Genomic DNA, 55543 nt, shown 5'->3' with positions numbered 1-55543 from the left:
CCACCTGCAACAGCGTGCGGCTGGAGGACACCTGGAACGTGCGCGCGACGTCCAGCGCGGTCCTGTCCACCGAACGCACGCCGGAGATGGTGTTCACCAGCACCGGGAAAAACGTGGCGAACGCGACCACGAAGACCTTCATCGCGGTATCAATACCCAGCAGCAGGATCAGCGGCGGCACGATCGCGGGAATGGGAATTGGCCGGACCAGCTCAACCAGCATGTCGAGCGCGGCGTTGACGAAGCGGAAGCGGCCCATGCACAGGCCCACGGCAACGCCCAGCAGCGCGCCAGCCGCGAATCCGGCCAGCATGCGGCCCAGGCTGGAGAGGAACACCTGAGGCAGTTCGCCAGAGGCGATCGCATTCTTGCCCGCCATCACGATCTGCGTCACCGGTGGCCAGTTCGGGCTGGACACCCAGCCGCGCGCCGAGACTTCCCAGAGCAGGAGCAGCGCCGCGACGAGCGCGAAGCCCCAGACGCGGTAACCGGACGTTTTACGCTTCATGGACCACCTCCCCGCCCACCGCGGTGGCCAGCACGCTCGCATGCTGCAACGCGTCGGGATCGCATTCGACCGGATCGACCGACAGCACCGTCCAGTCGGCCAGGAGGCCTGGTCGAAGCACGCCACGCTCGTGCTCGGAAAACGCGACGAAGGCCGCGTCGCGCGTGTACATGGCCAACGCCTCTTCGCCCGACACCGCCTGCAGTTTGCCGACGGGCTCGTCGGCGCCTGCGATGCGGCGGGTGCGAGCCTGCCACAGCCCCAGCAGCGGCGCAAACGGCGTCACGGGGGAATCGGAGCCACCGCCCACCACCACGCCACCGTCGAGCCAGCTGCGCACCGGTGTGGCAAGCGACATGAGCACCGTGCCGAAGCGCTGCACCAGCAACGGGCCGAACGTGTACTGCATGGAACACTGCGTGGCCACGGTGATGCCCATTTTCTGAGCCTGCCGGATGTTGCGCTCCTCGGGCCACAGGTAGGCATGGATCAGGCTGAAGCGCATCGGCTTGAGCGGGATCTCGCGGTCGATTTCCTCGAACACATCGAGCGCGATATCGATCGCCTTGCCGCCCACGGTGTGCACGCCGAGCGACCAGCCGCTGGTTGCGCACATCCTGGCGATGGCGCGGAAGTTCTCGGTGGGTGTGACCTGGATGCCGCAGTTGCAGCGCTCGTCGGGATAGGGCTCACGCATCAGCGAGGTGCCGAGCGAGGCACCGCCGTCCAGGAACAGCTTGACCGCGCCCAGCTTCATGCGGGCGTCGCCAAAGCCCGTGCGCACGCCGAACTGGCGGATGCGCGCCAGGTTCTCTTCCACCGGCAGGCTCGAATCCACCAGGGGCATCAGCACCGAGCGGATCGTGAGTTCGTTGCGCGCCCACAGGTTCTGGTAAACGGTCATCATCTCGGGCGTGACGCCCGGATCCACGATGCCGGTCAGGCCTGCAGCGTGGTAGCGCTTCTGGATGTCGAGCAGCGCGCCTTCCTGGTCGCCCATCGAGGGCGGCGGCACCAGTCGGGCCACCGGTTCGAATGCAGGCGGCTCCATCAGCACGCCGTTGGGCTCGCCCGCCGCATCCCGCTCGATTTTTCCGCCTTCAGGATTCGGCGTTTCTGCCGTGATGCCCGCGAGCTTGAGCGCCAGGGTGTTGGCCACGCCTGCATGGCCCACACGCGGCAGGTAGATCGGCCGGTCCGCGCAGGCGGCATCGAGTTCCTGGCGCGTCGGGTACCGCTGCTCCTTCAGGTTCACCACATGCCAGCCGCTGCCGCTCGTGATCCAGGGCACATCCACATGCCGTGCCGCGTAAGCGCGGATGGCGTCCTGGATGTCGGCGATCGAACGCGCTGAGGCGAGGTCCACCAGCCGCGTCTGGATGCCGGTCCACTGCATGTGGTTGTGCGTGTCGATCAGCCCCGGCACCACCGTGCCGCTGGTGTACCGGATCACCCGATGATCGGGTCCGGCCGCCGCGCGGGCCTCGTCGGGCGAACCCACGGCAACGATGCGGCCGTCGCGCACGGCCATGGCCTGCGCGCGCGGGCGCGCTGCATCCATGGTGATGATGTCGCCTTCGACGACGAGCGTTTGTCCTGCAGCTGTCATGACGCCGGGCATTCCCTTCTCAACGCGCCGTGGCCGTCTTGTGCAGCACCGACTTCGCGTCGAACGCGCCATCCAGCAAGCCGTTCCTGCGCATCAGGCCCACCACCGTCTCCACCGCCGCCGGATCCACCGTCTTCTCGAAGGGCGGCAGCACAAGGTCCTTGACCTTCTCCGGTGCCAGCCGGGTGTAGCCGGAGACGATGCGCAACCACTCGTCGCTGCCCTTGTTGGCGTTGGCCCAGTCCACACCCTTGTTGTAGGCACGCACGAACTTCTCGATCACCGCCGGGTTCTGCTGGATATAGGTCTTGTTGGCCGCGTACTGCGCCACCGGCACACGCTTCTGCACGGCGTTGAACGGCCAGCCGATCACTTCCATGTTCTCGGCAGCCACGGCGGCCGACATGTACGGGTCCATCACAAAGGCCGCGTCGGCGCGGTTGCCGCGCACGGCATCGGACATCTGCGGGAATGGCACCTCGACAAAGGTCACGCTGTCCGGGTTGCCACCGGTGGCACGCATCCATTCGCGCGCGTAGAGCCAGCCCACGGCATTGCGGGTGTTGACCGCCAGGCGCTTGCCTTCGAGGTCCTTGCCGGTCTTGATCGCCGTGCCCTTGTTGGCGATCAGGCCACCCATGTCGGGCGCGGTGTCACCCGTGCCACTGCCGGCGGCAATGATCTCAAAACCCAGGCCCTGCTTGGCGCCCAGGACGATGGAGATGATGTTGCTGAAGGCAATCTGCACCTGGCCGGCGGCGACGGCAGGCAGGCCCGCCGCGCCCCCCGCCGAGGGCGTGGTATCGATCTCCAGGCCTTCGGCGGTGAAGAAGCCCTTGGCCATGGCGACCTGCAGCGGCGCCGTGTCAATGATCGGAATGGTGCTGACGCGAAGCTTGGTGGTCTGCCCCAGCGCGGTGGACAGACATCCGGCAGCAAGGAGTGCACCGGCAAACAACTTCAGGGCGTGGCGGCGCAGCGGATGGGGGGTCATGAGAGGTCTCCTTTTTCTTGCCGATCAGCTCACCAGCGTCGTGGCGGTGCGGTAGAGCAGTGCGCTGGACGACATCGGCGCATCGATCAGCGCGTTGTTGCGCATCAGGCCCTGCACCATGTCGATGCGGGCAGGATCGATCGTCTTGTCGAACGGTGGCACCGTCAGACCCTTGATCCGGTCTGCAGGCAGCCGGGTGTAGCCGGCGACGATGTTGATCCACTCGTCGGTGGTCTTGTTGGCATTGGTCCAGTCGACCGCCTTGTTGTAGCCGCGCACGAAGCGCTCGATCACTTGCGGGTTCTGGTCGATGTACGACTTGGTGGCGGCGTACATGCCCACCGGGATCCGTTTCATCACCGTGTTGTAGGGCCAGCCGACCAGCTGCATGTTCTCGGAATTGATGCTGTTCGACAGGTACGGCTCCACCACAAAAGCGCCCTCGACGCGGCCGCCGCGCACGGCGTCGGTCATCTGGGGGAAAGGCACTTCGAGGAAGGTGACGTTGTCGGGGTTGCCGCCGGTGGCCCGCACCCATTCGCGCGCGAACAGCCAGATCACGTTGTTGCGGGTGTTGACGGCGATCCGCTTGCCCTCGAAGTCCTTGCCGGTCTTGAGTGGCGCACCCTTGATGCTGATGATGCCTGCCAGATCGGGCGGGGTGTCACCCGTGCCGGCGCCAGCGGCAACCACCTGGAAGCCCAGGCCCTGCTTGGCGCCCAGAACGATGGAAATGATGTTGCTGAAAGTGATCTGCACCTGGCCAGCGGCCAGCGCCGGCAGGCCGGCGGCACCGCCCGCCGTGGGGGTGGTGTCGATCTCCAGGCCTTGCTCGGTGAAGAATCCCTTGGCCATGCCCACCTGCAGGGGCGCGGTATCGACGATGGGGATCGTGCTCACCCGCAGCCGGGTCGTCTGAGCAAATGCGGGCGTGGCCAGGCCGACCGTGGCGGCGGCGGCAACCAGGCCGAAGTCACGGCGATGAAGAGGTTTGTTGAACATTTCAGGTTTCCTTATTCAGCTCTGGAGAAAGACCACAGGATCAGGCGGCGCTCCGCCTGGACGAACAGCGCGTTCAACCCGTAGCCCAGCACGGCGAGGATCACGATCCACGCATACATGTCGGCACTGCGGAATGAACGCTGCATGTCGATGACGAGATAACCAATGCCTCCGGTGCCGGCCATCATCTCGGCAACGATCACCAGCACGAGGCCCAGGCCCAGGCTCACGCGCATGCCGGCAAGAATCAAGGGCAACGCGGAGGGCAGGATGATCTTGTAGATCGACGCCGACGCCTTGTGGCCAAAGGTGCGACCCACGTCCAGCAACACCGGGTCCGTGCCCCGCACACCCTGAACCGTGTTGATCAGCACCGGGAAGAACACCCCGAGCGCGATCACGGTCATCTTCATGGTGTCACCGAGGCCGAGAAACAGCATCAGGGGCGGAAGCAGGGCCGGTTTGGGCAAAGGCCGCAGGAACTCGACCAGTGGCTCCAGCAGGCCATCGACGAACCGGTAGCGGCCCATCAGCAGCCCGACGGCGACCGCCAGCGTGCAGCCGATGATGTAGGACACGAACAGCAGGTACAGCGTCTTGCCGAGCGGCTGCAGGAACTTCGCACCCATGACGATGTCCGCGAGCTTTTGCAGGATCACGCTGGGCGGCGGCACGATGGCAGCGTTGACGGCGCCCGCGCGCACCGCCATTTCGAGCGCGACCAGCAGCACGACGATGGTGGAAAACCCCAGGGCCGCATCCAGGCCCCTGTTGGAACGGGTCTTCATGCGTCGCGGCGCAGCAGTTGTTCCAGCAGGTGGTGGCGCAGCTCGATGAACCGCGGCAGCTCGCGGGTGGCGAGGTTGTCGCGCGGCCGCGGCAGTTCGGTTTCCACCACCTCTGCGATCGTCGACGGTCGACGCGAGAGCACCGCCACGCGATCGGCCAGAAACACCGCTTCGTCCACGTCGTGCGTGACCAGCACCGCCGTGAAGCGTTGCTTCTGCCACAGATCGAGGATCAGGGCGTGCAGTTCCAGTCGCGTGAGCGCATCGACCGAGCTGAAGGGCTCGTCCATCAGCAGCACCCGGGGCTTGGCCGCCAGTGCGCGGGCGATGGTCACACGCTGCTGCATGCCGCCAGACAGCTGCCAGGGATACTTGCGCGCGGCGTCGGCAAGACCGACCACCTCCAGATACCACTGGCATTCCTCGCGCGCCTTCTGGCGTGTCATCCCGGGCCGGTGCTCGATGGCAAAGGCCACGTTGTCGATCACCGTGCGCCACGGAAACAGCGATTTGCCGTACTGCTGGAACAGGTAGACGATGCCCGCGGGCGGCTCCGTCACATCGCGGCCCTCGAACGTGACCCTGCCTTCGGTGGGCGTGGCCAGGCCAGCCGCAATCTGCAGCAGGGTGGACTTGCCGCAGCCCGACGGGCCGATGATGCCCAGGAACTCGCCTTGGTGGACCTCCAGGTCCACGCCGCCAATGGCCAGCGTGCTGTTGTCGCCTTCGCCAAAGCTCTTGCGAATGCCCTGGAGTTGAAGGTAGGGTGCTTCCATGGTGGCCTTCACAGCAAGGACCTCAAGCGAATCGATCTGCATGCCACGTCGTCAGCCAAGGTAAGCCACGCAGTCGATTTCGACGAGCACGCCGGTTCGGTGAGGCGTTCCCCCCGTGCAGGTCCGCGTGACCTTCTCGCCATCCAGAAAGTCGCGAAATGCCTCGTTGAACGCCGGGAAGTCGGTGGTGTTGCGCAGGCACACCCGCATGTTCACCACCTGCGCCAGACTGGCGCCGCCCGCTTCCAGCACATGCTTCAGGTTCGACAGCGTCTGGCGGGTCTGCGCCGCGATGTCATCGCTCACCACTTCGCGCGTGGCGGGATCCAGAGGGCCCTGGCCAGAGACGTACAGAAAGTCACCCGCACGGATGGCCTGGGCCAGTGGCGACGGTCGGGATTTGTCGGTGAAGCCGGTCACCGGCGCCTTCTCGGACTGAACAAGAACTTTTGGCATGAATTTCCATAAATATCGATTATCGATATTCCAATCGATTGATGGCCCGAATGTAGACGCGACTGCGCCGGCTGTCAACCGTGGATCCGCCCGCGCGCCCACCGGCCTGGGGGCGTGCGACGCGGGCGGTCAGCCAGGCAGTGAGGCAGGACGAAACAGGACATGCCCGTTCCCAAGCAAGAGTTGGGCCCATGCCGGGCCCTCGAGGCTACTTCGCGAGCAGGTTCATCTCCCTCATGAGCGGCACTGAAAGCTCGCGCGCAGCGTTGATCCTGCGTTGAAGCGTTTCGGGTCCGAAGGTCACGGGATGCAGCCCGGCGGAGGTTGCAGCTGCCCGGAACTCGGGGTCGTTGGCGGCCTTGGTGAAGGCGTCCTGAAGCATGCGCGTGCGGTCGGCCGGCACGCTCCGGTTGGCCACGATGGTGAGCACCGAGTTGAACATGCTCATGTCCACGTTGATGCCCTTCTCGGCCACGGTGGGAATCTGCGGGAACTCCGGCAGGCGTTCACTGCCGAACACCACCACGCCGGCCAGCGTGCCCTGTTCGAACTGTTTCGCCACGCCAGAGATGTCGACAATGCCGCTGACGACGTGGCCTCCCATCACGGAAGGCACGTATTCATTGCTCCCCCGGAAGGAGATGTATTCGAGCTTGAGGCCTGCCGCACGGGCAAAGATCTTGCCCAGCATGTCCGGGGTCGTGCCCACGCCTGTGCCACCGTAGGTCACCGGGCTCTGCCGCGCATGGGTCACGAAGTCGTCGTAGTTCCGGTACGGTGAATCGCTCTTGACGAACAGCACGTGGCGGAACTGCACGTAACCCACCAGCGGTTGAATATCCTCCGCCTCAAAGCGCAGCTTGTACTGGTGGTACGTCATGCCGGGGAATGTGTCCGTCACCATGCCCACCGTGTAGCCGTCGGCGGGCGCATTCATCAGTTCCTGCATGGCGATGCTCTGCCCGGCTCCCGGCCGGTTGACGATGATCAACGGCTTGTCGACGAACTTCTGGGCGGATCGCACCAGCGCACGCAGGGAAATTTCGGCCGCGCTGCCCGCAGGGAACCCGGTGACGATGCGGATCTCGCGTTCGGGGAATGTCTGTGCGACGGCGACACCCACAGACAAGGCCACCACCATGACGGCGGAAATCAGTTTCTTCATCATGCTTGCACTCCTGGTAGGGGGACATCCAGCAAAGCCTGCACGGCTTCACCCAACTTTCGGCACGCCGTCTTCTCGGCATGATCGAATTCCTGGACGGTGTGCGCGTCGCGCTCCAGCGCCGATTCAGCGGCTTCGATCTGACGCGCGACGTCACTGGCGGCCGGGCCGCCCGCGACGATGCGCGATTCGACGATCGCGCGTGGATCGCGCACCCTGTCCACGAAGCCCACGGGCAGTTCGAGTCCGGTCTGCCCGCTGTAGCTAGCGCAGGCCTGGACCACGTCGGCTTCCGTCACCGATGCGGCAGCACGACCGCCATCCATCATCTGGCGCACCAGCACGCTCACCGACTGCTGCGCCGTGCGCCAGGGCAGGCCGTGCTCCAGCACCAGCGCGGCGGCGAGATCGGAGGTCCAGCACCAGCTGTCGTGAAACGCCCGCAGTGCGGCGTCCTGCCTGACCTCCAGGGAATCGAGGACGGCGGCCAGCAGTTCAAGGGCGCCCCTGGCGTCGTCGAAGGTGCGCCAGAGCTCCTCCACCGCAAGGTACCGCTCGAACACCACACTGTCGGAAGCGCTCGCGAACGACCCCTGCACCGACACCATGCGGCCCAGCGCGACGCGCCCGACCCCGCGCACGTGCTCCAGGGCCACCGGGTTCTTCTTCTGCGGCAGGATGCTGGAGTTGATGCAGAAGCCATCGTCGATCTCCACGATCCCGAACTCTGCGGTCGACCAGAGGTACAGGTCGTCGGCGATCCGGCCCGTGGTGGCCAGCAGGATCGCCAGCACCGCCGCGGCCTCCTGGTAGGCATCGGCCGCCCAGCCGGCGTCGCGCGAGTTCTGGAACACACGCACAAAGCCCAGCAGTTCCGCGGTGCGCTCGGGCCTGAGGTCGAAACGCGAGCCCGTCAGAACGGCCGCGCCCGCAGGGCTGAAGTGAAATCGGGTGTAGAGGTCGCGCAGGCGCTCGAAGTCGCGCTCCAGACCGAAAAGCCAGCTGCACCAGTAGTGCCCCAGGGTTGCGGGCTGCGCATGCTGAAGGTGGCTGTAACCCATCACCAGCACGTTCGCGTCACGGCGGGCGCGCTCCAGCACCGAGCGCCGCAGATGCATCAGCAGGGCCAGGGTGTCGCGCAGGCCTTGCTGCTGAGTCAGCCGGTTGGCCACCGCACTGATGTCACCGCTGCTCCTGCCCGCATGGATGCGACCGGCGACACCTTCGCCCAAGGTTTGGGTGAGGTGCTTCTCGCCGGAGTGATTCCCCCCGCCGATGCTCAGTCGCGCGGCCACCACACCGCCTTCACGGCCTTCAAGGTCCAGCAACGCGCGCAGCAATGCGGCTGCGTCGGCCGTGTCGAGGATCCCGGCTTCGGCCAGCATCACGACATGGGCCTTGTCGAAGCGGTGCACGCCTTCGAGCACGCGCCAGATGCGGTCGTCGGGCACCGGGTAGCACACCGCCGAAAGTTCGGGCCGAAGGGCGCCCCTGAGTCGGGTACCCGCTGCGCGAAAGGATGGCGCCTTGTCGCTCATGGAACCCATCCAGCCTCGGCCGGCGACAGGCCGTACTGTTCGACCGCTGCGCGTGGCGAGATGTAGCCGTTGTGCAGGTCGTCCATGACGGCCGCGCGATTTCGCCCAGAGGGATGGCCCACGCCCGCCCCACCCGGCATGCAGGTCTCCAGCAGATCACCTGGCGCGAGCTGCACTCGTTTCTTGGGATGCAGCCGGGTGGTGCCATTGAGCGTGTTGGTGCGCAGCGAGCCCGGCTGGCCACCCAGACGGCCCATCGCCGGGTGCCCGGTCCGGTCGGACAGCATCGACACCCAGACATTGCCCTGGTAATCGGCAGGCACGCGGATGGCGTAGGTCTGACCAAGGCCACCCCGCCAGCGTCCGGCGCCGCCGGAATCGGGCGTGAGCATCTTGCATTCGACGACGAGGCCGGAACGCGCCTCCACGACCTCGGCCGGCACGTTGGCGATGTTGGTCGGAAAGGAACAGGTGGAGATGCCGTCCTGACCCCAGCGCGCACCCATCCCGCCATTGCTGGAATAGAACTGGCTGAGGGTTCGGGAAGCGCCGTCGGCGCCGAACTGTTGCAGGGTGAAGTTGGGACTTCCCGGCAGGCCACTGTCGCCCACCGCGAGTGGCTCGCTGGCCTGCGCCAGCGCTCCATAGATCGCGAACGGCACGAACATGCCCGTGAGGTGACGGCCGCCCACCGCGGCCGGCGGCGAGGCATGGAGCACCGAACCGCGTGGCGCAGACACCTGCAGCGGCCTGAAGCTGCCTTCGTTGCAAGGGGAGTCCGGACTCAGCAGGCACTTGAGCGCGTAGTTCGCGTAGGCCTGCGTGTACTGCAGAACCGAGTTGATGCCGAAGGGCTGCTGCGCCGAACTCCCGCTGAAGTCGATCGCCAGCCGATCACCCTCCACCGTGACGCTGCACTTGATGAGCAACGGCTCGTCGAACCCGTCCAGCTCCACCTCGTGTCGGTAGATCCCCGCTGGCAGCCGAGCGATGGCCAGGCGCATGGCGGCCTCGGAGCGGGCCAGAATCTCGCCTGCCAGCGCCCCCAGGTCGAGTTCGGGATGGCGCGTGAAAAGCTCCTGCAACCTGCGCTCGCCAAATGCGGTGGCGGTGACCTGGGCCATGAAATCGTGCTCGACGTCGTCGGGGTTGCGCACGTTGCTTCGCATCAGGTGGAACAGCGTTTCGTTGCGCACGCCCGCATCAAAGAGTTTCATCGGCGGAATCCGCATGCCCTCTTCAAAGACCTCGTTGCAGTCGGCCGACCACACCTTGCCACCGATGTCGGGCAGATGGGCCGTGCTGGCCGTGATCGCGACGAGCTCGCCCCCAATGAACACCGGGCGCAACACGGTCAGGTCGGGCAGATGCCCTCCCGCCACCCAGGGGTCGTTGGTGGCAAGGACATCGCCGGGCTTCAGGGTGGCCCCAAAGCGCCGCAGCATCTCCTTGGCGGTGTGCGGCATCGTGCCCATGAAGGCAGGCAGCGCGTGTGACGACTGTGCAATTGAATTGCCATGGCCGTCGAGCAACATGCAGGCGCAATCGTGGGACTGGTTCACCACGGTCGAGAATGCCGTTCGCACCAGGATGCTGGTCATCTCGTCGGCAACGGTCACCAGGCGGTTCCAGTGCAGCCCAAGCTGCAGTGTGTCGAGTTTCATGCGCCCACCTCCATGCTGCCGAGATCGATGATCAGGTTGCCGGACTCATCCACCTGCGCCACGGCGCCCGGAGGGACGACGATGGTGGTATCGCGCTCCTGCACAATCACCGGACCGACCCTGCGATCGCCCACCTCCAGCGCATCCCGATCGCAAACCGGTGTCAGGACCAGCCCGGTTTCCGGGAAGAACGCCAGGCGGGCGGCCCCAGCCCTTCGGTCTCCACTGCGCTCCCGAGCCACGGATGCCGGCCGGTCCGCCTCCTTCTGCATTCGCAGTCGCAAGGCGGTGATCTCGATGTCGGCGCGCGAAGGGCAGTCGCCATACGACTGGAGGTACTTCGCCCGGAACGCCTCCCGAAGATGGGACACATTGCCCAGATCGCTCTCTGCGACATCGAGCACGAGGGAATGCGCCTGACCCACGAATCTGGCCTCCACCGACAGCGTGGTCGCGACGCTGTCATCGTCGCTTTCCACGCCCACGTCGACGAGTGCGCCGCTTGCTTCGGCGCGCATGGATGCGCAGGCGGAGGCCATGGCCCCGTGGTCCAGGTTCGACAAGGGCGTCAGCACACTGCGCCGCAAGTCGATCGACATCGGTGCCACCAGGAACCCGAGCGACGAGGCCACGCCGGCCGCGGTGGGCACGACCACCTTGAGGACGCCGAGTTCACGCGCCACCCGGCACGCATGCGCGGGCGCAGCCCCCCCGGAGCAGATCATGGTGTACTCGGCCAGCTCCCGCGCGGTGTCGAACGCATGGAGCTGGGCGGCTCGAACCATGTTCTGGTTGACGGTCTCCTGGATGGCCCACGCGACTTCCGTCAGGGTCTTGCCCACGCGCTCGGCGAGACCAGAGAACGCGGCACGCGCGGCACGCTCGTCGAGCGCCATCTCACCACCCAGGAAATTCTGTGGGTCGTAGTAGCCCAGCAGCAGGTTGGCGTCCGTCACGGTGGGCAACTGACCGCCACGGCCGTAGCAGGCCGGACCGGGCGTGGACCCTGCGCTTCTCGGACCAACCGCGAGCATGCCCAGCGCATTGCAGTCGGCGATGCTGCCGCCCCCGGCGCCGATCTCGATCAGATCCACCATGGGGACGCGCACCGGCAGGCCGCTGCCCTTCTTGAAACGGTTCATCCGCGCAACCTCGCCATCGGCCACGACCTCGGGCCGGTAGTCGTCAATGAAGCAGATCTTTGCCGTCGTGCCACCCATGTCGAAGGCCAGTGCGCGGTCGATGCCAAGCGACTCCGCGACATACGCAGCGACGGCCGCACCGCCCGCCGGACCGGATTCGAGAATGCGCACCGGCAGCTCCTTGGCCAGCCGGAACCGCCCCAACCCACCGTGCGAGAGCATCATCAGCGGGGGTGCCTGGATGCCCATTTCGGCCAGCGCACCCTCCAGCCGGTCGAGGTAGCTGGACACCAGCGGCTGCACATAGGCATTGATCAGCGTCGTCGATGTCCGTTCGTACTCGCCCATTTCGGGAGAGACATCGCAGGAGAGCGAAATCGCGGCGTTGGCGCCGAGCACTTCACGCAGCCACGCCCCCACCTGCCGCTCGCTGGCGGGGTTGCGCCAGGCATGCAGCAGCACGACGGCGATCGCCTTTTCACCCTCTGGCAGATCCGACACCAGCACCCGCAGTGCTTCACGTGAAGGCTCCCGCACCACCTGGCCCTGTGCGTCGGTTCGCTCATCCAGCTCCAGCCGGCGCGCGCGCTCGACAAGTGGCTTGGGGTTGCTCAGTCGAAGGTCGTAGATGTCGTAGCGCTTCTCGCGCCCGATCTCGATGACGTCGCGAAAGCCGCGTGTCGTGATCAGCCAGGTCGGGCTGCCGCGCCGCTCGATCACCGCATTGGTCACCAGCGTCGTGCCGTGCACCACATAGGCAACGTCGCTGGCGCCGATGCCGCATCGGGCGAGCAGCGTTCGCGTGCCCTCAAGCACCACACGGTCCGGTGCACCGGGATCGGTCAGTTGCTTCTCTGTCCAGATCCGGCGTGTGGCCGTGTCCAGCAGCACGAAGTCCGTGAACGTTCCACCGATATCAACACCCAAAATCATCATTCCGTTGGTCCTTGATTTCGGGGGCATCCTAGCCACGCAGCCGATATTTGTTTAAAACAGGTAACCATGAACTCCGATGGCAGCATCGATCAACCGCGTGGCCAGCGCGACCTTCTCAACTACCGCTTGAAGACGCTGTTCGCCTTGAGTGGAGCGCCCGGACTGCGGCTGTTTGAAGGGGGATTCGGTATCGCTCGCGCCGAGTGGCGCCTGCTCGCGATCCTGGTCGAGGATGGCGCGATGTCACCGACCCAGCTGGCGACACGGGCTCACATGGAGTCCGCGCGAGCTTCCCGACTCATCACCAGCCTGATGGGCAAGCAACTCGTGCTGAGGGTCGAACTGGAGACCGACCGTCGCCGCGCGGTGCTGCAGGCCACCGAAGCCGCGCACGCCCTGTTTGCACAGATATTTCCCCTGCTCGTGAAGATCAACGCAGAGCTGGTGGAAGTCCTCGATGCCGCGGAGCGGGAAGTCTTTGAGCAGTGCCTGCGCAAGCTCACCGGCCGCGCGCGCGAACTGGCCGATCGTGGCGTGGCGCCGGAGGTGTCTGCCAACCGCTGGATGGGCTCGGTGCGGCGGGATGAGAAAAGGAAGTCTGGCTGATCTCGCAGCGGGTTGCTCGACATATCCATTTTGTCGATAATCATGCAACAATCGATTATCTTCAATCCGCCAAGGATATTCCATGGTCTTCACCCTCCCCCGCCCTCGAGTACTGCTTGGTCTGGCCGCCGTCATGGCACTGACCGCATCGCCTGCGCTGCAGGCGCAGACGTTTCCCAGCAAGCCGATTCGCTGGATCGTTCCCTACACGGCCGGTGGTCCGGCCGACATCATTGCCCGCGCCATGCAACCGAAGATGCAGGAGAACCTGGGCCAGCCGGTGGTGATCGACAACCGACCCGGAGGCAACGCCAACATCGGCCACGAACTGGGCTCCAAGGCGGCCCCGGACGGCTACACCATTCTGTACGTGGTGCCCAACGTGGTCACCAACCCGCTGCTGTACAAGAACATGGTGGACCCGGTGAAGGACCTCGATCCTGTGGCCAAGATCACCTCGCAGGCCTATGTGATGGTTGCCAACCCTTCGTTTCCTGCGAAGACGGTGGGCGAGGTGATTGAAGTCGCACGCAAGAAGGGTGTGAACTGCGCCTCTGGCGGCGGCCTGCCGGGATTCGGATGTCTGTGGTTCAAGTCGCACTCCAAGGCCGATTTCACCCACGTGCAGTACAAGGGCAACGGCCCGGCAATGAACGACCTGATCGGTGGCCAGGTGGACGTGATGATCGACCTGTTCAACACCGCCATGCCTCAGGTCAAGGCGGGCAGGGCGAACGCCATCGCCCTCACCGGCCGCAAGCGCGGCATGCCGCTGCCGGAACTTCCGATCATTGCCGAGACCATTCCGGGCTTCGTTCTGGAGGGTTGGCACGCCGTGATGGCGCCGCCCGGAACGCCGGCTCCGATCGTGAACCGGTTGAACCAGGCGATCCATGCTGCCCTGGCGGATCCTGGCGTCATTCAGCGCATCACGGAAAGTTCCATTGAAGTGACGCCTTCAACGCCTGCCGAACTGGCCGCCACCATCAAGGAGGACTGGGCCAAGTATTCCCGCATCACCCAGGACGCCGGCATCAAGCCCGAGTAACGCGTGACGGGCGACACCAGCCGGCCAGCCGACCGGGTGTTTCGTGGCGGCGAAGTACTGACGATGGCCGCTGGCCGTGGGGCCACCACCACGGCGGTGGCCACGCGCGGCAGCGAGATCATTGCGGTGGGCAATGATCGTGACGTATCGACCCTGATTGGTCCTGCAACCGAGGTGCTCGAACTGCGCGGCCGCACCCTGATGCCCGGCCTGATCGACGGACACGCGCACGCAGACCGCGAAGGGCTCAAGGGGTTGCTTCCATCGCTCTCGGGCTGCCGCACGGTGGCCGAAGTGATCGAACGCATCCGGGACATCGCACAGCAGACGCCGCACGGGCGCTGGATCGTCACGATGCCGCTGGGCGAACCGCCGGAATACCGGGCCTCTCCCGCTCTGTTCGCGGAAGGCCGGCTGCCGGACCGCCACGACCTCGATGCCGCGACCGGCGACCACCCCGTCCTGATCCGCTGCGCGTGGGGATACTGGCCGGGGACGCTGCCGACGGTTTCCATCGCGAACAGCGCGGCGTTGCGGCTGGCCGGCATCGGCCGGGCCACCACTTCGCCCTCGCCCAAGCTGGAGATCGAACAAGACGCAGCGGGCGAGCCCACCGGCCGGTTCTTCGAGCACGCGTTCCAGCCACTGGCCGAATTCACGCTGTTCCGCCGCGCACCGCACTTCACGGCCGACGACAGGCTGCGCACGCTCGAGACTTCCATGCGTGCCTACAACGCGGCGGGCACGACCGGTGTCTTCGAAGGCCACGGCGTGGCAGGCGAAGTGATCGACGCGTGGCGCAGGACGCGCGATGCCGGCCGCAGCACGCTGCGTGCCCACCTTCTGGTGAGCCCGGCATTCACCGGCGCAACGGTGTCCGACGTCGCGCAGTGGGTCGCGGGGGAGGCGCAGCGGCTGCGCGCAGACCCGCAGGGCGATGACTGGGTCCGGCTGCAGGGCCTCTACGCCGAGCCCGCAGCCGATCCGCAAGAGGCGCGCCTGCGCGCACTGTGTTCGCCGCAGACCGGCTGGGCTGGCTTTCACTACGACGCCGGGTTGCCGCCAGCTCAGTTGCGCGCACTGTTGAGTGCGGCGGCTCGGGAGGGCCTGCGCGTCTGCGCCATCCAGACAGCCATGGCCGACGTGTTCCTCGAGGTCGCGCGCGAAATGCCGATCGCAGGACTCGACTGGGTGATCGCCCATCCGGCCACGCTGGATGCACGGCAGGTTGCCGGCATGGCCGAACATGGCATCCACGTCACGACGCTCACCAATGCGTACATCTGGCGCAGTGCATCGGCGGTGCTCAACCGCATTGGAGCGGAACGTGAGAACGAGATCTGCCCCATTCGCTCTCTGCTCGACGCCGGGGTGAACGTCAGCCTCGCGAGCGACAACGTCCCGGTCAGCCTGTGGCCTTGCGTCTGGCAGGCCACCGAGCGCGTCGATCGGGCGACGGGTCGAGTGATCGCACCGGCACAGAAGATTTCACGCGAGGAAGCATTGCGCTGCGCGACCGTCCATGGCGCACGGTTGTGCGGCGACGAAGCGCGCCGCGGCACACTCGAACCCGGCAAGCTGGCCGACATGATCGTGCTCCCGGCCAATCCCCTGACCATGCCCGCAGATGCCATTGCGGCGCTGGTCCCGGACATGACCATCGTCGGCGGAAACGACGCAGCACAACACCCATGAACTGGAATTTCCCCTATCCCTCGCAACGCATGCCGCTGCTGGCCGACAACCTCGTGGCGACCTCGCAGCCGCTCGCTTCCCAAGCGGGTGTGCAGGCGTTCGCGCAGGGTGGCAACGCAGTCGACGCGGTGATCGCGGCGGCCGCGACGCTGACGGTCGTCGAGCCCGTGATGAATGGACTGGGGAGCGATGCGTTCGCGCTGCTGTGGGACGGCAGCGCGGTATCGGCGCTGAATGCGTCCGGTCGGTCGCCGCAGGCCTGGAACGCGCAGCGTTTCGCCGGACGCGAGCGCATGCCCACCGAAGGCTGGGACTCGGTCACGGTGCCGGGCGTGGTCTCGGCCTGGGTCGAGCTCTGGCGCCGCCACGGCAGCCTGCCGCTGCATCAATTGTTCGCTCCCGCCATCCGGTACGCGACCGCAGGCTTCGCCGTGACGCCTCGGGTCGCGCGGCAATGGGCCGCACAGACGCCGCGCCTGGCGAAGCAGCCCGGCTTCGCAGACGCCTTCCTGCCAGGCGGTCAGCCACCACGGATCGGCGCGCGGTTCAGGTTTCCCGCGCTGGCGCGCTCGCTCACGCTCATTGCCGAGACCGAAGGCCGCGCCTTCTATGAGGGGGAAATTGCCGAAGCAATGGCCGCGCATGCGAAGGCGCACGGCGGTGCACTGACGCTCGACGACCTCGCATCGCATCGCGTCGACTGGGTGGAGCCCACCCGGCTCGACTACCGGGGCGCCGAGGTCCTGGAACTGCCACCAAATGGCCAGGGCATCGCCGTGCAGATCGCGCTGGGGGTGCTGTCGCATTTCGATCTCGGCGCTTCCGTGCCACAGGCCACGCGCATGCACCTGCAGATCGAAGCCATGAAGATCGGTTTTGCCGATGTCTACCGATGGGTGTCGGATCCTGCGGTGATGCCGTTGCGCATCGACGACCTGCTCGATCCCGCAGTGCTCGCCGCGCGTGCGCGCGACATTGACCTCCAGCGGGCGAAAACCTGGGTCGCGCGCCCACTGCCCTCTGGCAACACGGTCTACATCGCTGCAGCCGATGCGCAAGGACGGCTGGTGTCCTTCATCCAGTCGAATTTCCAGGGCTTCGGTTCGGGCGTCGTGGTGCCAGAGGTCGGGGTCAGCCTGCTCAACCGGGGCGCCGGCTTCTCGCTGGATCCAGCCCATCCGAATCATGTGGCTGGCGGCAAGCGCCCGTTCCACACCACGATTCCGGCCATGCTGCTGCGCGACGGCCGCCCTCTGGCCGCGTTGGGCGTGGTGGGTGCCGACATGCAGCCGCAGGGCCAGGTGCAGATCGCCAGTGAACTCCTGGACCGCGGTACCAATCCACAATCGGCGCTCGACGCGCCGCGCTGGCGCATTGCCGAGAACGACGGGCGCATCCGGCTCGAAACGCACGTGCCGGCCGAGGTGGCCTCGGCGCTGGCTTCGTACGGGCACCGTGTGGAAGTCGCCGAACCGGAATCGATCGAGTTCGGCGGTGGACAGCTGGTCTGGCGCCTGGATGACACCTGGGCTGGCGCCTCGGATCCTCGGCGCGACGGCTGCGCTGCGGGCCTCTAGCGGGCAGCCGTCGGCAGCCCTTCGAGGAAGGCGGTCCACGACCGGTCGTTCTCCGCCATCTCCAGCCCGGAGGTGGCCTGCAGCTGGCCGGCCATCGCGATGATCCAGGCGGCGTTCAGGGCGATGCGGGCCGCTGCCTCGCGGTCCCGCCGGACGCCTTCTCGTGAGAAGTCCTGTCGTGCGAGCAGCTCCATGCCGAGCCACAGCACGCGGCCGGCCAGGTGCACCGTCCGCGAACCGCGCCAGTTGCTCGCGATGGTGTTCAGGCGCGCTTCCCCCAACTCGGCGGACTGGGTCAGGAACACCTGCTGTTCGCGCTTCCAGGCGCCATACATCTTGTCCACCAGCCATTGGCCCGCGCGCACCGAGCCCATGGCGGTGGCCCGCAACTTGTTTTTCAGCACGACCAGCTCGCTCGGCTCGGTCTCGTCGAGACCTTCCATGTACAGCACGCCGATGTGGCCAATGGCGTGGCGCGAATTGAGGTCCACGCAGCCCACCGGGTGGTAAGGCTCCTTGGCGTAGTCCACGTTCGGGCGTGAATCGGGTCCGGGCGCGTCCAGCCAGACGCCGGCCAGCACTTTCAGCTTGTTGGCTTCCCGATAGAGGTCGAGCGCCGCCTCGGTCTGGTACGCCGTGTAGAAGCGCTCGTGCTCGCGATGGTAGGCCGCGATGTTGCGCTGCGCGCTCACGTCCACCCCGGGCTCGACCAGGCTGTCGCGCGGAGCCGGAACACCCGCGCCTTGCGGCAGTGCCAGCTCGGGTCCGCCGCTGGGGAGCCCCGTCGTGCTGACCAAGGGTTTGTCCAGCGAGGCGGCGGCACGCAGCAGTTGCCGGCGAGCAAGCGCACTGTTGACACGCGCCGCAGCGACGTTGCCGCCGGCATGCCATTCTTGCGCGGCGTCCAGCGCTTGCGCAGCCAGGCTTGCTTCGATCGCCGCGACGGCGAAACGCAACGCGCGCTCGACACCGTTGGCATCGACACAAGCCGCAAGGCGGCTCTGTGCATCCTCGTCCACCCGGCGGTACAGCGCCTGCACCTCCTTCGTCACTGCCGTGGAAGGGGCAGGGTCATCCAGGGCGAGCGCGGACCGCAACAACGCGGTGGTGAGTTCTGTGATGTCCTGCATGTCCGGGTCCCTCGTTCAGCGTCCGAGCAATTTCGCGGTTTCGGGTCAGTTGAAAAGGCCTGTGTCGTGAACCGGCTTGCCACCGAGCAGCGTCGCGAGCACGCGGGTTTTCGGAATCCGGCTCTCTTCGACGGTCATGATGTCTTCCGACAGGATGGCCAGATCGGCGTACTTGCCAGGTTCGATCGACCCGGTCACCTCGTCCCAGAACGCGGTGCGTGCGCCGTTGATGGTGTAGACGCGCAGCGCCTCCTGGCGCGTCAACCCCTGGGCCGGCTGGCCCAATGGCTGGCTGGACACCGCGTCCTGGCGCGCGAGCAACTGCCAATAGGCAAACATCGGCTCGAACGGATTTCCGTCGGAAGACTGCGCCACCGGCACGCCGGCATCGAGCCAGCTCTTGAACGGAATGGCCTGCTCGGCAAGCTGCTCGCCGAACGCCTCTCGGTACACCGAGCCATACATCCACAGGAAGTTGGTCGTCGTCGTCGGCAAGACGCCGAGCCGGGAGCACGTCGTCATGTTGTCTGCGGTCGGAAACTGGCAGTGCTGGATGGTCCAGCGCCGACCCTGGATCGGGATCTCACGATCGACGTCCTCATAGGTGCGCAGCACCTTGTCGATGGCGCCACCACCCGAACACTGCACCTGCACCCGCAGGCCCGCCGCTGCACAGCGCTTCACGATATCGCGGAAGGCTTCGTCATCGGCGAGTTGCACGCCGAGCCATGGTTTGCCGGCCGCGCCGTTGTAGGGCTCTCGCATCAGGCACGCGCCCATGGCCGCCGCGCTGTCGAATGAAAACCCGAGGCCACCGAACTTGAGCAGGTCATCCCCGAACCCGTTGCCGCCGGCATAGCGCGCGGTCTGCTCGATCAGTGCGTTGCCCTTCTCGCGGTCACGGTAGAACGGAATCGGGTAAGACACCACGAAGTAGGTCCGCACCGAAAGCTGTTTCCGGCTCCACAGATCCATGTAGGCGCGCTGCGGCCCGGCGGGAATGCCATGACCTTCGTAAATCGCGGTGATGCCCGCCTCGTTGAACGCCTTCGCGCCTGCAGCCACCGCCGAGAGCGTTTCGGCATCGCTGAGCTCGGGCATCGCGGGAAACAACGAGCCCTGTGCGCGGAATGCGCCGTCTCGCACCGGCAACCACTTCGGGAAATTGATGTCGCGGAAGATGCCGGTGGGTTCACCGTTCGAATCGACATCGATCTCCACCCCCTCGACGACCGAGCTCTTGCCCGTGATGCCGCACAGCTGGATGGCCATGCTGTTGGCGAAGGCGTGGCCAGGAGCAACCAGTTGCGGCGGTTCGATGTACACCGGGTTGTCGGGCGAAACCCTGTCCAGATCGTGACGCGTCGGCCAACGCCCTTCCTCCAGCGCCGCCGGGTAGCCGAACACCTCCGGCTCACTCGCCACAGGGTTGCAGATGATCCACTCACCCGGCTTGCGCCGGGCCACTTCCCTGGCGATCACGTCCAGGATATCGCTCATGCGCCTGGGGTTGTTGAACCCGGGCTTGGTGAGCTTCAGGCCCACCATGTCCATGTGCGGGTGCGCGTCCACGAAGCCGGGCACAACGGTCCGCCCGTCGAGGTCAACGCGCCGCGTGCCGGGACCGCCATGGCGCTCGACGTCGGCCAGCGTGCCCACCGCGAGGATCCGGCCATCACCGATCGCGATCGCCTGCGCGACCGAGTCCTTCGCGTCAACCGTGTGCACGACCGCGTTGTGGATCAGCAGATCGGCGACCTGCGCGGAAGCGGCCCCGGCGCTCATTTCTGCGTCGGCAGGTAGCTCCACTTGCCACCCTTGGCCTGCAACACGGTGGGTTGCAACACAGCGTCGCCATCGCCGTTGAAGCGGATCGGGCCGGTGATGCCGTTGTACGAGACCTTCTCCACGCAGCCCCTGATCTTCTCGCGGTCGGCGACCAGATCGGCATCCTTGTTGCTCACGCTGGTGCTTTCGATGCACTGTCGCAGCATCAGAAGCGTGTCGTACATCAGCGCATCGGTGTTGTTCGGCGTCACGTTGGCCCGGGCACGGTAATCCTTCACCCAGCTCGCGATGCGCGGATCCGGGTTGTCGGGCCAGAACGGCATCACCACCATGGTGCCTTCGGACGCAGGTCCGGCGATTTCCAGGAACTTCGGCTCGGACATGCCCAGCGCGCCCACCACCGGCTGCGCCAGGCCCTGCTTGCGAATCTCGCGCACGACGTTGCCGCCTTCGTTGTACAGACCCGCCACGACAATGCCATCGGGATTGAGCTGCTTGACCTTGGTGACTTGCGCCGCGAAGTCGATGTCGGCCGTCTGGAAGGAGATGTTCTCCAGCACCTTGATGCCCTTGGCCTGCAGCACGGCCGGGAACACGGTCTGGCCGTCGATCTTGGTGAAGGCGTCCTTGACGTCGGTGAGGATCACGACCGATTTCACGTTCGGGTTCTGCTTGATCCAGGCATCCACCAGCGGGCCGTTCATCTGGTCCGATGCGAGCGCGTTGCGGAAAGCCCAGGGGCGATTCCGGGTGGCGATGCCGGGCTTGGCAGCCGACGCCGTGATGATCGGGGTCTTGCCCTGAACACCGATCGGGAAGGCCACTTCGGTCTCACCGCTGAAGAACGGGCCAACGATCGCCAGCACCTTGTCGCTGTGGATCAGCTTGCGCGTCAGGCTGATCGCTTCGGCGTTTTCGCCGCGCGTGTCGTACACGACCAGGTTGACCTTCTCGCCCTTGATACCGGTCTTCTCCAGTTCCTGGAGCGCCATCTTCATGGCCACCTCCTGGTGCTGGCCATACGACGCGCCTTTGCCCGACATGGGCATGAGCACGCCGATCTTCACATCGGCCCAGGCGTTGCAGGCCAGCATCGCTCCAGCGGCAAGGACGGTGGGCAGGAATTTCGCTTTCAATGACATGGTGAATCTCCTAAGGGAGCTTGCTAAAGCAGCGACGCGTGGCCTTCGGCCAGCGCCACCTCGATGAACGCAGTACCTTCGCGTTTGCCGCTCGGGTATCGCGAGAAAAGCTCGATGTCATGCCCGGGCACGAGGCGCTTGAGGTCCTCGCCGGCGACGGCCTTCATCCGCTGGAACTCGCGGATCATGTTGAAGGTGTTGCCCTGTGTGTAGCCGGGTGGCCACATCCGTTCCACGTTGAAGAAGGTGTAGCAGCAGTCCCCGGCCAGGGCGTAGGGGCCGTGGCGGGTCTGTACTTCCAGCCACTGGCTGCCAAAGGTGTGCGTGTCGCGAGCGAGGCGGCAGGTCACGCCCGGCGCCACCTCGGCGTCGCCGTCGAGGAATTCCACGCGACCCTGCGCCATCGCGCGTTCCAGCGCCTCGAAATCCGGGACATTGAGCGAGGAGAAGGCCCAGTGATCCTTCGACTGCGGTTGGCCACCGAACTCCGCGATCGCGGCTTTCCAGGCGTCGTACTCATAGCGCTGCAGATAGATGCGCGCATTGGGAAAGGCGTCGAGGTTGCCGGCGTGGTCGAAATGCATGTGCGTCAGCACCAGCTTGCGGATGTCGGCCGGATCGGTACCAAAGCGCCGCAGCAGGTCATCGCTGCGCACGAAGTCGTCGAACTTGCGGCCGGTCATCGACTCACCAGCCGCAAATCCCGTGTCCACGAGAATCAGCTCGTCCTCCGCAGACTTCAACAGCGTCACGATCATCGGCACCGGCACGATGCCCTTGTTGCTGCTGACCGGAGAACCGCTCAGAAAATCGTAGGGGAGCTTGCCCATGGCATACGCAAAACTCCAGATGCTCCAGTCGTTCATTTGAGTTCCTTCATACGCCGAGGTACGCCTGGCGAACCCGGGGGTCGCTGGCGAGGTCGGAACCTTCCAGAACGATGCGACCGGTCTCCATGACATAGGCGCGGTTCGACAGCTTCAGCGCCTGGTGCGCGTTCTGTTCCACCAGCAGGATCGTCATGCCTTCCCGGTTGAGCTCACGCACCAGCCGGAAGATGTCCGCAACAATCAGCGGGGCCAGCCCCAGCGATGGCTCGTCCAGCATCAGCAGCGAAGGCTTTGTCAGCAAGGCGCGGGCGATCACGAGCATCTGCTGCTCACCGCCGGACAGCGTGCCGGCAGGCTGGTTCAAACGCTCTTTCAAGATCGGGAAGCGTTCCACCATCCGCTCGAGGTCGGCATCGAAACCAGCCCGGTCGTTGCGCATGTAGCCGCCCAGCACGAGGTTCTCGCGCACGCTCATGTTCTTGAAGGTGGATCGCCCCTCCAGCACCATGGCGATGCCGCTGCGCGCCACCTCTGGTGCCGTCAGGTTGCGCAGCAATTTCCCCTGGAATGTGATCGATCCCGCCTGCAGGCGATTGATGCCTGCGATCGCTCTCAGCAGCGAGCTCTTGCCCGCCCCGTTCAACCCGATCAGGGACACCACCTCGCCCGCATGCACCTCCAGATTGGCACCCTGCACCGCGCGCACCTTGCCATAGGCGATTTCTACGTCCTGTACTTTCAACATCAGTCCGCCCCCTCCACCTCGGTGCCGAGGTAGGCCTGCAAGACCAGCGGATCCTCGCGCACTTCCTGCGCGCTGCCTTCGGCAATCTTCTGGCCATGGTTCAGCACGGTGATGCGATCCGAGATCTTCATCACCAGGCTCATGTGGTGCTCGGTCAGCAACACCGTCACGCCACTGTCGCGGATGCGCTCGATCAGCTGCGCGGCTTCGCCGACTTCAACCGGGTTCATGCCCGCCACCGGTTCGTCGAGCAGCAGCAGGCGCGGTTCGGTCGCCAGCGCACGGGCAATTTCCAGTCGACGCTGGTCGGCCAGCGCCAGGTCTGCGGCAACGGCATCGTGCTGGCGCGCCAGGCCCACCATCTCCAGCAATGCCATCGCCTTCTCCCGGGTCGCCGCTTCCTGTTTTGATTCACGGCCCGGCAAGCGAAGCAACATCGCCATCAGGTCGCTGGCGGTGCGGATGTAGCGGCCGACCTGCACGTTCTCAAGCACCGTCAGCGCACCGAACAGGCGAACGCCCTGGAAGGTGCGCACCAGGCCCATGCGGGCGATGCGGTCCGGACGCAAACCGGTCAGCTCCCGGCCCTCGAGCCGCACGCTGCCAGAGGTGGGCGGCAGCACGCCACTCACCAGGTTGAACAGCGTGGTCTTTCCCGCGCCATTGGGCCCGATCACGGCGTGGATCGTGCCTTGCTGCACGGCCATGTTCACACCACTGACCGCGTGATAGCCACCAAAGGCCTTGGACAGGTCACTCACTTCAAGCAGGTTCACCGGCGTGCTCCCACCAGGCCCCAGGGACGCAAGATCATCATCACCACCAGCAGGGAGCCGAAGAAGGTCATGCGCCAGTCCTGCAGGAACCGCAGCAGCTCGGGCAGCAGCGTCACGGTGACGGCGCCCACCGTGGCACCGATGAAGTTGCCCATGCCACCCAGCAGCACCATGATGAAAACCTCGGCCGAGCGGTGGAACCCGAACTGCGCTGGGTCGATGAACGAGGCGTAGTGCGCGTAGAAGCCGCCAGCCAGACCCGCCAGCGCGCCGCCGATGCCGAACACCGCCAGCTTCACGCGCGTGAGATTGATGCCGATGATTTCGGCCGCCAGTTCGTCTTCTCGCACCGCCGCGATGACGCGGCCCATGCGCGAGCGGCGCAATTGCCAGAAGCAGGCCAGCAGCACCACGACCACCGTGGCAAGCACAGGCAAGGTGGTGTAGCTCGGTATGCCGCCGAGCCCCGATGCCGCGCCAGTGGCCTCCAGGTTCAGGAAGAACACCCGCACGATCTCGCCGAACCCCATGGTCAGAATGATCAGGTAGACGCCCTTGATGCGCAACGCGGGAAATCCGACGGCCACGCCAACGAGCGCGGCGAGCAGACATCCCACCGCCAGCGCCGCGATGAAAGGCCAGGCGAAGTTCACCGTGAGGTAGGCCGACGCGTAGGCGCCGATCGCCATGAAGCCGCCCTGACCGAGCGACAGCAGACCGGCGGAAACCGGCAGGTACAGGCTGAGCGCCATGATGATGTTGATCATCATGAAGATCAGCACCGATTGGGTGTACTGGTCCAACATGGTGTTCAACCTTCCACGTGGCGTGTTGAGCCAAAGATGCCGCGCGGCCGCAGCAGCAGCACCGCAATCATGATGATGAAGGCGAAGGCATCGCGGTACGACGACGCGAGGTACGCGACGCTCAGCACTTCGACCATGCCGATGATCAGGCCGCCCAGCATGGCGCCGTAGATGTTGCCCAGGCCGCCCAGCAGCATCGCCGCCAGGCCCTTGATGCCCATGTCGATGCCCATGAATGGCGAGATCGCGTTGAACGACAAACCCACCAGAACACCTGCCACACCGCCCAGCGCTGAAGCAATGACAAAAGTGAGCAGCACGATTCGCTCGGAACGGATGCCGAGTGTGTGCGCGATCATGGTGTTCTCTGCCGTCGCCCGCATGGCCATGCCCACTTTCGTGCGCGTCACGAACAGGTGAAGCGCCACCATCAGAAACACCGCCACGCCGAGGATCAGCAACTGCACCGACGACACGGTGACCGATCCGAGACTCCAGGATGCGGACTCCATCCGATGCGGGAAACCCACCTGCTCGGCGCCGAACGAGCGCGCCACCAGTTCCTGCAACACGATGCCAATGCCGATGGTGCTGATCATGGGTGCCAGCGCGTGACTCTTGCGCCGTCGCAGCGGCCGGATCGCGAGCAGTTCCACCAGAGCACCGGCCGCACCAGCGGCGACCAGACCACAGGCAAGCGCCACGAAGATGTCACCACCCACAAACTTCACGGCCATCAGTCCCGCGAAGGCCCCCACCATGAACACCTCGCCATGTGCGAGGTGCACCAGATGAAGCACACCAAAGATCAGCGTGTAGCCGATGGCGATCAATGCGTAGGTGCTCCCCAGCATCACGCCATTGAGGATTTGTTGTTCAAGCATGTGAGGTCTGTGGGTTGTGGTTCAGGACGTTTGCTCTTTTGATTTAAGCAAGTCGAGTGCCACGTCGACGATCATGTCTTCCTGACCACCCACCATGCGGCGCTTGCCGAGTTCGACCAGGATGTCCACGGTCTTCAGGCTGTATCGCTTCGCGGCCACCTCGGCATGGCGAAGGAAGCTCGAGTACACACCGGCATAACCCAGCGCCAGAGTTTCCCGATCCACGCGAACGGGGCGATCCTGCAGTGGCCGCACGATGTCATCGGCCGCGTCCATCAACTGGTAGAGATCACAGCCGTGGTTCCAGCCCAGGCGGTCCACCGCAGCGATGAACGCCTCCAGCGGCGCGTTGCCCGCGCCCGCGCCCATGCCGGCCAGGCTCGCGTCCACGCGGTCGCAGCCCTCTTCCACCGCCACGATGCTGTTGGCCACACCCAGGCTCAGGTTGTGGTGCGCGTGCATGCCGGTCTGCGTCTCGGGCTTGAGCGTGTCCTTGAAAGCACGGAAACGGTCGCGCACATCGTTCATGCCCAGTGCGCCACCGGAGTCCACCACGTAGCAGCAGGTGGCGCCGTAGCTCTCCATCAACTTCGCCTGCTGCGCAAGCGCCTGAGGCGACGTCATGTGGCTCATCATGAGGAAGCCCACGGTGTCCATGCCGAGCTCCCGCGCATATTCAATGTGCTGGCGGGAAACGTCCGCTTCGGTGCAGTGCGTGGCCACGCGCACCACGCGTGCACCAGCGTCGTACGCATTGCGGAGATCGTGAATGGTGCCAATGCCCGGCAGCAGCAACGTCGCCACACGCGCCGTCTTGACCGTTTCTGCGACGGCGGAGATCCACTCCAGATCGGTGTGGGCGCCGAAGCCATAGTTGAAGCTGGAGCCTTCCAGGCCATCGCCATGAGCGACCTCGATGCTGTCCACGCCAGCGGCATCGAGCGCCGCGGCAATGGCACGCACCTGAGGAATGCTGTATTGATGGCGGATCGCGTGACTGCCATCGCGCAGGGTCACATCGGAGATGTAGAGCTTCTTGCCGTTCATGCTGCGTTCCCATCTGCGCGCGTGGCGTTCTGTTCGATGCGGCGGCGGGCGATGCGATCACCACAGGCCATGGCCGCAGAAGTCATGATGTCCAGATTGCCGGCATAGGCCGGCAGGTAGTGCGCCGCACCCTCGACTTCCAGGAACACCGAGGTCTTGAGGCCATGGCGAAGCCCGACCTTCGGCACGTTGAGCGGCGCGCTCTCGGGGATGTCCTCGAACTGCACTTTCTGCTTCAGGCGGTAGCCGGGCACGTAGCCTTGCACCACCTTCACCATGTCCTCGATGCTTTTCTCCACGGCTGCCTTGTCGGCTGCGGCGGACAGCACGAACACGGTGTCGCGCATGATCAGCGGTGGCTCGGCGGGGTTGAGCACGATCACAGCCTTGCCGCGCTCGGCGCCACCCAGTTTCTCGATCGCCAGACGGGTGGTCTCGGTGAACTCGTCGATGTTGGCGCGGGTTCCCGGGCCCGCAGACTTGCTGGCGATGGAGGCCACGATCTCACCGTAGTGGACCTTGGCCACTCGCGAGACCGCCGCCACGATCGGGATCGTGGCCTGACCGCCGCAGGTCACCATGTTGATGTTCGCCGCGTCGACCTCCTCAAGATTGATCGACGGGATCACGTACGGACCGATGGCAGCAGGCGTCAGGTCGATCACCTGCACACCGTGTTTGCGCAGCAGCTCATCGTGCTTCTTGTGCGCTGCCGCCGAGGTCGCATCGAACGCGATGTCGATCTCCTTGAACACCGGCAACCTCAGCAACCCCTCGATGCCTTCGGCCGTGACTGGCACGCCCAGTCGACTCGCGCGCGCGAGACCATCGGACTCGGGGTCCACGCCCACCATCGCACCCATCTCCAGGTGCTGCGAGTTGCGCATCACCTTGATCATCAGGTCGGTGCCGATATTGCCGGACCCGATGATGGCCACTTTCAGCTTCCTGCTCATCTCATTCCCCCATGTGGAAGCCAGCGCTGCCCAAGCGTTCCATCTCGATGGACACGTACTGGCCAGGCTTGATCCATTCGGCAGCGGTCGCACCGCCTGCCATCACCACCCAGCCCGCCTGAAGCGGCTCCCCTGCGGCAGCCGACAGCCGCGCTGCAGCCACCAGTGAACGCAAGGGATGGCCCAGGATGGCGGCGGTGGAGCCGACCTGCACCACGCGGCCATCGATCGACAGCGTGAGGCCGAGGTTGGAGAAGTCCACCTGCGGACTGGACCAGGGCCCTATGACGAAGCCGCTGGACGACGCGTTGTCGGCAATCACGTCCGGCAGGCTGAACTTGAAGTCGCGGTAGCGCGAATCGATGATCTCGATCGCGGGTGCAATCGCCTCGACGGCAGCGAGGGCCTCGACAGCGGTCACATGGCCCGCCAGCGGTTTTTTCAGCACGAACGCCAGCTCGGGCTCTGCACGCGGGTGAACGTACTTTCCAAACGAGGCGTTGCCACCTTCCTCCACCAGCATTGCGTCGGTGAGCCTGCCCCAGATCACCTCTGAAAGGCCCATCTGCACCATCTTGCTGCGGCTGGTGAAACCCATCTTCACACCGATGCGCTTCTCACCCCGTGCGAGGCGTTGCTGGATCGAGAGGGACTGGATGGCGTAGGCGTCGACGAGCGACATCCTGCTTTCGGGATCGATCTGATCGATGGCCTTCGCGGTGCGTGCCGCCTCGTCGACGGTCTTGGCGAGTTCGTTGATGTTGCTCATGGCTTGTCTCCTGCGGGCGCGGTGTCGAACACGGCTTTCACCGTGCCCAGCCCGTTGATGCGTGTCTCGAAGATGTCGCCGGGTTTGACGGCAGCCATCGGTCCCAGTGCGCCCGACAGCACGAGGTCGCCAGCGCGCATGGGCGAGCCCAGGCGCGCCATCGTGCGAGCCAGCCACAACACCGCATTGAGCGGGTTGCCCAGGCAGGCGACACCGGCCCCGGTGGACACGGGCTCGCCGCGCAGGGTCATGGCCATGCCGCACATGCGCACGTCGAACTCCGAGAGCTTGCGGGGTGAGCTGCCAAGCACATAGGCGGCCGAAGAGGCGTTGTCGGCCACGGTGTCGACGAACTTGATGTTCCAGCTGGCGATGCGGCTGCCAACGATCTCCATCGCTGGCAGGGCGTACTCGATGCCCTTCATCACGTCGACGAGCGTGGGCTCGGCCGAGTCGATGTCGCGACCGATCACGAAGGCGATCTCCGCTTCGATCTTCGGCTGCTGCAGCATGGTCACGGGAATCGGCTCGGCGTCTCCGTAGCCCATGTCGTCAAACAGGATGCCGAAGTCCGGCTGGTCGACGCCAAGCTGCGCCTGCACGGCGCGTGCGGTCAGGCCAATCTTTCGACCGACGATCCGCCGCCCCTCCGAGACGCGTCGCTCCACATTGATCTTCTGGATCGCATAGGCGGCAGCACCGTCGATGCCGGGATACGTCTCGCGCAGGGGCGGAATCCAGGCACCCGTCCTGCCTGCCTCGCGGAGGAGACCCGCGGCCTCCTGAATCTGCTGTTCGTTCATGGCGTTCTGGCCCTCTCTGAAATGGATGTCTGTGGTTCGAGGTGACGGATGCAGTCCGTCCAGTCGAAGTCGTTGTCGGCAAGGTCGGAGGCGGTGCGCGCCACCAGTTGGGCGGCGGCCGACAGGATTGCCGCCGCTTCCTGCAGGCGCAGGCCGAGGGCTCGGCGGTCGGCACGGATGCGCTGCGGCTCGAACGGAATGCTCTCGAGCACACGCAGCGCCATCTCGAGGGTGCGGGCGGCCAGCAGGCGCTCGCGCGAGCCACGCCAATTGGTCACGATGGTGTTGTAGCGCTGGTGCGCGACGTCGATGAGCGTCGGCTGGTACATCGCGCTTTCCCGATCCCAGGCGGCCTCCATCTTGACCGCGAGCCATTCGCCGGCGCGTCGCCAGGCAACGGACAGCGCGGTCAGGCGCGCCTTCAAGACCTTGATCTCGATCGGCTCCTGTTCGCCTTCCATGAACAGCACGCCGACCATGGCGATCGCGTTCAGCTCGTTCAGATCGGTGCAACCGATGGGCGCATACAGCGGGCTCGTGTAATCGACTTCCGGGTCGAGCTGCGCAGGGGGTTTGCCAAGCCAGGCTTCGGCCACCACCTTGAGCTTGTTGGCCTCCCGGTGCAGGTCGGCCGCCACCGCGGTGCGGTCCTGCACGTAGAAGCGCTCATGCTCCCGGTGGTGCCGGCAGATGTTGGTGAGCGCGTCGACTTTTGGAAGCGACGACGGCGCGCTCGTGGAGCCGACCTTGGGAGCAACGGGCGCAGACACCGTCCATTCACGCCCGGCATGGCCGGCGGCGACCAGGCGCGCGAGAATGCCAACGGCGTCCAGCATGCTGCCCTGGGCCAGCGTGCGGTTGATCTCCTGCACCCTCGCTTCACTGGCGTATGTGGGCGCAGCCGCCGTCAACAGGGCCTTGCGTGCGATCCCGAGCCGGATCGCCACCTGGCCCGCGCCGATGGCCTGGCGCGCGGCCGCACCATCGTTGCCCTGAAAGCCGGCATCACTCGCGGCTGCGAAATCCGCTTCAATGCGCTCGATCGCTGCCGGTTCGAGCCCGCTGGAACACAGGAGCGAGGCGACCTGAGCGATGTTCATCGGTCCGCCTTGAACCCCGTCTCGCGCACGACCGGCTGCCAGAAGCGGGTGTCGGATTCGATGGTGGCCTTGAGTTCGGCCGGCGTGCTGCCGGCGACTTCGAGACCAAGATTCTCCAGTTGCTTGCGCGCCGCAGGGTCCTGCAGCGCCTGGTTCAGCGCCAGGCTCAGTTTCTGCACCACGTCGGCGGGCGTTTCACCGGCCACGAAAGCACCGTACCAGCCCGACGGGTAGTCCAGCCCCTTCACCCCGAGCTCGGCAAAGGTCGGCACCTCCGGCGCCAGGGCGGTGCGCTGCGAACCCGTCACGGCCAGCAGGCGGATCTTGCCGCTTCGATGGAGTTCGAGCTTGCTGCCGATCGAGTCGATGCCTGCACCGATGTGGCCGCCCATTTCGTCGGCGAGCACGGCAGCGCCGCCCTTGTAGGCGACGGCGGACATCTCCACACCCATGCTCTTGCCCATCTCCAGCACGGCAAAGTGCGCACTGGTCCCTGCACCGGGCATGCCCACGGGACCACGGCCGGGTGCGGCCTTGAGCCACTGGCGGTATTCGTCGAAGTTCTTGTACGGCTGGTTGGCGCCGGCACTGAGCGCCAACGGGAACTTCACCAGTTGCGCCACCGGCACGAAGTCCTGTCGCGCGTTGTAGGGCAGGCTCTGGAACGTGAACGGGTAGATCGTGAACGCCGGAGAGAAGTTGATCAGCACCGTGCGGCCGTCCGGCGCGGATTTCTTCACCGTGTCCATCGCAAGAAAGGTGTTCGCGCCCGGCCTGTTTTCCACCAGCACGGTCGTGTCCAGGGACGCACGCAGCCTCTCCGCGATGATGCGCGCGAGGCTGTCTACTGCGCCGCCGGGAGGAAAGCCGATGACGATCTTCACCGGTTGCGCGGTCTGCGCATGCGCGGGCACGCGGGCAGCCGGCAGCAGCATCGCTGTGGCACAGGCCAGGAGGAAGGCGTTTCGTTTCATGGTTTTTGCTTGAGGCGGTTGACGATCGCATCTGCCGCCGTCGCGGCGGCGGATTGCAGGGAGCGCTGGCCCTCGGCGGCATCCGCAGAGGCCGGATCGCCGAAGTAGCCCAGCGGCGTGGTCTTGCGCGCATCCTCGTACCCTCTGCGCCAGACGGCGAGATCGTCCGGTCCGAGATCGGTGGACTTGAGCGTGCGACGAACGTCATCGCGCACCAGGCTCGCGCAGCTCGCGAGCATCATGGAAGACTCCCAGCGGCCGGCATGCACGTCCACGTAGCGCGGCGGTGTCTCGCCATCGCCCGGCGAGGAAGGTGAAGATGCATTGATCTGGAAGAACTTCAGCCCCTCGGCCTGCGCCCCGGCCGGCAGCGTGATGTGCGGGTCGTCCAGCGCAATGCCCAGCCGACTGGCGAGCGCCGCATCGATCACGAAGCTGATGTCCATGCCGGTGCGTTCCACACCCAGCTTCACGCCTTCATGTATGGTGCGGTTGTGAAGCGCGTCCCCATGGCCGGAGAAGCAGAACACGCGGCGAAACCCGTCCCCGGACTGGCTGACAAACACGTCGGCCATCAACTCCCTGATGAGCTCCGGGCGCACGCGGTACGACGCGGGGAATGCGCCCGAGACCACGTTCACACCCCAGTAGTACGGCGGCACGATCAACGCCTGCACACCCCGCGCCGCGAGCTCGCGCTTGACTTCCCGAAGGCGCGCCTGCGGGATGTACACGTCGGTGCCGGTGGGCAGATGGGGGCCGTGCTGCTCGATCACGCCAAACGCCCACAGCAGCACCGCGCCGTCCTTCGCCGCCTGGTCGACCTCGTACCAGGTCATCTCGGCAATCGTGTCGGCAAAGATATCGATGGTCATGTAGCCAGGCCTTCCCGCATTGCGATCACAGCTTCACGCAGACGTTGCGCAGTTCGGTGTAGAACTCCAGCGAATGCACACCACCCTCGCGTCCGATGCCGGACCTTTTCGAGCCACCGAACGGGGTTCTCAAGTCACGCAGGAACCAGGAGTTGATCCAGCAGATACCCACCTCCAGCTTCGCGCCCAGGCGGTGCGCCCGCGCCAGATGGGTGGTGTGAATCGCGGCGGCCAGTCCGTAGGGCGTGTCGTTGGCAAGACGGATGACCTCTTCTTCCGTGTCGAACGGTGCCACGTGGCAGCAAGGGCCGAAGATCTCCTCGCGCACCACGGCACTGGTCTCCGGCAGACCTGTCCAGACGGTGGGCTCGATCCAGGCGCCCTCGGCCAGCTCGCCTTCCATGGTCGGAATGCCACCGCCTGCGACGATCGTGGCGCCCTCGGCCTTGGCCTTTTCGTAGTACGACAGCACCTTGCGCCGGTGTTCCAGCGAAATCAGCGGACCGATCTTCGTCGCGGCGTCCTGCGGGCGACCGGGCTTCATCGTCCGGGCGGCTTCACCCAGGCGCTTGACGAATTCGTCGAAGATCGGGCGCTCCACGTAGACGCGCTCGGTTCCCAGGCAGACTTGGCCACAGTTGGCGAAGACCGAGCGTGTCGTGGTCTCCACCGCCTGTTCGAGATCACAGTCGGCGAACACGATGGCGGGGTTCTTTCCACCCAGCTCCATGGAGGTCGCCTTGATGCCATCGGAGGCCGCTTTCAGAATGGCTGCGCCGGTGTTCGTTTCCCCCGTGAACGTGATGGCATTGACCCCGGGATGGGTGGTGAGAAACTCGCCCGCCGAATCCGGCCCGAAGCCATGCACGATGTTGTAGACCCCGGGCGGAACACCCACCGCATTCATGACCTCCCCGAGCAACGCAGCCGTGGACGGTGTTTCTTCGGAGGGCTTGACCACCACGGTGTTGCCGCAGGCCAGCGCCGGCCCGACCTTCCACGTCATCAGCAGCAACGGCAGGTTCCAGGGACAAATGACGGCAACCACGCCCTTGGGCACGCGCACCGCGTAATTCAGGGCACCCGTGCCGTCGGGCGTGGCCATCTGGAAGAACTCGGTGGGGACGTTCTTCACCGTGTCGGCAAAGATCTTGAAGTTGGCAGCGCCACGCGGAATGTCCAGGTGCGAGGCCAGCGACACGGGCTTGCCGGTATCGGCCACCTCGGCCTGGAGAAAATCATCGAAGCGCCGGTTGATTTCAGCGGCAACGGCATGGAGCAGTCCGGCGCGCTCGTCCACCGACATGCGGCCCCATGGGCCATCCAGCGCAGCGCGGGCGGCGCGCACAGCGGCATCGACCTCGGGCCGGCCGGCTTCATGCACCCTGGCGATCAGGCTGTTGTCGACAGGATTGCGGTTCTCGAACGTGCGACCGCTTGCGCTGCGCAAGAACTCGCCATTCACGAAATGAAGGGTTTCCCGAATGGTCACGGCTTGCCGCCCTCCTCAAGCTCTTCATTCGCGGCGAGGTTGGCCAGCAGTTCGGCCCCTTTGTTGGCCGCAGAAAGACCGCGGAAAAGAAAGCACAGGCTGACGGTGTCCTGAAGCTCCGCCCAGCTGGCACCGGCGCGGCGCGCCGCAATCGCGTGCAGCACCGCCGCATCGCTGCCATCCATGAGCAGCATGCCGAACAGCATGAGCTGCGCCGTTTTCACGTCGAAGCTCTTGGGATACATCGCATGCTCGCGCATCTGCTCCTGCAGATCGACGAGCTTGGGGTCCAGCGCGCCGGTGACGTGCAGGCGAGCTTCGATGCGCGGAGGAACGAAACCAATCAGATCCTCGTAGATCTTGCCCCGCTCTTCCAGGGTGACTTTGGTGTCTGCGTACTCGCCGATGCGTTTGCGCACGGCATTGGTGTTGATTCGCTTGGGTAGCACAAGAATTCCTTTTCGGGTGGAGTTGTCTTCTCGGGGTGGTATCAATGTCCCGGCTGCCACGCGGCCAGGATGTCGGCGGCGCTGCACACGTCTCCGAACAGGAATCGCACGTTGTCCAGGGTGGCTGCATGCAGTGGCGGAGAGTGCGAGCCGACGGCATCCGCTGCAGCAACGCAGTAGTAACCATGCGCATGCGCGTCGCGCAGCGTCGACTCCACGCACACCTGGGTCTGCACGCCCGTGAACACAATGGTCTGTCGTCCGAGCGCCGTCAGCACTGACTGCATGTCGGTGCCGGTGAATCCGGAATAGCTGTGCTTGGTGACGACCGGGTCGCCGGGTTCTGGCTGCACGCCGAACCAGTCATGCCCCCACGTGCCGGGCTTGCAGCATTCGGCCTCGATGCCACGCGCCACCAGCTTCAGGGCCATGGAATCGGGAATGCGGTCGTGCGAATAGTCGGCGCGCAGCCACACGATGGGAATGCCCGCGGCGCGCGCGCCCGATGTCAGCTCCCGCAGGGCAGGCAGGATGGCGGATGCGGCGCCCACGTCCTTGCCCATGGTCTTGTCGATGTAGCCGCCCGGCGCGCAGAAATCGTTCTGCATGTCAACCACCATGAGCACGCACCGGCCGGGTGCAAGCCGGGCCGAAAGCGTCACGGGAAGATCGCGATTGGCGAGACTCATGCGAGGTTCCAGTACGAGCCACCCATGCCACAGCGCATGGGCACCGATGGCACATAGAACACACTCTCCGCCTTCGGGTGGCCGATCTCGGCGGCAGCGCCCATGGCCACCACCCACGCCAACAGTTCGGCGGCACCACCGTCACCGCCCGTCAGCAGTTTGTCGAAAGTGAGTTCGCGCTTGACACGTTCCACGTCGCCGGACTCCAGCAATTCCAGGAACCAGCGATCGAAGTCTTCATGCACCGTGAAGTAATCGGGACCACCCGGGTCGTGCGACAGCCCGCCAGTCGCCATGAGCACCACGCGCTCATCCCCGGGAAATGCCTGCACGATGCGTGCGATCTGACGCCCCACTTCCAGGCATTTTTCTGCACTCGGCACCGGTGGCACGATGGCGTTCATGTGGATGGGCACGAACTTCACGTCGTAACGCGGGAACAGAAACTTGAGCGGCACCGACCAGTTGTCGTCGAAGAGCAGCTTTTCCGCAAAGGAATGGTTGATGCCAGCCTTCGCCGAATCGCGCACCAGGGCACGGCCCAGGGCACGGTGTCCTCCGATCTTGTAATCGGGCACATTGAGCCAGTCGCGAAACCACGGAGCGGGACCAGCCCATTCATCACCGATCCCGACACAGAAATCGGGTATGGCGCTCATCGGGGAGTTCAACAGATGGTCGTTGGCGACCCCGATCACCACATCGGGCTTGAGCTCTTCCATGCGGCGACCAAACTCACGATAGCCAGCGAGCACGGCGTCCTGTTCGTGTTGAGGCGCCTTGTCGATCCAGCCGGTGACACCGGGTGCATGGGCAATGCCCAGGCTTGCAATCAGTTTTGCCATGTCAATTCCTGTGCTTTCGGTCAGCGCGCGCCGCCGGCAATGTTCATCTTCTCGGCGTAGAGCCGCGCCGCGTCACTGTCGTTGTGGTTGTAACCACCGCCCTTGAAGAGACGCGACACCTGGGGAAGGAAGTACGGGTGCAGGCCGAGCCTTGCCAGCGTGGCCAGATCCAGATCGCGCCAGGCCTGCTTTTCCTCTTCGCTGAGGCCGTAGTGCGTCATGCTCGCCTCGAGATCGCTCTTGAACAGTGCATGGGCCTTAGCGTCGCGGCGCAACTCGAAAACCATGTGGTTGGACGGAAGCGTGCGGTCGGTGTCTTGAATGCCCATTGTCTTCCTTTATCGAAAAGAAACAAGATAATCGATTATACAAACGGGGCTGGAAGGGTCAATCCAGTGGCGGATCTCGACTCAAGCCCATCAATCGATTATTCTGATTATATCGATATGTTGGGCGATGATGAAGCGTTCGACCCTCCCGGTCTGTTGCTTCGCCGCACTCACTGACCGGCATCGGAAGCTCGCCCCGGACGGGTCCGCGGAATCCGGCCCATATAATCGATGTTGATCGGGGAATCGATACCATGGACCTTATCCAGGCTGCAGAACAAGGCGGACAGACACTCTCGACGATGATTGCGGGCAACTTGCGTGCCGCGATCTCCAATGGGGAACTGGCTCCGGGATCCAAGCTTCGCCTGGATGAATTGAGGGTGACCTTCGGCGTCAGCCTGAGCCCGCTGCGAGAAGCGCTTTCGCGACTCTCGGCCGAGGGCTTTGTGGTGATGGAAGACCAGCGCGGATACAAGGTGGCGCCTGTTTCCGAAGCGAACCTCGTCGAGGTGACCAAGCTGCGTGCCATGGTGGAGTGCTTCGCGCTGCGGGAGTCGATCCAGCAAGGCGATGACAAGTGGGAGGGCGAGGTCGTGGCCAGCCTTTACCGCATCAACAAGCTGTCCCGGCTGGATGACCCCGGCAGCAAGGCGGCCTGGGAAACTGCCCACCGCGACCTTCATTACCGCCTGATCTCGGCCTGCCGGATGCCGTTGCTGCTGTCTTTCAGCTCCACCCTGCACGACCTGAACGACCGCTATCGCCGGCTCTTCCTGATCTCGCGTCCCATCGACAAGGCGGTGCAACGAGAGCACGCCGAAATCTGCAACGCCGCCCTGGAACGCAACGCCGACCTGGCGTGCGAGATCATGCGCAACCACATCGAGCGCACCGGCGCCAACATTCGCAAGGCGATCCTCAAGACCGAGATGCCGTCCAGGCAGCTCGCCTGAAGCGCGCCAGAAGCTGCGCCTCCGCTCGGGCGCTCACTCCAGACCTTCCTCGACGAGTTCGGCCGCCCGCAGCAACGCGCGCGCCTTGTGCTCGGTTTCCCTCCACTCCATCTCGGGCACCGAATCGGCCACCACACCGGCAGCGGCCTGCACGTAGAGCGTCTGGTCCTTGATGATGCCGGTGCGGATGGCGATGGCCACGTCCATGTCGCCGGCGTAGCTGAGGTAACCGCAGGCGCCGCCGTAGATGCCACGCTTGGTGGGTTCAAGCTGGTCGATCACTTCCATGGCATGCACCTTGGGCGCGCCGGTGAGCGTGCCGGCCGGGAACGTGGCCTTGAGCACGTCCATGCTGGTCATGCCCTCAACGAGCATGCCTTCGACGTTGCTCACGATGTGCATCACGTGGCTGTAGCGCTCCACGGCGAAGGCCTCGGTCACCTTCACGGTACCGGTTTTTGCGATGCGACCGATGTCGTTGCGCGCCAGGTCGATCAGCATCACGTGCTCGGCGCGCTCCTTGGGATCGTTCACCAGTTCCTCTTCCGTGGCCTTGTCCTTCTCGGGGGTGGCGCCACGCGGGCGCGTGCCGGCCAACGGGCGGATGGTGATCTTCTGGCCCTCCGGTGTCTGTTCCTGCCGCACCAGGATTTCAGGCGAGGCCCCCACCACGTGAAAATCCCCGAAGTGGTAGTAGTACATGTAGGGCGAAGGGTTGAGCGAGCGCAGCGCGCGGTACAGCGACAGCGGCGACTCGGTGTAACGCTTCTTGATGCGCTGGCCCACCTGCACCTGCATGAAATCACCGGCGGCGATGAGCTCTTTCGCGCGGTCCACGGCGGCGAGGTAGTCGGCCTTGGCGAAATCGCGCTCGGCCGGGTAACCCTGCGTGGGCTTGACCACCGGCGCGCTCACCGAGTACTTCAACGCCTCTCGCAGTTCACGCAGCCGCTTCTTGGCGTTGGCATAGGCCTCGGGCTGGGCCGGGTCGGCGTAGACGATCAGGTAAAGCTTGCCCGAGAGGTTGTCGATCACCGCCAGCTCTTCGCACTGCAGCAGCAGGATGTCGGGACAGCCGAGCGCATCGGGCGGGCAGGTGTTCTCCAGCTTCTTCTCGATGTGGCGCACGGCGTCGTAGCCGAAATAGCCCGCCAGTCCACCGCAGAAACGCGGCAGGCCCGGGCGCAGCGCCACCTTGAAACGCTGCTGGTAGGCGGCGATGAAGTCCAGCGGGTTGCCGTGGTGGGTTTCCACCACAGCGCCGTCGCGCACCACCTCGGTCTTTGCCTCGGCACCGAAGCCGGTGGCGCGCAGCAGGGTGCGCGCAGGCAGGCCGATGAAGCTGTAGCGGCCGAAGCGCTCGCCACCCACCACGGATTCGAGGAGGAAGCTGTGCTTGCCGTCGCCGCGCCCATGGGCCAGCTTGAGGTAGAGGGAAAGCGGTGTTTCCAGGTCCGCAAAGGCTTCGGCCATCAGCGGAATGCGGTTGTAACCCTGCTGGGTCAGACTTTTGAATTCGAGTTCGGTGATCATGTTCAGTTCTTCCTTCGGCCACACACCGGGTCGATCGACACATCAGGTGGGGCTGGGGTCCATGCCATCCGGTCAGGCGCACTGCCGGGCGAGAGGTGGGGTGCAACAGCTGGCTTCGCTTCGACAACCCGGAGAGGGTGCACGTTTACGCTGGCTTGCGCCAGGGCCAGGCTCCCCGGCCATTGCGGCTCGGCAGACCACCTGAGAAGGTTGTGCATGGGTTGAACATGGTGGGGCAGTGTAGCAAAGGCGTCAGCGCGACGGCTCGCAGAAGGCACAATCGACAAAAGCACGGTTGTTCTTTTTCGATCATCCCAACCATGGAGCCGACCCCGATGAAGATGCCTTACCCGGCCATCGCCCTCTCCCTCCTGCTGCCTTTTGCATCCTCGGCGGCCACCATCGACGTCTCCGGCGTCAAGCTCGAGGACCGCATCACCCTGGCCGACAAGCCGCTGGTGCTCAACGGCGCGGGCGTGCGCTACAAGGCGGTGTTCAAGGTCTACACCGCCGGGCTCTACCTGAGCCAGAAGGCCGACACCCCCGAGGCCGTGCTGGCCACGCCCGGCCCCAAGCGCATCACCATCACCATGCTGCGGGACATCGACTCGGCCGAACTGGGCAAGTTGTTCTCGCGCGGCATGGAAGACAACATGGACCGCAGCGCCTTCTCCAGGCTCATCCCCGGCGTGTTGCGCATGAGCCAGGTGTTCAGCGACCACAAGAAGCTCAAGGAAGGCGACAACTTCCTGGTGGACTGGGTACCTGGCACCGGCACGGTGCTCACCATCAAGGGCAAGGTCGAGGGCGAACCCTTCAAGGAACCCGAGTTCTTCGACGCCCTCGTGCGCATCTGGCTCGGCCCCAAACCAGCCGACCACCTGCTCAAGGAGCTCCTTCTAGGCAAAAGCAAGTAGTTCGGCCAGCGAGCCGACCAGGCGGTCGTGCGGCGCCTGATCGATTGGATCACCGTGGTTGTAGCCATAGGTCACCAGCACCACCGGACAACCGGCCGCGCGGGCGGCGATGCCGTCGTTCTGGGAATCGCCCACCATCAGTGTGCGCGCAGGCAAAGTGCCCAAGGCCTCGCAGGTCTTCAGCAGCGGCAATGGGTCGGGCTTGGTGCGCTCGAAACTGTCGCCACCGAACACGTGGGTGAAATAGCCGTCCAGCCCCTTGGCCTGCAACAGCGGGCGCGCGAAGCCCAGCGGCTTGTTGGTGAGGCATGCCAGTGGCATGCCACGCTCGCGCAGCGCGCTCAGGCCCTCGACCACGCCAGGGTAGACCGCGCTGTGCTGGCCGTTGATGGCGAGGTAGTGCGCCTGATAGCGCCGCCAGGCCTCGGCTTGCAACGCGGTGGCCTGGGTATCGCTCAAGCCACCATGAATGAGCGCGGAACGGATCAGGTGCGCCGACCCCTTGCCCACCATGCGCTCGATGTCGGCGCGGGTGACCGACGGGCGGTCCAGGTCCTTCAATGTGGCATTGAGGGCGACGTCGAAGTCGCCCAACGTGTCGACCATCGTGCCGTCGAGATCGACAATGGCCGCCTGAATGGATGACCTCACGTCATGGACCCCCGTCATGCAAGAAGCAGCGGCGTCCAGAGACACCGCGGGGCCGGCTTTGCCGGACGGCTGATGTCGCCCCCTTGAGGGGGTCGCGCGAAGCGCGGCGGGGGTGCTTCACTTCAATGCCGCCCGCATCTGGTCGATGACGGCCTTGTAGTCCGGTTTGCCGAAAATCGCGCTGCCGGCCACGAAGGTATCGGCACCGGCATCCGCCACGCGTCGGATGTTGTCGGGCTTGATGCCACCGTCCACCTCGAGGCGGATGTCCTTGCCACTGGCCTCGATGCGCCGTCGCGCGTCCTCGATCTTGCGCAGTGCGGACTCGATGAAGCTCTGCCCGCCGAAGCCAGGGTTCACGCTCATGATGAGGATGAGGTCGATGTCGTCGATCAGCCAGTCCAGCACGTCCAGCGGCTGGGCGGGATTGAAGGTCAGGCCGGCCTTGGCACCCCTGGCTTTGATGGCCTGCACGCTGCGGTGCACGTGGGCGCTCGCATCGGGGTGGAAGCTCACCAGGTCGGCACCGGCGTCGATGAAGGCGCCGGCCAGGGCGTCCACCGGCTGGATCATCAGGTGCACGTCGATCGGCACCGGCGTGCCATCGGCCTTCTTCGCGTGGGGCTTGAGCGCCTGGCAGATCATGGGGCCGAAGGTGAGGTTGGGCACATAGTGGTTGTCCATCACGTCGAAATGGATCCAGTCGGAGCCAGCGGCGATGACGTTCTTCACTTCCTCACCCAGACGGGCAAAGTCGGCGGACAGGATGGACGGAGCGATGCGGTACGTCATGGTCGGCGTGGGGTTGGCGGGAAAAGGCCTCTATTCTCGCAGGCACTGCATGGCTTCATGGGCGCGCGGTAACATGCCGGCCATGCCCCGATACCTGTTCACCTGCGAGGTCGAGCCCCAGTACCTGAGCGAGCAATCCTCGCCCGAGGAAGAGCAGTTCGCCTTCGCCTACACCATCACCATCACGAACGCGGGAGAGGTGACGGCGCAGCTGATTGCGCGGCACTGGATCATTGACGACGCACGCGGGCACACCGAGCAGGTCAAGGGCCTGGGCGTCGTGGGGCATCAGCCGCTGTTGCGTCCGGGCGAGTCGTTCCAGTACACCAGCGGCACGCGCCTGGCTACGGCCACCGGCAGCATGCGTGGCAGCTTCTTCTGCGTGGCCGAAGACGGCGAACGCTTCGAGGCCGAAGTGGCCGAGTTCGCCCTGCGCGCGCCGGGCGGTGGCGAAGCCCCGGCACGGGTGCTCCACTGACCACGGCGCACGCGCCAGCGGCTCTGAACGGCACAACCGCATGAACACTGCCACGCCACTGGACACGCTGGATCCCGACGCGCCGCTGGCGCGCCGCCACCTGTGGCTGATCGACGCGCTGAAATGGGTGCGCGGCGACGCCAGCGACGTGCAGGCCAGCGTGGCGCGCGTGCAGGCGTTCCTGGACGCCGTGCAGTCGCAGCCCGGTGCACAGGCTCGCTGGCGCCTGTGGTGGAGCCGCTTCATCGGCACGGTGGACCTCACACCCCTGCTGGCCGACCACGGTTTCGCGCCGCGGACCGCGTTTCTCAGCGAACTGGGCAACCGCCTGCGCAAGAAGGTGTTGCCGGGCACGCCCGAGACCACCGACATGGCCGAACTCTACGGGCTGCTGTTGTCCAGCCGTTTCGACGTGCGCTGGCTCAAGGCGCTGGACAGTGCCACGCTCAAGCGCCTGCACGACCTGCTGATCGTGCCGCCGTCGAACGAAGACGACACGGCGATTCCGTCGGCTGCCGGCTTCTGGCAAAGCGCCCTGATGGACGCTCTCACCTTCTGCGTCAGCCAGGTGTGCGCGACCGGCTTCGCATCGGAAATCCGCGTGCGCATGTCACCCGAGGCCCAGGCCGCCCGCCCTTTTCATGAGTTGCCCACCGATTTCGAAGCACTGCGCCTGGCGGTGCGCTCGCACGGCGCACACAGCGCCCAGGCCCTGACCGCCGCCGAAGGGCTGCGCGCGCGGCTTGACGCCTGCCGCCATGCGGCTTACTCGGTCTACTCGCACCTGGAAGAACACGGCGTCTCGGTCGGCATCGTGTTCCGGTTGCGGCAGTTGCGCGAGCGCATTGTGCGCATCAAAGAGTTGCTCGACTGCCTGCAGTCCGAAAAGCCCGAGCGCGCCACCGCGGCGCTGTTGGCCGACCTCGCGCAGGTCGGCATCGACAACCAGAGCGTTCGCTCGCTGATCGCCGCCAGCTCGCACCTGACCGCAGCCAAGGTGGCCGAGCGCAGCGCCGAGAGCGGCGAGCACTACATCACCCGCAACCGCGCCGAGTACCGCGAGATGCTGCGCAAGGCGGCGGGCGGCGGCGCCATCGTGGGCTTGACCGTGTGGGTGAAATTCCTCATGGTCGGCCTGGGCCTCACCGCTTTCTGGGGCGGCTTTGCCAATGGCGTGAACTACGCGACCTCGTTCGTGGTGATCATGCTGCTGCACCTCACGCTCGCCACCAAGCAGCCCGCCGTGACGGCGCCGGCCATGGTGGCGAAGCTGCGAGACATCAAACAGCCCGGTGCGGTGCGCCGTTTCGTCGACGAGGTGGCCAACCTGTTCCGTTCGCAGGTGGCCGCCATCGTGGGCAACATCGGCCTAGTGGTCCCGGTGGTGGTGCTGATCAGCCTGATCATGATGCTGGTGACCGGCGAGGCGATGGTGAACGAGGACAAGGCGCACCACGTGCTCAAGGACATCAGCCTGCTCGGTCCGCTGGTGCTGTACGCGGCTTTCACCGGCGTGTTGCTGTTCGCCTCCAGCATCATCGCAGGCTGGGTCGAGAACTGGTACGTGTTCCACAACCTCGACTCGGCCATGCAGCACAACCCACGCTTCACCGCCGTGCTGGGCCATGCGCGCGCTGCGCGCTGGGCCGATTTCATGCGCCGCAACATTTCCGGGCTGGCGGCCAACATCTCACTGGGCCTCATGCTGGGACTGGTGCCCGCCTTCATGGTCTTCTTCGGTATCGGTCTGGACGTGCGCCACGTCACCCTCTCGGCCGGCCAGGTCGCGGCGGCGGCCATGGCGCTGGGCTGGGACGTGTTCCACGAATCCGGGTTCTGGTGGGCCGTTGCCGGCGTGGCGGTGATCGGGCCGCTCAACCTGGGCGTGAGCTTCTACCTGGCGTTCCGGCTGGCGCTGCAGGCGCAGAGCGTGAGCGAGGTGAACCGCCAGCTCATCCGCGCCGCCATCAAACGCCGCATCCGCGCGGCGCCCCTGAGCTTCCTGCTGCCGCCGCGCAACGCAGCTGTGGTCAACGACGACGCGCCGCCCCCTGAACCGAAGCCCCATGGGTGAGTTCGAGCTCATCCGGCAACACTTCCAGCGCCCCGGCGTGAAGCTGCCGCAGGACGTGGTGCTGGGCGTCGGCGACGACGGTGCACTGTTGCGACCCGAGCCGGGCCACGAACTGGCCATCTCGACCGACATGCTGGTGCAGGAGCGGCACTTCTTCGCCAGCGTGGACGCCGCCGCGCTCGGCCACAAGGCCCTGGCCGTCAACCTGAGCGACCTGGCCGCCATGGGCGCGCGTCCGCTCGGCTTCACGCTGGCGCTGGCGCTGCCCAAGGCCGACGAAGCCTGGCTGGCGGCCTTTGCCAAAGGCCTTTTTTCGCTCGCCGACGCGCACGCCTGCCCGCTGGTGGGCGGCGACACCACGCGCGGGCCGCTCAACATCTGCATCACCGTCTTTGGCCAGGTGCGCGCCGGCCGAGCGCCGCGGCGCAGCGCAGCGCGCGCTGGCGACGACCTGTATGTGAGCGGACGCACCGGTGAGGCGCGCCTGGCGCTGGAACACCAGCGCGGCACCGCCTGGGCCACGGGTGCCGTGGGCGCCGACCTGCGCGAACGGCTGGAGCGCCCCACACCGCGCAACGCGCTGGGCATGGCGCTGGCGGCGGTGGACGGCATGCACGCCGCGATCGACCTCAGCGACGGCCTGGTGGGCGACCTCGGCCACATCCTGGCGGCCAGCCGTGTGGGCGCCGACATCGAGCTCGCCACGTTGCCGGTGGCGCCTGCGCTCGTGGCGCTGCCGGAAGCCGAGCGGCTTGAATGCCTGCTGGCGGGCGGCGACGACTACGAGCTGCTCTTCACCGCCGACCCGGCGGTCCGCGATGCGGTGCAGGAGGCCGCGCGGGCCAGCGCCACGCCGGTGACGCGCATCGGCAGGATCAAAGCGGGCGCGAGCGAACTTCAACTTCTCGATGCGCAGGGCCAACCGGTGTCACTGCGCGTACAGGGCTTCGATCACTTCGCTTAGTGCGAACCCATGAACGGCGCGCCCGATAATCGGCGCATGCCCGACGCCGCCAACGCCCCCGTGGTCCGCCCGACCTGGGGCTTCCTGTTCTCCCATCCCGCCCATTTCATTGCGCTGGGTGCGGGCGCAGGCCTGAGCCGGTTCGCCCCCGGCACCGCCGGCACGCTCTGGGCGTGGGTGGCCTTTCTGGTGCTCGAGCCCTTGCTGTCACCGCTGGATTGGGGTCTGCTGATCCTGGCCGCCACGCTGATCGGCTGGTGGGCCTGCACCGTGACCGCGCAGCACATGCGCGTCGCGGATTCGGGCCACATCGTGTGGGACGAAGTGGTCGCGTTCTGGCTGGTGCTGTGGATGATCCAGCCCGGCGGCTTCTGGGACCAGTTCGCCGCCTTCCTCATCTTCCGCGTGTTCGACATGGTCAAGGTCGGCCCCATGGCCTGGGCCGACCAGACCTTCAAGGGCTTTGGCCCACGCGGCGGCTTCGGCATCCTGCTCGACGACTTCGCCGCCGCCTTCTGCACCCTCATCGTCATCGCGCTCTGGCGCGTCTGAACCATGGAACACATTCCTGCCCTCGTGGACGCGCTCGCCCGTGAACTCAAGGCGCGCCGCCTGATGATGGCCACGGCCGAGAGCTGCACCGGCGGGCTGATTGCCGGCGCCTGCACCGAAGTGTCGGGTTCGAGCGAATGGTTCGAGCGCGGCTTCGTCACCTACTCGAACGCGGCCAAGAGCGAGCTGCTGGGCGTGTCCGCCCAGTTGATCGGACAGCACGGCGCGGTGAGCGAAGCGGTGGCGCGCGAGATGGCGACTGGCGCCGTGGCGCACTCGGCCGCGAAGCTGGCGGTGGCCGTCACTGGCGTGGCGGGGCCCACCGGCGGCAGCGTGGAAAAACCCGTGGGCACGGTGTGGTTCGGCTGGGCCACGCCAGCGGGGGTGTTCACCGAGCACCAGCGCTTCGACGGGGACCGCGCCGCCGTGCGCCAGGCCACCGTGCGGCACGCCCTGGCCGGCCTGCTGCAACGACTTCCAGGATGAAACACCCCCCGCGTCGCCTTCGGCGCCACCCCCCTGGAAGGGTGGCGACACCAGCCGCCCGGCAAAGCCGGCCCGGCGGTGTCTCTCGACTGGACCATGTCATTCGCTGCGGGTCGCGCTTCAGCATGGTGGGGCCCTGACACATGGAACCGTTCAAGAACCTGATCAACCAGGACACGGTGGCTGCCGCCAGCGCGCACCTGCGGCGCGCCTGGCCGCGCTTCGACCGCAAGCGCTTCGAAGCGCAGGCCACGCAAGGCCTGGAGGCGCTGGAGTTCAAGGCGCGCGCGATGCAGATGGCCGATGCGCTGCAGGCCACGCTGCCCGACGATTTCGCGCACGCCTGCGAGGTGCTGCAGGCCAGCCTGGCGCCACCGCTGGCGCTGGACGCAAAAGGCGAGCCGGTTTCTCACAGCCCGGCGGTGGCCGCGACCGGCGTGGCCGGCTGGGCGGTGTGGGCCATGGGCGAGTTCGTGGCACGGCGTGGGGTCAGCGACGTGCCCACGGCACTCGCCTGTCTGCACGCGCTCACGCAGCGCTTCACGGCGGAGTTCGCCATTCGCCCGCTGATCCAGGAACACCAGGCGCTGGTGCTGGGCACGCTGGGCCAGTGGGTGAGCGACCCGAGCCCGCATGTGCGGCGCCTGGTGAGCGAAGGCAGCCGCCCGCGACTGCCCTGGGGCCTGCGGCTGCAGGCGCTGGTGGCAGACCCTTCGCCCACGCTGCCGCTGCTGCGCGCCTTGCAGGACGACGCGAGCAGCTACGTGCGCCGCAGCGTGGCCAACCACCTGAACGACATCGCGAAGGACCACCCGGATCTGGTGGCAAGCTGGGTGCGGGACCACCTGATCGACGCGCCGGGTGAGCGCAGCGCGCTGCTGCGCCATGCGAGCCGGGGGCTCATCAAGTCGGGCCACGCGCCGACGCTGGCGGCGTGGGGCCTGGCGAGCGGCCTGAAGGGCGAGGCGTCGTTGAAACTGTCCGCGGCGCGTGCTGCCGTGGGAGGCGAGATCGGGTTGAGCGTGGTGTTGCGCTCTGCCTCTCGCAAGCCGCAGTTGCTGGAGGTGGACTACGCGGTGCACCACGTGCGCGCCAACGGCGGGTCATCGCCCAAGGTGTTCAAGGGCTGGAAGCTGTCATTGGCTGCGGGCGAGGAACGCGTGCTCTCGAAGCGGCACAGTCTGCGACCGGTGACGACGCGGACCTTGTATCCGGGGCGGCATGTGGTGGAGGTCCGGGTGAACGGGATTTCTCTGGCTGAGGCTTCGTTTCATCTTTCCGTTTAGCTAAGCGGACAAGACATGCGAAGCCAAACCCCGCCGGGGTGATGGCTCGATCAATGGTGCAAAACCCAGACGAGCCCACATCTGCACCGTGAAGCGCGGCGCGGGTGCTCCCACCATCTGGTGAATGTCTGCATAGGGAACAGCCTGCTCCGGGTATTCCTGAAGCGCCTGCGACAAGGGCTGCATGGACAGACCTGCCGCCGTGGCCGCGAGTTGCGCGCGCACGTAGGCGCGGCCCGCGTTGACCTGCGTCACGCGGTCGTTGCCCTCGGTCACCAGCCAGAAGAATGCCGGCGTCGAGTCGATCCGGGTGTTGAATTCCTCGATCTGGCTCGTCGTTGCGAAATCGTCGGCTGCCGGCGCCACGCTGCGGTCGAACAGGCCCACCGCATTCAGCGCGCGCACCATCGGATCGTTCAACGAGATGCCGTCGCGGTGCTGCGCAATTTCCTTCGGTCCGACCCGCAACACCTGGAACGATTCCATCACCGTGCGCGGCGTCACCAACTCGATGCGCCAGGCGTCCTTGGCGATGCGGCGGTGCTGCTGCAGCGCTTCGGGCTGCGCGCTGCCGACGAAGCCCACGCGAAACGGATGCGGCTGCACGCTGGCGGTGATGGCCTGCAACACCGCCGCATCCGGCTCGCGCAGCTCGTAGGTTTCGCGGTTCGTGCGGCGACGCAGGATGTGAGCGAACAACGGATCGGGCTTCACCGTGGCATCGGCCAACAGCCGGATGCGCGCCGTGGGCCGGGCGTCCACCGTGGTCGGCGGGAACACGCCTTGCGGGAACAGCACGATCTCCGCGCGCAGGCCCTTCTGTTTCGCCGCCAGGTCCAGCAACTCCAGAAACGTGCCCTGGCTCATCATCATCTGGCGCGAGAACGGGTCCGTCTCGGGCAGCAGGCGCTTCTGGTCGATGAACAGCGTGATTTCGTCGGGCACGCTCAGGTCCACCAACCACGACTGCAGGTTGTGCGAGTGCGGCGCCAGGATGGCGTGCGAGAGGATCCAGCGACGCACGTCGGTCTCGGCCTGGCCGGGTGATTGCCAGGCGGCCATGGCTTCGGGTGGCAGGGCGCTGCTGCAGCCGGCCAGCGTGGTGGCCGTGGCGGCAACGATCACGCCACCACCCGCCAGTCGAATGAATTGTCGACGCTGCATGGCGTGCTCCCGGTCAGGCCTGGGTGGCCATGGCGTGGACGGGCGCCGGCGCGGCAGGCAGCAACGCCAGGTGCTGCAGCGTGCGGCCCAAGGCCAGCGGCCACGGCGTGTGCGGTTCCTGGCCGATGAACGACAACAGGCGCCGGTTGTCCAGCCGGTGCGGCCGCATCCAGAGGTAGCGCAACGAAGCCAATGCAGCCCAGCTCGGCACCAGTGGCCCCAGCAGGCGCAGCAACGGCCACGGCAGACCGCTCAGCTGCAAGTCCTGCGCCTCACCCAGCCAGCCCTGCTGCCGCGCTACTCGCTGCAGGTCTTGGACCCAATCGTTCCCGGCCAGCGTGTGGCCTGCGAAATGCAGCGACTCGAATGGTGCCATCGTCAGCCGCATCCGGGCCAGTTCCACAAACGTCTGGGCCAGGTCGGGCAGATAGGCCCAGGGCGTTGCCACGTCCAGCGGACCGGGAAACACCAGCTTGCCGCCGCGAATGCCCTTGAGCATCGCCAGGTCCAGCCAGGTCCCTTGGCCCTGGCCATAGAAATTGCCAGCGCGCAAGATCACCGCGCGCAGGTCACCGCGCTGCGTGGCGGCTTCCAGTTGCTCTTCCATGCGGGTGCGGATGCGACCCATGGCCATGCTCGGCCGGTAGGGCGCGCCTTCCATCAACACCGGCGGCATCGATTCGCCGAAGTTGTAGACGTTGCCCGGCAGCATCAGCGTGGCGTGCAGCGCCTGCGCCACCGACATGCCGGCCTCGAGCAGCGGGCCGTTTTCGCGTGCCCAGGCCTGACGGGTGTACTGGGTCGGATTCAGGGCGTGCACCACCACCGTGACACCCTGCGCGGCTGCGATCAACGCTTTCTTCCCGGCAACGCTGTCCACCGCGTGGGCCAGCCACTGCACGCCTTTCACTTCCGGCGCTTTGGCGCCCGGGCGAATCTGCGCCAGCACACGCCAGCCGTTGCGGGAAAAGGCCTGCACCGCAGCAAGGCCGAAGCGCCCCCGGCCGCCGAGCACGAGCACCGTGCCGGGGGCGTTGAAAGTGGTGGGGAGGGACGTCATGCTGGAACTCCTGTGAACACCGAAGAGCCGGTGCGATGGGTGCATTGTGAAAAGACGATTGCTCATACACAATTGCCTTGACTCAAATATCAGCTATTCAAAAATGAATACTGGAGATTTCAACTGGACGCTCATCCGCTCCTTCCTGGCCGCGCTGGACCGGGGCAGCCTCATGGGTGCCGCGCGTGCGCTGTCCACCAGCCAGCCCACGGTGGGCCGGCACATCGGCGAGCTCGAAGCGCAGCTCGGCGTGGTGCTGTTCGAACGCACCGGCCGTGGCCTGGTGCCCACGCCGCACGCGCAGCGCCTGGCCGACGCGGCGCGGGCCATGTCGGCAGCCGCCGACCAGTTGTCGCGCCAGGCCACCGGCGCACAGGCGCAGGCGCGGGGTTCGGTGCGCATCAGCGCCAGCCAGCCGGTCACCTGCATGTTGCTGCCACCGCTGCTCCGGCAGATGCGCGAGCTGCACCCCGACATCCAGATCGAACTGGTGTCCAGCAATGCCGTGAGCAACCTGCTGCAACGGGAGGCCGACATCGCGTTGCGCATGGTGCGGCCCGACCAGAGTTCGCTGGTCGCCAGGCGCGTGGGGCAGGTCGCGCTGGGCACCTTCGCGCACCGCGACTACCTGCGCCGGCGCGGCACACCGCGCGCGCCGGCCGACCTGCTCACGCACGACGTCATCGGCAACGACCGCAACACCGACATCCTGCGCGGTTTTGCCGGGATGGGCCTACCCATGCAGCGCGAGGACTTCGCCGTGCGCACCGACGACCTCAACGCCTACCAGGCCGCCGTGAACGCCGGCATGGGCATCGGCTTCCTGGCACGTTATGCGGCGCGGCAGAATCCCGACCTGGTGCCGCTGCTGCCCATGCTCGACATTCCCGCCCTGCCCATGTGGCTCGCGGTGCACCGCGAGATCCGCAGTAACCCGCGCATCCGCCGTGTGTGGGACTTTCTCTCGCAAACCCTGCCGCCCGCACTGGCCTGAATCGGCACCCTTCTTCCTTCAACGAAAGCCACCGATGCTCACCGTCCACCACCTCAACAACTCGCGCTCGCAGCGCGTGCTCTGGCTGCTCGAAGAACTCGGCGTGCCCTACCAGATCGAGCGCTACGACCGCAACCCCAAGACCATGCTGGCGCCGGCTTCGCTGCAGAAGGTGCACCCGCTGGGCAAGTCGCCGGTGGTCACCGATGGCAAGGCCACGCTGGCCGAGTCGGGTGCGATCCTCGAGTACCTGGTGGAGACCTACGGCGAAGGCAAGTTCGCGCCCGAACGCGGCACGCCCAGCTTCCTGCGCTACCGCTACTGGATGCACTACGCTGAAGGCTCGCTGGCCACGCCCCTGCTGCTGCAACTGGTGTTCGACCAGATCGAGCGCAAGAGCCCCTTCATCGTGCGGCCGGTGGCCAAGGCCATCTCCACGCAGGTCAAGGGCCTGCTGGTCACGCCCAACCTCAAGCGCCATTTCGACTACCTCGAAGCCGAACTGACGGAGCACGGCCCCTGGTTCGCCGGCCGTTCGTTCAGCGCCGCCGACGTGCAGATGAGCTTCGGCATCGAAGCGGCCGAGGCGCGCGGCCTGCTTAAGAACCGGCCCAAGCTCACCGACTGGCTGCGCCGCATCCACGAGCGGCCGGCCTACCAGCGCGCGCTGGAACAGGGCGGGCCGTTCGACCTGTCGTCGTTCTAGCGCGAGCTCAGTCGAGCTTGATGTTGGCCTTGGCGACGAGCTTGCCGTAGCGCTCCTGCTCCGACTTGAGGAACCGCGCGGCCGCGTCGGGCGTGGTGGGGTTGATGAAGTTGTCCTGCCTGGCCATGGCCGCCTTCACCTCCGGATCTTCGAACGCCGCGACCACCGCCTTGTGCAGGCGGTCCACCTGCGCAGCGGGCAACCCCTTGGGCGCCACCATGGCAAACCAGCCCGCCACGTCCACCGCCGGGAAGCCCTGCTCGGCGATGGTGGGCACGTCGGGCAGCGAGGCCACACGCGACTTGCCCATGACACCGATCGCGCGCATGCGGCCCGAGGCCAGATGCCCCTGCGCGGCCGGCACCGCCGCCACACCGAAGTCGACCTGGCCGGCAATGATGTCGGTCATCATCGGCCCCATGCCCTTGTAGGGGATGTGCTGCACCTTGGCGCCCACGGCTTCGACGAACATCTCGCCCGCCAGGTGGATGATGGTGCCGTTGCCCGAGGAGCCCATGTTGAACTGGCCGGGCTTCGAGAGCAGCAGGGCCTGCATTTCCTTCGCGTCCTTCACCGGCATCCGGGCCGGGTTGACCACCAGCACGAACGGCGAGCCGCCGACCACGCTGATCGGCGTGATGTCGGCCAGGCCGTCGTAGGGCACGTTCTTGTACACGCTCGGGTTCACCGAGTGGTTGTTGGAGATGAAGGCCACGGTGTGGCCATCGGGCGCGGCCTTCACCAGCGCCGAAGTGCCGGTGATGCCACCCGCACCCGGCAGGTTCTCCACCACCACCGGCTGCCCGCCCAGGGCCTTCGACAACGCGTTCTGCGCCGATCGCACGATGGTGTCCACGCCTGAGCCGGCGCCCACCGGCAGGATCACGCGCAAGGGAGTGGACGTGCCTTGCGCCCACGCGGGCGCGGCGCTGGCCACGAGCACGGCGCCCATGCCGAGCAGGGTGCGGCGGTTGAGGGAATGGCGTTGCATGGATGTCTCCTGTTGTGTTGTGGGTGAGGGTTCGGTCAGGCGGCGTGCGGCGCGCCGAGGATTTCCTCGGTGTGCTCGCCCACCCGGGGCAAAGGGCTGCGCACACCAGGACGGCGACCGCCCATGAGCAGCGGCAACAACACCACCTGGGTGGTGTCGCCGTCGCCGGTCTGCATGGGCACCAGGCCGCCACTTGCGATCAGATGCTCGTCGTTCACAAGCTCGTCGGGTCGCACCACCTTGGCGTAAGGCAGACCAGCCGCCTGCAGGCGCGCGCACATGGACTCCAGGTCCTGGTGCTGCAAGGTGTCGGCCAGCCGGCGCAGCAGCGCCGGGCGCACCGCCACGCGCTGCGCGTTCGTGGCGAGTCCAGGATCGCTGGCGAGGTCGGGGCGGTCGATCACCTGGCACAGCGTGGCGAACTGCTTGTCGCTCACCGCGCCGATGAAGAGCTGTTCGCCGCCGGCCACCGTGAACGTGTCGTACACGCTCCACGCCGAGATGCGGGAAGGAAACGGCGGTGGCACCTCACCCGTCATCTGGAACTGCTGCATGTGCTGCGAGGCCAGCAGGCAGCAGTTCTCGAACAGCGCGCTCTGGATCTCCTGCCCCTGCCCGGTGCGCTCACGCTCGCGCAAGGCCGCGAGCACGCCGATGGCGCCAAACATGCCGCCCATGATGTCGTTGACCGACGAGCCCGCGCGCAAGGGCCGGCCTTCGGGCCCGGTCATGTAGGTCAGGCCGGCCATGTTCTGCACCACCTCGTCGAGCGCCAGGCGGTCTTCGTAGGGACCGGGCAGGAAGCCCTTGTGCGAGACGTAGATCAGGCGCGGAAACATGCGCCGCAACGCGTCGCAACCCAGGCCCAGCTTGTCCATGAGACCGGGACGGAAGTTCTCCAGCAGCACGTCGCAATCCGCGATCAGTTCTTTCGCAGTGGCCAGGCCCTCTTCGGTCTGGATGTCGAGCACCACGCTCTTCTTGTTGCGGTTGAAGCTGCGGAAGAAGCCGATGCCCAGGCCCGGCAGGCTGCGCGTCTTGTCGCCGCAGGGCGGCTCGACCTTGATGACCTCGGCACCAAGGTCGGCCAGGATCATGCCGCAGGTGGGGCCCATGACCATGTGGGTGAATTCGACGACGCGCACGCCTTCGAGCGGCAGGCCGGTGGGGCTGTGGTTCATGCGGTGGCAGGGTGAAGGGTTCGCGGGAGTCCGGCGCGCCAGAGCGTGCCGTGGGTGGCTTCGCCTTCGAGCCAGCCGGCCACCTGGTGGCGCAGCGCGAGCAGGGCTTCGATGTCGATGCCGGTGTGCACGCCGCAGGCCTGTAGCATGAAGGCCAGGTCTTCGGTGGCGGCGTTGCCGCTGGCGCCCGGCGCGTGCGGGCAACCGCCGATGCCGGCCAGCGAGGCGTCGAAGCGGCCCACGCCCAGTTGCAGTGCGGCGTACACGTTGGCCAGCGCGAGGCCGCGCGTGTCGTGGAAATGCCCGCAGCAGAAGCGGTCTCCGGCGATGCGCAAGGCCTGTTCGAACAGGCGGCTCACCGACGCCGGGTCGGCGTAGCCCACGGTGTCGGCCAGGCTCACGCAGTCGGCGCCGGCGTCCAGCAAGGCCTGCATGAGGCGCAGCACCTCGGCGGGCTTCACCTCGCCCTGCAGCGTGCAGCCGAAGGCGGTGCCCACGCCGCCTTCGATCAGCGTTGTGTTGCCCGAGGCATCGCGCGCGGCGCGGATCTGCTTCATCTGGTCCACCACCTCGTCGGGCGTCTTGCGCAGGTTGGCCAGGCTGTGCGCGTGGCTGGCCGAGAGCGGCAGGATCATGAGGTCGGCCCCGGCCTGCAAGGCGTGCTCGGCACCGCGCAGGTTGGGCACGAGCACCGAGGCCTTCAGCCCCGGAAGGGATTTCGCGAACGCCAGCACCTCCGCGGTGTCGGCGAGCTGCGGCAGCAGGCGGGCGGGCACGAAGGAGCCCACTTCGATCTCGCGCTGGCCGGCGGCAAACGCCTCGCGGATCCACCGGCATTTGCGCTCGGTGGACAGCACGGTCTGGATGCTTTGAAGGCCGTCGCGAAGACCGACTTCACGGATCACGGCGGTGGCGGGCAAGGATGCGGTTGGCATGGCTGCGCAGTTTATGATTTCCATAAACAACATCAAGTGAACTTACGGAAGCAGTTAAATTCCGTTTCGGAACTTAAACCGAGGGTTTGCCCCGATGAGAGACCTGGACCTGAAAACCCTGCGGCTGCTGGTGGCCGTGTGCGACCTGGGCAACATGAAAGACGCCGCGGCGCAGGAGCACATCGAGCCCTCGGCCATCAGCAAGCGCATCGCGCAGCTCGAGGACGTCATCGGCACGCCGGTGCTGGTGCGCGGGCGGCGCGGCGCCGAGCCCACGCCGGCGGGCCGCGCGCTGCTCGAGCACGCGCGCAACGTGCTCTTCACCATGGACCGCATCGAGGCCGACATGGCCTCTTTCAAAGGCGGCATCAAGGGCCAGGTGCGCCTGGTGGCCAGCGCATCGGCCATCGCCGAATCGCTGCTCGACGACCTGGCCGGTTTCATGCGCGAGCCCGCGCACCAGGACATCCAGGTCGACATCGAGGAGCGCTTCTCCCGCGACATTGTGGGCATGGTGCGCGAGGGTGTGGTCTCGCTCGGCGTGTGCTGGAGCAACATCGATTTCGGCGGGCTCGAGTCGCGCCCCTACCGGCGCGACGAACTGGCGCTGGCCGTGCCCCTCGGGCATCCGCTGGCCCGGCGCGAGTCGGTGCATTTCGAAGAGACGCTGGACCACGACCACGTGGGCCTGCCACCCTCCACCGCGGTGCACACCATGCTGCACCGCGCGGCGGTGCGGGCCGGCAAGACCATGCGCTACCGCGTGGTGGTGTCCAACTTCGATTCGGCATTTCGCGTCGTGGGCGCCGGCCTGGGCGTGAGCGTGGTGCCACGCGAGGTGAGCCAGATCTACGTCTCAGCCGGGCAGGTGCGCATCGTGCCGTTGCAGAACGACTGGGCGCACCGCCAGTTCGCGATCTGCTTCCGCCGCCACGGCGATCTCACGCCGGCGGCCGAGCGCCTGCTGGACTTCCTCTGCCAGCAGGCGCGGGACGCGGCGCCTACGCCAGCTTGAACGGCAACTCGCGCAGCGGTTTGCCGGTCAGTTGTGCGATGGCGTTGGCAAACGCCGGCGCCAGTGGCGGCAAGCCGGGCTCGCCCACGCCGGTGGGCGCGTCGGCGCTGGGCACGATGTGCACGGCGATGGCGGGCATGTCGGTGATGCGCGGCACGGCGAAGTCACCGAAGTTGCTCTGCTCGACCACGCCGTCCTTGAGCGTGATGGCCGCGCCGGGCACGCACATGGACAGGCCCATCAGCGCGCCGCCCTGGATCTGCGCCTCCACGCTCTTCGGGTTCACCGCCAGGTTGCAGTGCACGCCGGCCGTGACCTGGTGCAGCTTCGGCGCGCCGTCCACCACCGAGGCCTCCACCACGTAGGCCACCACCGAGTCGAACGACTCGTGCACCGCCACGCCCCAGGCGCGGCCCGCCGGCAGGGTCTTCTTGCCGTAGCCGCTCTTGTCCACCGCCAGTTGCAGGGCCGCGCGGTGGCGCACGGCCTTGGCGTCCATGAGCTTCATGCGGTAAGCCACCGGGTCCTGCTTCGTTGCGCGCGCGATGTCGTCGATCAGCGTCTCCATCACGTAGCCGGTGTGCGTGGAGCCCACGCTGCGCCACCACAGCACCGGCACGTTGAGCCTGGGGTGGTGGGCCGAGAGGCGCATGGGCACGTCGTACGGCTTGCCCATGCCCTCGACCATGGTCTCGTCCACGCCGTTCTTCACCATCATGGGCTCGAAGAAGGTGCCGGCCATGATGGACTGGCCCACGATGACGTGGTCCCACGCCAGCACCTTGCCCTGCGCGTCGAAGCCGATCTCGGCGCGGTGCACGTGCATCGGGCGGTAGTAGCCGCCGCGCACGTCGTCCTCGCGGCTCCACACGGTG

The 55543-nt window shown here is 66.2% G+C and carries 55 protein-coding genes (2 of these 55 only partly in view); 15 read left to right on the top strand and 40 right to left on the bottom strand.

What is annotated here, in order from left to right; genetic code table 11:
* The 11 genes from ACTIF6_RS15000 to ACTIF6_RS14950 all read right to left on the bottom strand — a co-directional run.
* A protein-coding gene (locus ACTIF6_RS15000; protein WP_439588723.1) for an ABC transporter permease crosses the window boundary here: on the bottom strand, positions 1–508 show its 5' portion. Its footprint begins 260 nt before the window's first position; 508 of the gene's 768 nt are visible here — the first part of the coding sequence; it begins with the start codon at positions 506–508; its stop codon lies beyond the left edge, outside the window.
* The gene (locus ACTIF6_RS14995) at positions 498–2117 is read right to left on the bottom strand and encodes an amidohydrolase (RefSeq protein WP_439588722.1); all 1620 of its coding nucleotides are present in this window, start codon (positions 2115–2117) and stop codon (positions 498–500) included. The genes ACTIF6_RS15000 and ACTIF6_RS14995 overlap by 11 nt, the downstream gene beginning before the upstream one ends.
* Positions 2118–2136: 19 nt before the next feature.
* Positions 2137–3111 carry an ABC transporter substrate-binding protein gene (locus ACTIF6_RS14990; RefSeq protein ID WP_439588721.1) on the bottom strand — a complete coding sequence of 325 codons (975 nt, stop codon included), beginning with the start codon at positions 3109–3111 and terminating at the stop codon, positions 2137–2139.
* 24 nt (positions 3112–3135) lie between these two features.
* Positions 3136–4113 (bottom strand): ABC transporter substrate-binding protein, encoded by a 978-nt coding sequence (locus ACTIF6_RS14985; protein WP_439588720.1) that lies wholly within the window; start codon positions 4111–4113, stop codon positions 3136–3138.
* 11 nt (positions 4114–4124) lie between these two features.
* Entirely contained in the window at positions 4125–4901 is a 777-nt protein-coding gene (locus ACTIF6_RS14980; protein WP_439588719.1) for an ABC transporter permease, read from the bottom strand.
* A complete protein-coding gene (locus ACTIF6_RS14975; RefSeq protein WP_439588718.1) occupies positions 4898–5719 on the bottom strand; it encodes an ABC transporter ATP-binding protein in 822 nt (273 codons plus the stop codon). Before ACTIF6_RS14975 ends, ACTIF6_RS14980 begins: the two co-directional genes overlap by 4 nt.
* Before the next feature lie 9 nt (positions 5720–5728).
* A complete protein-coding gene (locus ACTIF6_RS14970) occupies positions 5729–6133 on the bottom strand; it encodes a RidA family protein (RefSeq protein WP_439588717.1) in 405 nt (134 codons plus the stop codon).
* A 208-nt stretch (positions 6134–6341) separates the two neighbouring features.
* A complete protein-coding gene (locus ACTIF6_RS14965) occupies positions 6342–7301 on the bottom strand; it encodes a Bug family tripartite tricarboxylate transporter substrate binding protein (RefSeq protein WP_439588716.1) in 960 nt (319 codons plus the stop codon).
* Positions 7298–8836, bottom strand: a complete 1539-nt coding sequence (locus tag ACTIF6_RS14960) for a lyase family protein (RefSeq protein ID WP_439588715.1) — start codon at positions 8834–8836, stop codon at positions 7298–7300. Before ACTIF6_RS14960 ends, ACTIF6_RS14965 begins: the two co-directional genes overlap by 4 nt.
* Entirely contained in the window at positions 8833–10500 is a 1668-nt protein-coding gene (locus ACTIF6_RS14955; protein WP_439588714.1) for a hydantoinase B/oxoprolinase family protein, read from the bottom strand. The genes ACTIF6_RS14960 and ACTIF6_RS14955 overlap by 4 nt, the downstream gene beginning before the upstream one ends.
* The gene (locus ACTIF6_RS14950) at positions 10497–12578 is read right to left on the bottom strand and encodes a hydantoinase/oxoprolinase family protein (RefSeq protein ID WP_439588713.1); all 2082 of its coding nucleotides are present in this window, start codon (positions 12576–12578) and stop codon (positions 10497–10499) included. The genes ACTIF6_RS14955 and ACTIF6_RS14950 overlap by 4 nt, the downstream gene beginning before the upstream one ends.
* A gap of 66 nt (positions 12579–12644) precedes the next feature.
* On the opposite strand from ACTIF6_RS14950, the gene ACTIF6_RS14945 reads away from it, so the two are divergent.
* The 4 genes from ACTIF6_RS14945 (at position 12645) to ACTIF6_RS14930 (ending at position 17504) form a co-directional block, all read left to right on the top strand.
* A complete protein-coding gene (locus tag ACTIF6_RS14945) occupies positions 12645–13184 on the top strand; it encodes a MarR family winged helix-turn-helix transcriptional regulator (RefSeq protein ID WP_439588712.1) in 540 nt (179 codons plus the stop codon).
* 82 nt (positions 13185–13266) lie between these two features.
* Positions 13267–14232 carry a Bug family tripartite tricarboxylate transporter substrate binding protein gene (locus tag ACTIF6_RS14940; RefSeq protein WP_439588711.1) on the top strand — a complete coding sequence of 322 codons (966 nt, stop codon included), beginning with the start codon at positions 13267–13269 and terminating at the stop codon, positions 14230–14232.
* 3 nt (positions 14233–14235) lie between these two features.
* The gene (locus ACTIF6_RS14935) at positions 14236–15927 is read left to right on the top strand and encodes an amidohydrolase (RefSeq protein ID WP_439588710.1); all 1692 of its coding nucleotides are present in this window, start codon (positions 14236–14238) and stop codon (positions 15925–15927) included.
* Positions 15924–17504 carry a gamma-glutamyltransferase family protein gene (locus tag ACTIF6_RS14930; RefSeq protein ID WP_439588709.1) on the top strand — a complete coding sequence of 527 codons (1581 nt, stop codon included), beginning with the start codon at positions 15924–15926 and terminating at the stop codon, positions 17502–17504. Before ACTIF6_RS14935 ends, ACTIF6_RS14930 begins: the two co-directional genes overlap by 4 nt.
* On the opposite strand, the gene ACTIF6_RS14925 is transcribed toward ACTIF6_RS14930, so the two are convergent.
* The 20 genes from ACTIF6_RS14925 to ACTIF6_RS14830 are packed head-to-tail and all read right to left on the bottom strand — an operon-like array spanning position 17501 to position 35933.
* Positions 17501–18634 (bottom strand): hypothetical protein, encoded by a 1134-nt coding sequence (locus ACTIF6_RS14925; protein WP_439588708.1) that lies wholly within the window; start codon positions 18632–18634, stop codon positions 17501–17503. The two genes, ACTIF6_RS14930 and ACTIF6_RS14925, sit on opposite strands and share 4 nt — an antisense overlap.
* A 45-nt stretch (positions 18635–18679) precedes the next feature.
* Positions 18680–20419: an amidohydrolase gene (locus ACTIF6_RS14920; RefSeq protein ID WP_439588707.1), complete on the bottom strand. Its 1740-nt coding sequence runs from the start codon at positions 20417–20419 to the stop codon at positions 18680–18682.
* Positions 20416–21564 carry an ABC transporter substrate-binding protein gene (locus ACTIF6_RS14915; RefSeq protein ID WP_439588706.1) on the bottom strand — a complete coding sequence of 383 codons (1149 nt, stop codon included), beginning with the start codon at positions 21562–21564 and terminating at the stop codon, positions 20416–20418. The genes ACTIF6_RS14920 and ACTIF6_RS14915 overlap by 4 nt, the downstream gene beginning before the upstream one ends.
* A 23-nt stretch (positions 21565–21587) precedes the next feature.
* Positions 21588–22430 (bottom strand): N-acyl homoserine lactonase family protein, encoded by an 843-nt coding sequence (locus ACTIF6_RS14910; protein ID WP_439588705.1) that lies wholly within the window; start codon positions 22428–22430, stop codon positions 21588–21590.
* A gap of 10 nt (positions 22431–22440) precedes the next feature.
* Positions 22441–23139, bottom strand: a complete 699-nt coding sequence (locus tag ACTIF6_RS14905; protein WP_439588704.1) for an ABC transporter ATP-binding protein — start codon at positions 23137–23139, stop codon at positions 22441–22443.
* A complete protein-coding gene (locus tag ACTIF6_RS14900; protein ID WP_439588703.1) occupies positions 23139–23915 on the bottom strand; it encodes an ABC transporter ATP-binding protein in 777 nt (258 codons plus the stop codon). The genes ACTIF6_RS14905 and ACTIF6_RS14900 overlap by 1 nt, the downstream gene beginning before the upstream one ends.
* Positions 23912–24721: a branched-chain amino acid ABC transporter permease gene (locus ACTIF6_RS14895; protein WP_439588702.1), complete on the bottom strand. Its 810-nt coding sequence runs from the start codon at positions 24719–24721 to the stop codon at positions 23912–23914. Before ACTIF6_RS14895 ends, ACTIF6_RS14900 begins: the two co-directional genes overlap by 4 nt.
* A gap of 5 nt (positions 24722–24726) precedes the next feature.
* Positions 24727–25605, bottom strand: a complete 879-nt coding sequence (locus ACTIF6_RS14890) for a branched-chain amino acid ABC transporter permease (RefSeq protein WP_439588701.1) — start codon at positions 25603–25605, stop codon at positions 24727–24729.
* A gap of 21 nt (positions 25606–25626) precedes the next feature.
* Positions 25627–26652: a 4-hydroxy-2-oxovalerate aldolase gene (gene dmpG / locus ACTIF6_RS14885; protein WP_439588700.1), complete on the bottom strand. Its 1026-nt coding sequence runs from the start codon at positions 26650–26652 to the stop codon at positions 25627–25629.
* On the bottom strand, positions 26649–27608 hold the full coding sequence (locus tag ACTIF6_RS14880) for an acetaldehyde dehydrogenase (acetylating) (RefSeq protein WP_439588699.1): 960 nt from the start codon (positions 27606–27608) through the stop codon (positions 26649–26651). Before ACTIF6_RS14880 ends, dmpG begins: the two co-directional genes overlap by 4 nt.
* Position 27609: 1 nt before the next feature.
* On the bottom strand, positions 27610–28377 hold the full coding sequence (locus ACTIF6_RS14875) for a 2-keto-4-pentenoate hydratase (RefSeq protein ID WP_439588698.1): 768 nt from the start codon (positions 28375–28377) through the stop codon (positions 27610–27612).
* Positions 28374–29180, bottom strand: coding sequence for a 2-keto-4-pentenoate hydratase (gene mhpD / locus ACTIF6_RS14870; RefSeq protein ID WP_439588697.1), 807 nt, complete (start codon positions 29178–29180; stop codon positions 28374–28376). The genes ACTIF6_RS14875 and mhpD overlap by 4 nt, the downstream gene beginning before the upstream one ends.
* Complete coding sequence (locus tag ACTIF6_RS14865; protein ID WP_439588696.1) at positions 29177–30280, bottom strand: hypothetical protein; 1104 nt, start codon at positions 30278–30280, stop codon at positions 29177–29179. Before ACTIF6_RS14865 ends, mhpD begins: the two co-directional genes overlap by 4 nt.
* Complete coding sequence (locus tag ACTIF6_RS14860; protein ID WP_439588695.1) at positions 30277–31254, bottom strand: Bug family tripartite tricarboxylate transporter substrate binding protein; 978 nt, start codon at positions 31252–31254, stop codon at positions 30277–30279. The genes ACTIF6_RS14865 and ACTIF6_RS14860 overlap by 4 nt, the downstream gene beginning before the upstream one ends.
* Positions 31251–32129, bottom strand: coding sequence for a creatininase family protein (locus ACTIF6_RS14855; RefSeq protein ID WP_439588694.1), 879 nt, complete (start codon positions 32127–32129; stop codon positions 31251–31253). The genes ACTIF6_RS14860 and ACTIF6_RS14855 overlap by 4 nt, the downstream gene beginning before the upstream one ends.
* Before the next feature lie 25 nt (positions 32130–32154).
* On the bottom strand, positions 32155–33615 hold the full coding sequence (locus ACTIF6_RS14850; protein ID WP_439588747.1) for a 2-hydroxymuconic semialdehyde dehydrogenase: 1461 nt from the start codon (positions 33613–33615) through the stop codon (positions 32155–32157).
* Between the two features lie 2 nt (positions 33616–33617).
* A complete protein-coding gene (locus tag ACTIF6_RS14845; protein ID WP_439588693.1) occupies positions 33618–34130 on the bottom strand; it encodes a carboxymuconolactone decarboxylase family protein in 513 nt (170 codons plus the stop codon).
* Positions 34112–34759: a cysteine hydrolase family protein gene (locus ACTIF6_RS14840; protein WP_439588692.1), complete on the bottom strand. Its 648-nt coding sequence runs from the start codon at positions 34757–34759 to the stop codon at positions 34112–34114. Before ACTIF6_RS14840 ends, ACTIF6_RS14845 begins: the two co-directional genes overlap by 19 nt.
* The gene (locus ACTIF6_RS14835) at positions 34756–35604 is read right to left on the bottom strand and encodes a hypothetical protein (protein WP_439588691.1); all 849 of its coding nucleotides are present in this window, start codon (positions 35602–35604) and stop codon (positions 34756–34758) included. Before ACTIF6_RS14835 ends, ACTIF6_RS14840 begins: the two co-directional genes overlap by 4 nt.
* 20 nt (positions 35605–35624) lie before the next feature.
* Complete coding sequence (locus ACTIF6_RS14830; protein ID WP_439588690.1) at positions 35625–35933, bottom strand: hypothetical protein; 309 nt, start codon at positions 35931–35933, stop codon at positions 35625–35627.
* A 254-nt stretch (positions 35934–36187) separates the two neighbouring features.
* Here ACTIF6_RS14830 and ACTIF6_RS14825 point away from each other — a divergent pair, with 254 nt between their 5' ends.
* Complete coding sequence (locus tag ACTIF6_RS14825) at positions 36188–36889, top strand: GntR family transcriptional regulator (RefSeq protein ID WP_439588689.1); 702 nt, start codon at positions 36188–36190, stop codon at positions 36887–36889.
* 33 nt (positions 36890–36922) lie between these two features.
* Here ACTIF6_RS14825 and trpE read toward each other — a convergent pair whose 3' ends face one another.
* Complete coding sequence (gene trpE, locus ACTIF6_RS14820; protein WP_439588688.1) at positions 36923–38422, bottom strand: anthranilate synthase component I; 1500 nt, start codon at positions 38420–38422, stop codon at positions 36923–36925.
* Between the two features lie 341 nt (positions 38423–38763).
* On the opposite strand from trpE, the gene ACTIF6_RS14815 reads away from it, so the two are divergent.
* Positions 38764–39339, top strand: a complete 576-nt coding sequence (locus ACTIF6_RS14815; RefSeq protein ID WP_439588746.1) for a chalcone isomerase family protein — start codon at positions 38764–38766, stop codon at positions 39337–39339.
* On the opposite strand, the gene gph is transcribed toward ACTIF6_RS14815, so the two are convergent.
* Both gph and rpe read right to left on the bottom strand, forming a co-directional pair.
* Positions 39322–40008: a phosphoglycolate phosphatase gene (gene gph / locus ACTIF6_RS14810; protein ID WP_439588687.1), complete on the bottom strand. Its 687-nt coding sequence runs from the start codon at positions 40006–40008 to the stop codon at positions 39322–39324. The two genes, ACTIF6_RS14815 and gph, sit on opposite strands and share 18 nt — an antisense overlap.
* A gap of 99 nt (positions 40009–40107) precedes the next feature.
* Positions 40108–40782, bottom strand: coding sequence for a ribulose-phosphate 3-epimerase (rpe, locus tag ACTIF6_RS14805; protein WP_439588686.1), 675 nt, complete (start codon positions 40780–40782; stop codon positions 40108–40110).
* 82 nt (positions 40783–40864) lie between these two features.
* Between rpe and apaG the strand changes: the two genes are divergently transcribed.
* The 6 genes from apaG to ACTIF6_RS14775 all read left to right on the top strand — a co-directional run bounded on the left by apaG (position 40865) and on the right by ACTIF6_RS14775 (position 46622).
* On the top strand, positions 40865–41260 hold the full coding sequence (gene apaG / locus ACTIF6_RS14800; RefSeq protein ID WP_439588685.1) for a Co2+/Mg2+ efflux protein ApaG: 396 nt from the start codon (positions 40865–40867) through the stop codon (positions 41258–41260).
* A gap of 40 nt (positions 41261–41300) precedes the next feature.
* On the top strand, positions 41301–43334 hold the full coding sequence (locus ACTIF6_RS14795) for a site-specific recombinase (RefSeq protein WP_439588684.1): 2034 nt from the start codon (positions 41301–41303) through the stop codon (positions 43332–43334).
* Positions 43327–44298 carry a thiamine-phosphate kinase gene (thiL, locus tag ACTIF6_RS14790; protein WP_439588683.1) on the top strand — a complete coding sequence of 324 codons (972 nt, stop codon included), beginning with the start codon at positions 43327–43329 and terminating at the stop codon, positions 44296–44298. Before ACTIF6_RS14795 ends, thiL begins: the two co-directional genes overlap by 8 nt.
* A gap of 36 nt (positions 44299–44334) precedes the next feature.
* Entirely contained in the window at positions 44335–44850 is a 516-nt protein-coding gene (locus tag ACTIF6_RS14785; RefSeq protein ID WP_439588682.1) for a phosphatidylglycerophosphatase A family protein, read from the top strand.
* Between the two features lie 3 nt (positions 44851–44853).
* Positions 44854–45336, top strand: a complete 483-nt coding sequence (locus ACTIF6_RS14780) for a CinA family protein (protein ID WP_439588681.1) — start codon at positions 44854–44856, stop codon at positions 45334–45336.
* A 143-nt stretch (positions 45337–45479) separates the two neighbouring features.
* On the top strand, positions 45480–46622 hold the full coding sequence (locus ACTIF6_RS14775; protein WP_439588680.1) for a DNA alkylation repair protein: 1143 nt from the start codon (positions 45480–45482) through the stop codon (positions 46620–46622).
* Here ACTIF6_RS14775 and ACTIF6_RS14770 read toward each other — a convergent pair whose 3' ends face one another.
* Both ACTIF6_RS14770 and ACTIF6_RS14765 read right to left on the bottom strand, forming a co-directional pair.
* A complete protein-coding gene (locus ACTIF6_RS14770) occupies positions 46623–47786 on the bottom strand; it encodes an Acg family FMN-binding oxidoreductase (protein WP_439588679.1) in 1164 nt (387 codons plus the stop codon).
* Positions 47787–47799: 13 nt separating this feature from the next.
* Entirely contained in the window at positions 47800–48846 is a 1047-nt protein-coding gene (locus ACTIF6_RS14765) for an NAD-dependent epimerase/dehydratase family protein (RefSeq protein ID WP_439588678.1), read from the bottom strand.
* A gap of 103 nt (positions 48847–48949) precedes the next feature.
* On the opposite strand from ACTIF6_RS14765, the gene ACTIF6_RS14760 reads away from it, so the two are divergent.
* A complete protein-coding gene (locus ACTIF6_RS14760; protein ID WP_439588677.1) occupies positions 48950–49840 on the top strand; it encodes a LysR family transcriptional regulator in 891 nt (296 codons plus the stop codon).
* Positions 49841–49874: 34 nt separating this feature from the next.
* Positions 49875–50546 carry a glutathione S-transferase family protein gene (locus ACTIF6_RS14755; RefSeq protein ID WP_439588676.1) on the top strand — a complete coding sequence of 224 codons (672 nt, stop codon included), beginning with the start codon at positions 49875–49877 and terminating at the stop codon, positions 50544–50546.
* Positions 50547–50553: 7 nt separating this feature from the next.
* Here the strand turns inward: ACTIF6_RS14755 and ACTIF6_RS14750 are convergent, their stop codons facing one another.
* Genes ACTIF6_RS14750 through ACTIF6_RS14740 form a run of 3 tightly spaced genes read right to left on the bottom strand, consistent with a single transcriptional unit; the run spans position 50554 to position 53653 of the window.
* The gene (locus tag ACTIF6_RS14750; RefSeq protein WP_439588675.1) at positions 50554–51537 is read right to left on the bottom strand and encodes a Bug family tripartite tricarboxylate transporter substrate binding protein; all 984 of its coding nucleotides are present in this window, start codon (positions 51535–51537) and stop codon (positions 50554–50556) included.
* A gap of 35 nt (positions 51538–51572) precedes the next feature.
* Positions 51573–52718, bottom strand: a complete 1146-nt coding sequence (locus tag ACTIF6_RS14745) for a CaiB/BaiF CoA transferase family protein (protein WP_439588674.1) — start codon at positions 52716–52718, stop codon at positions 51573–51575.
* Complete coding sequence (locus ACTIF6_RS14740; RefSeq protein WP_439588673.1) at positions 52715–53653, bottom strand: hydroxymethylglutaryl-CoA lyase; 939 nt, start codon at positions 53651–53653, stop codon at positions 52715–52717. The genes ACTIF6_RS14745 and ACTIF6_RS14740 overlap by 4 nt, the downstream gene beginning before the upstream one ends.
* 94 nt (positions 53654–53747) lie before the next feature.
* Between ACTIF6_RS14740 and ACTIF6_RS14735 the strand changes: the two genes are divergently transcribed.
* A complete protein-coding gene (locus ACTIF6_RS14735) occupies positions 53748–54668 on the top strand; it encodes a LysR substrate-binding domain-containing protein (RefSeq protein ID WP_439588672.1) in 921 nt (306 codons plus the stop codon).
* Here the strand turns inward: ACTIF6_RS14735 and ACTIF6_RS14730 are convergent.
* On the bottom strand, positions 54655–55543 hold the final stretch of the coding sequence (locus ACTIF6_RS14730) for a molybdopterin cofactor-binding domain-containing protein (RefSeq protein WP_439588671.1). The gene runs 1376 nt beyond the window's last position; 889 of the gene's 2265 nt are visible here — the last part of the coding sequence; its start codon lies beyond the right edge, outside the window; its stop codon occupies positions 54655–54657. The two genes, ACTIF6_RS14735 and ACTIF6_RS14730, sit on opposite strands and share 14 nt — an antisense overlap.

It is taken from the genome of Hydrogenophaga sp. (assembly GCF_051860785.1).
In the GTDB taxonomy this organism is placed as follows: Bacteria; Pseudomonadota; Gammaproteobacteria; order Burkholderiales; family Burkholderiaceae_C; genus Hydrogenophaga.
The sequence above is the reverse complement of the archived record's forward strand: the minus strand, read 5'-3'. Positions and strand labels throughout refer to the sequence as shown.

What these genes read in the sequence shown, in the direction of transcription:
- ACTIF6_RS14775 (WP_439588680.1), top strand. Translation starts at nt 45,480, where the DNA reads ATGGAACCGTTCAAGAACCTGATCAACCAGGACACGGTGGCTGCCGCC.
- ACTIF6_RS14835 (WP_439588691.1), bottom strand. Translation starts at nt 35,604, where the DNA reads ATGGCAAAACTGATTGCAAGCCTGGGCATTGCCCATGCACCCGGTGTC.
- ACTIF6_RS14880 (WP_439588699.1), bottom strand. Translation starts at nt 27,608, where the DNA reads ATGAGCAGGAAGCTGAAAGTGGCCATCATCGGGTCCGGCAATATCGGC.
- ACTIF6_RS14740 (WP_439588673.1), bottom strand. Translation starts at nt 53,653, where the DNA reads ATGCCAACCGCATCCTTGCCCGCCACCGCCGTGATCCGTGAAGTCGGT.
- ACTIF6_RS14825 (WP_439588689.1), top strand. Translation starts at nt 36,188, where the DNA reads ATGGACCTTATCCAGGCTGCAGAACAAGGCGGACAGACACTCTCGACG.
- ACTIF6_RS14765 (WP_439588678.1), bottom strand. Translation starts at nt 48,846, where the DNA reads ATGACGTCCCTCCCCACCACTTTCAACGCCCCCGGCACGGTGCTCGTG.
- apaG (WP_439588685.1), top strand. Translation starts at nt 40,865, where the DNA reads ATGCCCCGATACCTGTTCACCTGCGAGGTCGAGCCCCAGTACCTGAGC.
- ACTIF6_RS14930 (WP_439588709.1), top strand. Translation starts at nt 15,924, where the DNA reads ATGAACTGGAATTTCCCCTATCCCTCGCAACGCATGCCGCTGCTGGCC.
- ACTIF6_RS14955 (WP_439588714.1), bottom strand. Translation starts at nt 10,500, where the DNA reads ATGAAACTCGACACACTGCAGCTTGGGCTGCACTGGAACCGCCTGGTG.
- ACTIF6_RS14975 (WP_439588718.1), bottom strand. Translation starts at nt 5,719, where the DNA reads ATGCAGATCGATTCGCTTGAGGTCCTTGCTGTGAAGGCCACCATGGAA.
- ACTIF6_RS14945 (WP_439588712.1), top strand. Translation starts at nt 12,645, where the DNA reads ATGAACTCCGATGGCAGCATCGATCAACCGCGTGGCCAGCGCGACCTT.
- ACTIF6_RS14785 (WP_439588682.1), top strand. Translation starts at nt 44,335, where the DNA reads ATGCCCGACGCCGCCAACGCCCCCGTGGTCCGCCCGACCTGGGGCTTC.
- rpe (WP_439588686.1), bottom strand. Translation starts at nt 40,782, where the DNA reads ATGACGTACCGCATCGCTCCGTCCATCCTGTCCGCCGACTTTGCCCGT.
- ACTIF6_RS14860 (WP_439588695.1), bottom strand. Translation starts at nt 31,254, where the DNA reads ATGAAACGAAACGCCTTCCTCCTGGCCTGTGCCACAGCGATGCTGCTG.
- ACTIF6_RS14925 (WP_439588708.1), bottom strand. Translation starts at nt 18,634, where the DNA reads ATGCAGGACATCACAGAACTCACCACCGCGTTGTTGCGGTCCGCGCTC.
- ACTIF6_RS14910 (WP_439588705.1), bottom strand. Translation starts at nt 22,430, where the DNA reads ATGAACGACTGGAGCATCTGGAGTTTTGCGTATGCCATGGGCAAGCTC.
- ACTIF6_RS14915 (WP_439588706.1), bottom strand. Translation starts at nt 21,564, where the DNA reads ATGTCATTGAAAGCGAAATTCCTGCCCACCGTCCTTGCCGCTGGAGCG.
- ACTIF6_RS14985 (WP_439588720.1), bottom strand. Translation starts at nt 4,113, where the DNA reads ATGTTCAACAAACCTCTTCATCGCCGTGACTTCGGCCTGGTTGCCGCC.
- ACTIF6_RS14755 (WP_439588676.1), top strand. Translation starts at nt 49,875, where the DNA reads ATGCTCACCGTCCACCACCTCAACAACTCGCGCTCGCAGCGCGTGCTC.
- ACTIF6_RS14815 (WP_439588746.1), top strand. Translation starts at nt 38,764, where the DNA reads ATGCCTTACCCGGCCATCGCCCTCTCCCTCCTGCTGCCTTTTGCATCC.
- mhpD (WP_439588697.1), bottom strand. Translation starts at nt 29,180, where the DNA reads ATGAACGAACAGCAGATTCAGGAGGCCGCGGGTCTCCTCCGCGAGGCA.
- dmpG (WP_439588700.1), bottom strand. Translation starts at nt 26,652, where the DNA reads ATGAACGGCAAGAAGCTCTACATCTCCGATGTGACCCTGCGCGATGGC.
- ACTIF6_RS14950 (WP_439588713.1), bottom strand. Translation starts at nt 12,578, where the DNA reads ATGATGATTTTGGGTGTTGATATCGGTGGAACGTTCACGGACTTCGTG.
- ACTIF6_RS14830 (WP_439588690.1), bottom strand. Translation starts at nt 35,933, where the DNA reads ATGGGCATTCAAGACACCGACCGCACGCTTCCGTCCAACCACATGGTT.
- ACTIF6_RS14890 (WP_439588701.1), bottom strand. Translation starts at nt 25,605, where the DNA reads ATGCTTGAACAACAAATCCTCAATGGCGTGATGCTGGGGAGCACCTAC.
- ACTIF6_RS14905 (WP_439588704.1), bottom strand. Translation starts at nt 23,139, where the DNA reads ATGTTGAAAGTACAGGACGTAGAAATCGCCTATGGCAAGGTGCGCGCG.
- ACTIF6_RS14980 (WP_439588719.1), bottom strand. Translation starts at nt 4,901, where the DNA reads ATGAAGACCCGTTCCAACAGGGGCCTGGATGCGGCCCTGGGGTTTTCC.
- ACTIF6_RS14920 (WP_439588707.1), bottom strand. Translation starts at nt 20,419, where the DNA reads ATGAGCGCCGGGGCCGCTTCCGCGCAGGTCGCCGATCTGCTGATCCAC.
- ACTIF6_RS14855 (WP_439588694.1), bottom strand. Translation starts at nt 32,129, where the DNA reads ATGACCATCGATATCTTTGCCGACACGATTGCCGAGATGACCTGGTAC.
- thiL (WP_439588683.1), top strand. Translation starts at nt 43,327, where the DNA reads ATGGGTGAGTTCGAGCTCATCCGGCAACACTTCCAGCGCCCCGGCGTG.
- gph (WP_439588687.1), bottom strand. Translation starts at nt 40,008, where the DNA reads ATGACGGGGGTCCATGACGTGAGGTCATCCATTCAGGCGGCCATTGTC.
- ACTIF6_RS14895 (WP_439588702.1), bottom strand. Translation starts at nt 24,721, where the DNA reads ATGTTGGACCAGTACACCCAATCGGTGCTGATCTTCATGATGATCAAC.
- trpE (WP_439588688.1), bottom strand. Translation starts at nt 38,422, where the DNA reads ATGATCACCGAACTCGAATTCAAAAGTCTGACCCAGCAGGGTTACAAC.
- ACTIF6_RS14760 (WP_439588677.1), top strand. Translation starts at nt 48,950, where the DNA reads ATGAATACTGGAGATTTCAACTGGACGCTCATCCGCTCCTTCCTGGCC.
- ACTIF6_RS14780 (WP_439588681.1), top strand. Translation starts at nt 44,854, where the DNA reads ATGGAACACATTCCTGCCCTCGTGGACGCGCTCGCCCGTGAACTCAAG.
- ACTIF6_RS14970 (WP_439588717.1), bottom strand. Translation starts at nt 6,133, where the DNA reads ATGCCAAAAGTTCTTGTTCAGTCCGAGAAGGCGCCGGTGACCGGCTTC.
- ACTIF6_RS14840 (WP_439588692.1), bottom strand. Translation starts at nt 34,759, where the DNA reads ATGAGTCTCGCCAATCGCGATCTTCCCGTGACGCTTTCGGCCCGGCTT.
- ACTIF6_RS14735 (WP_439588672.1), top strand. Translation starts at nt 53,748, where the DNA reads ATGAGAGACCTGGACCTGAAAACCCTGCGGCTGCTGGTGGCCGTGTGC.
- ACTIF6_RS14750 (WP_439588675.1), bottom strand. Translation starts at nt 51,537, where the DNA reads ATGCAACGCCATTCCCTCAACCGCCGCACCCTGCTCGGCATGGGCGCC.
- ACTIF6_RS14795 (WP_439588684.1), top strand. Translation starts at nt 41,301, where the DNA reads ATGAACACTGCCACGCCACTGGACACGCTGGATCCCGACGCGCCGCTG.
- ACTIF6_RS14940 (WP_439588711.1), top strand. Translation starts at nt 13,267, where the DNA reads ATGGTCTTCACCCTCCCCCGCCCTCGAGTACTGCTTGGTCTGGCCGCC.
- ACTIF6_RS14995 (WP_439588722.1), bottom strand. Translation starts at nt 2,117, where the DNA reads ATGACAGCTGCAGGACAAACGCTCGTCGTCGAAGGCGACATCATCACC.
- ACTIF6_RS14745 (WP_439588674.1), bottom strand. Translation starts at nt 52,718, where the DNA reads ATGAACCACAGCCCCACCGGCCTGCCGCTCGAAGGCGTGCGCGTCGTC.
- ACTIF6_RS14770 (WP_439588679.1), bottom strand. Translation starts at nt 47,786, where the DNA reads ATGCAGCGTCGACAATTCATTCGACTGGCGGGTGGTGGCGTGATCGTT.
- ACTIF6_RS14990 (WP_439588721.1), bottom strand. Translation starts at nt 3,111, where the DNA reads ATGACCCCCCATCCGCTGCGCCGCCACGCCCTGAAGTTGTTTGCCGGT.
- ACTIF6_RS14960 (WP_439588715.1), bottom strand. Translation starts at nt 8,836, where the DNA reads ATGAGCGACAAGGCGCCATCCTTTCGCGCAGCGGGTACCCGACTCAGG.
- ACTIF6_RS14875 (WP_439588698.1), bottom strand. Translation starts at nt 28,377, where the DNA reads ATGAGCAACATCAACGAACTCGCCAAGACCGTCGACGAGGCGGCACGC.
- ACTIF6_RS14965 (WP_439588716.1), bottom strand. Translation starts at nt 7,301, where the DNA reads ATGATGAAGAAACTGATTTCCGCCGTCATGGTGGTGGCCTTGTCTGTG.
- ACTIF6_RS14865 (WP_439588696.1), bottom strand. Translation starts at nt 30,280, where the DNA reads ATGAACATCGCTCAGGTCGCCTCGCTCCTGTGTTCCAGCGGGCTCGAA.